This is a genomic window from Nocardioides limicola (assembly GCF_016827675.1).
Lineage (GTDB): Bacteria > Actinomycetota > Actinomycetes > Propionibacteriales > Nocardioidaceae > Nocardioides > Nocardioides limicola.
Genome location: NZ_JAERJA010000005.1, coordinates 112,914 through 168,197 on the forward strand (window position 1 = coordinate 112,914; position 55,284 = coordinate 168,197).

Genomic DNA, 55,284 nt, shown 5'->3' on the forward strand with positions numbered 1-55,284 from the left:
GTGCTCCTGGCTCGAAGATCGCATCGGCTAACGCTTCGGGGAGGTAGGGCTCGCCGATCAGGCAGTTGGTCCAGTACATCTGCCACGCATCCTGGTCCCGCCACCGCCACCATCGCCGCGTGTGGGCATCGATGCGGTTCGTCTCGAAACCCAGCTCGACGGCGGCAGCGAGTGTCTCGGCTTGTCGCATCGCGTCGGACATGCCTTGGCCGAGCGAGTAGTCCTTGAAGTTGCCGGCGTCGCCCACCAACACCCATCCGGGGCCGGCGGATGTGCGGAAGTAGCTGTGCCATCTCTGGAGGACTCGTAGCGGACCCACTCGAGTTGCGTCTCTTGTTGCCTCCGCCAGCTCAGGGAACAGTTCGAGCTCGATGTCGAAGTTGCGGTATCGGTCCTTGAGAAAGGACTGTCCGACGTCGATGGGCACGGCTGCCGCGGCGAGGAACCGACCGCCATCGAGCGGCGTGCCGAGGAAGCCGGTGGTGCCACCGCCGGGCCTGCTCCTGGCGCCGAAGAAGAACCCGGCCTCGATGTCGGCGCCCTCATAGATCGACCAAGTCGGCAACCGTCCAGCGGCGCGCGAACAGTACTCGGAAGCGCCTACGCTGGCCGCGACGGTCGAGTTGCGGCCATCAGCGCCGACTACCAGTCCCGCGTACAGGTCCCCGGACGCCGTGCGCACGCCAACGACCCTGCCTGCTTCGACGATCACGCCCTTGACCGCGCTTCCGACCCTGACGTCGGCACCGACGTGCGCTGCGCTCTCCACGAGTGCTGCGTCGAGCATGGTTCTGGTGACTCCCAACGTCATCCCATAGGTCTGCGGATCGACGTCGAGCGTGAAAGTTGAATGGGGACTGACGGTCGTTACGCTCCGCATGACCGGAGGACCGGCCGCCAGCACACGGTCGAGCATCCCAAGCCGCCGCAGTACATCGACGCCGTTGGACTGCAGTGCGCTCGTCGACGGGGTATCGCTGGGGAACGTCGCCTTATCCAGGACACAGACACGGAGTCCGCGGTCGGTCAGGGCCTTGGCGAGCGGCGCCCCGGCACATCGCGCACCCACGATGATCACGTCGAACGTTTCCATACGTCCTCCTGTTGAGCTTCGGACCGCCGCTCGCACCTTGATCCGACGTTCCCGCGGTCATGGCAGTGAGTCTGAATACCCGCTACACGGTGTATCAGTAACATTGCCGCAGGCGAGGACATGTGACCAACGACACCCAGATCGAACGGATCGCCCCGGAAGCAGACGAGACCCGACTCGCACTGATCGCGCGCCGGCTCCACTCCGTCGCAGATCGAACGGATCGCGAACCTCTTGCAGGTGAACGAGGCTTACGCGACTGCCCCCCGCATACCCATCAGTCGGCTGCTGCTGGCGCGTCTATGAGTCCGCTTTCTGAATCGGCGGGCCCGCCAAATCGAGCGCGATGTCGACGATCATGTCCTCCTGACCGCCGACGAGCCCGCGGCGGCCGACCTCCAGCAGGATGGTGCGTACGTCGAGGCCGTACCGCTCGGCGGCAGCCTCAGCGTGACGCAGGAAGCTCGAGTAGACGCCCGCGTATCCGAGCGTGAGAGTCTCCCGATCGACCCGGACGGGGCGGTCCTGCAGCGGACGCACCAGTTCCTCCGCAGCGTCTTGCAGTGCGAAGAGGTCCGCGCGGTGCTTCCACTCGTAGAGGTCGGCGACGGCGACCATCGGCTCGATCGGGCAGTTGCCCGCCCCGGCACCCTGACCGGCGAGCGAGGCGTCGACCCGGTAGACACCCTCCTCCACCGCGACCACCGAGTTGGCGACCGACAGCGAGAGGTTCTCGTGGGCATGGATGCCGATCTCGGTGGATTCGTCGAGCACGTCGCGGTAGGCGCGCACCCGGTCACGCACGCCGGTCATGGTGAGCCGTCCGCCGGAGTCGGTGACATAGACGCAATGCGCGCCGTAGGACTCCATCAGCTTCGCCTGCTCTGCCAGAGTCCCCGCCGGAGCCATGTGGCTCATCATGAGGAAACCAGCGACGTCCATGCCGAGCTCGCGGGCCTTGGCGATGTGCTGCGCGGAGACGTCGGCCTCGGTGCAGTGGGTGGCGATGCGGATCGACCGCACGCCCAGGTCGTAGGCGCGCTTCAGCTCCTCGATGGTGCCGATGCCGGGCAGCAGCAGCGTGGTGAGGCGTGCGCTGCTGATGTTGTCCGCAGCGACCTCCAGCCACTCCCAGTCCGTGTGGGAGCCGGGGCCGTAGTTGAGCGACCCACCGGCGAGGCCGTCACCGTGCGCGACTTCGATCGCGTCGACGCCGGCGGCATCCAGCGCAGCGACGATCTCGCCGAGCCGGCCCGGTGGGATCCGGTGGCGGATGGCGTGCATGCCGTCGCGGAGCGTGACGTCCTGCAAGAAGATCTCGGTCATCGGGTTGCCCCCACGGTCGATCCAGCCTGCTGCTCGGCCATCCGCTCGGCGACACGGAGTGCAGCCGAGGTCATGATGTCGAGGTTGCCGGCGTACGCCGGCAGGTAGTGTGCGGCACCCTCGACCTCGAGGAACACCGTCACCTGATGGGTTGCGGCGGCGCCGCCGGTCAGCGTGTGGACCGGCTGCCCCTCGGGGATCGGGGTCACCTGTACCTCCTGCTTGAGCCGGTAGCCGGGCACGTACTCAGCCACCCGGGCCGCCATCTCCTCGACCGACGCGCGGATCGCGTCGGCTTTCGCGCCGTCCGGGTCCTCGACCAGCGCGAGCACGGTGTCACGCATGATCAGCGGGGGCTCGGCCGGGTTGAGGATGATGATTGCCTTGCCGCGGGTGGCGCCGCCGACGGCCTCGATCGCGTGCGCGGTGGTCTCGGTGAACTCGTCGATGTTGGCGCGGGTGCCCGGACCGGCGGACTTGCTCGCGATCGAGGCGACGATCTCGGCGTACGGGACCGGGACGACCGACGCGATGGCGGCAACCATGGGGATGGTGGCCTGGCCACCGCACGTGACCATGTTGACGTTGTCCACCGACTCCGCGAGGTGCTCCTCGAGGTTGACCGGCGGCACGACGAAGGGTCCGATCGCGGCCGGGGTGAGGTCGACCAACTGCTTCCCGTGCGGAGCGAGCGCGGCGGCATTGGCCTTGTGCGCACCGGCCGACGTGGCGTCGAAGACGATCTGGATCTCATCGAAGCCGGGCATCGCGATGAGACCGTCAACGCCCTCGTGGGTGGTGGGTACGCCGAACCGCTCGGCGCGCGCGAGTCCGTCGGACTCGGGATCGATGCCCACCATGGCCGCTACCTCGAGGGTCGCGGAGAGGCGGAGCACCTTGATCATCAGATCGGTGCCGATGTTGCCCGATCCGATGATCGCGACCTTGGTCCTGCTCATGCGTCCTCCTCGAGGCTGAACGGTGCGGTGACCGACCCGAGCCCGGGCACGGTGGCGACGAAGGTGTCTCCCGCCGCGACCGGCACCATGGGCCCGAGCGCACCGGAGAGCACGACCTGGCCGGCGCGCAGCGGCTCGCCCAGGTCGCGAGCGGTCGTGGCCAGCCAGGCCAGCGCGGCGAGGGGGTCGCCGAGGCAGGCAGCCCCGGTGCCGGTGGAAACCACCTCGCCGTCGCGGGTCAGTTCCATCGCGGCCTCGACAGGGGTGAACTCCGCGAGCGAGACGCGCCGTTCTCCGAGCACGTACCCGCCCGAGCTTGCGTTGTCGGCCACGGTGTCGCCGAAACTGATGTCCCAGTTCCTGATCCGAGAGTCGACGATCTCCAGCGCCACGCAGACCTCGCCGACGGCGGCCTCGACGGCATCGTCGGAGATGTCGCCGTCGAGGTCCGCTTTCAGGACGAAGCCGATCTCGGCCTCGATCTTTGGCTGCAGGAAGCAGCGGACCGGGATCGGCTCGCCGGCGTCGTATGCCATGTCGTCGAGGAGTACGCCGAAGTCAGGCCGGTCCACCCCGAGCTGCTGCTGCACCGCCTCGGAGGTGAGCCCGATCTTGCGGCCCACGACGGTGCGGCCGCTCGCGATCTGGTCCGCCACCAAGCGCTGTTGCACGGCGTATGCCGCAGCTATGTCGGTGGTGCCGATCAGGTCGCGGACGGGTGGGCACGGGGTGCGGCTGCGGGAGGCTTCGGCAAGCCGGGCGGCGGCATCGGCGATCGCGGCGTCGGTCACCGACGGGGCGGCGGGGGTCGAGGGCATCGCGTCCTCCGGGTGGGCACTGGGTCACCCCCAGTGAAGGGGGCCCGCGGCCCCGTCGCGCTGGCCGTGCCGGGGACCGGCACACCATTCAGGTGTTGAGCACCTGCGGTGCGATCTGGCGCACCTGCGGCATGGTCACGACAATGTGCAGTGCGGCCGGCCCCGCGAGGCAGACCTGCAGGTGCGGGACGTCGGCGGGGAACCGCACGAAGTCGCCGGCTTCGACCTCGACCGGGTCGGCGAGCGGCCCGATCCGTACCGCGCCGCTGATGACATAGGCGTGATACAAGGTCCCCTGCGGTTGAGCGTCGAGCGCGCCGGAGTCCGCGCCCGCTTCGAGGCGGACCAGCCGGGTGATGACGTAGCCGGAGCCGTAGATCTGGTCCAGGGCGCGTATGTCTCCGCCGTCGGCGTTCTCCCACTCGGCCTCGCCGGCGCGTTGCACGAAGACCGGCGTGCCCCATTCGGTGAGCAGCCGCTGGACCGGCACGTCGAGCGCCTCACTCAGCGCCATCAACGTCTCCACTGTCGGGTTGCCGGTGCCGAGCTCCACCTTGGAGACCGTCTGCTTGGCCAGTCCCGAGCGTCGGGCGACCTCTCCCAGGGAGAGGTTGCGCTCGATGCGGAACCGCCGCACATTGCGCGCGACCACGTCGTTGCCGGACACCCATCCTCCGTCACTTTTAAATGACACTGCGTAACTCTTGACTACCGTCACTTCTAGTATGCACTCTGTCACATGTAGGCAACACAGGGAAGCACCCCGAGGAGAGAACCCCAAGATGAGCACCATGACCGCCAGCCGCGACGACCGGGCAGCGATCGACAAGGCAGTGAGCCTCCTGGTGTCCTTCGGTGAGCAGGCCAGCACCGGACTCGGCGTCAGCGAGCTCGCCCGCCGTGCCGAGCTCAGCAAGTCGACGGCGTTCCGGGTGCTCGGGATGCTGGTGCGCAACGACGTGGTGGAGAAAGTCGGTAGCGAGTACCGCCTCGGCTCACGGCTGTACGACCTCGGCACCAAGGTCTACTCCGCCGAGCATGAGGCGCTGCGCGAGATCCTCACGCCCTACCTCGCCGACCTCTACGAGATGACCCACGAGACCGTGCACCTCGCCGCGTTGCACGGCACCGACGTGGTCTACCTCGCCAAGCTGTTCGGGCACCGTCGCGTGCCGTCGCCCTCCCGCGTCGGCGCCCGCGTGCCGGCCAACTGCACCGCCGTCGGCAAGGTGCTGATGGCCTACAGCCCCAGCGCATTCGACGCCTTGATCAGCACCCCGCTCCCCCGGCTCACGGGGCACTCGATCACCGATCCCGAGGCACTGGCCGCCCAGCTGATGCGGACCCGCCGGGCAGGCATCGCGTACGACGACCAGGAGGCTGCCGAGCGGCTCAACTGTGTCGCGGTGCCGGTCTTCGGCGCCGACGGCCGACCGCTCGCGGCGCTCTCGATCAGCGGCCTGGTCGGCGAGTACGATCCGCGCGCCCAAGCCGTCCCGCTGCGCCGGGTGGCCCGGGCGGCGTCCTCGGCCCTGCAGAAGTCGGGCGTCGGCTCCACGGTCCGCCGCGCCCGCGCGGTCTGACGCTGACTTCCTCGGCCGGGTCTCAGCCTGGATCCGTGGACGGGCGCCGTCGACGGATCCAGGCTGTCTCAGGTCTGCGGGACCCGGTCGAGGTCCATGTCGACCGCGGTCACCCAGCCGGGTTCGGCCACCGCGAGGCTGACCGGCCCCTCAGGGAGGTCCACGTCGACGACGTACCGGAAGCCGGCCGCCTCGGCCGCCTCCAGCACGGACACATCGCCCTCGGGCGCGGCGAAGACGATGCGGCGGCACTGCGGGTCCGCGGCCTCGACCACAGCAACGGCGCGCTCGAGCGTCGGGGTCAGCGCGGTGGGTGCCAGGCCCTCCGCCCGCACCTCGACGTCACGTTCGCTGACCGGGTAGGCCTCGCGGAGCCGGCCGGTCACGCAGTGTTCGAGCACGACGCCGGCACCGACGTCGGGCAGGGGCGTGCTCACTGGTCAGCCTCCACGATCTGCCGGATCCGGACCTTGTCGAGCTTGCCCGACGCGTTGCGGGGGACGACATCCGCGACGTGCAGCCGGGTCGGGAGCTTGTACCGCGCCAGGCTCTTGGCAGCGTGGTCGCGCACCTTCTCCAGGGTGAGGTCGGCACCTGGCTCGGCGGTGATCATCGCGACGACCGCCTCGCCCCACTGCTCGTCCGGCATGCCGACCACCGCCACGTCGGTCGCACCCGGCAGGTCAGCGAGCGCGCGTTCGACCTCGGCGGGATAGACGTTCTCGCCGCCGGAGATGATCATGTCCTTGAGGCGGTCGACGATGAAGAGGCAGCCGTCGTCGTCGAGGTAGCCCACGTCGCCGGAGTGGAACCAGCCCTCGGCGTCGAAGGCTGCGGCGGTGGCCTCGGGATTCTCCCAGTAGCCGGGCGTGACGTTGGGCCCGCGCACCACGATCTCGCCGGACTGACCGGCGGGCAGCGGCTGGTTGGAGGCCACGTCCACCACCCGCACTTCGGTGTAGGGCATCGGGATGCCCGCCGAGCCGAGCTTGTCCTCGGTCCACTCCACGGGGAGGTGGGTCGCGAACGGTGCGGTCTCGGTGAGGCCCCAGGCCTGTTGCAAGGTGACACCGAGAGCGGCGTACTCCTTGATCAGCGACGGCGGCACCGGCGCGCCCGCGACCACGACCGACCGCAGATGGGAGAGGTCGGCGTCGGCGAGGCCGGGCGTACGGGCCAGTGCCTGCAGCATGGCGGGGACCGCGAAAGTCGAGGCGACCTCGTAGTCGACGTAGTCACGCAGCGTCTGCTCCGGGTCGAAGGCCCGCCGCAGCACGATCCGGTTGCCGCGCACCAGCGACCGGAGAACGAAGCTGTTGAGGGCTCCGATGTGGAAGATCGGAGCAGCCGCGTGGGTGGTGTCGCCGCGGCGGCTGTCGAGCATCAGCTCTACGTTGATCGAGTTCCACCAGGCGTTGCCGTGGGTCAGCACGACGCCCTTCGGGAGGCCGGTCGTGCCGGAGGTGAACATCAGGATGGCCGGGTCGTCGAAGGTGCGCGCCGCGATCGAGGAGTACGGCGTCGCGGCACTCAGCAGCGAACGCCAGCCCCGCCACTGCCCGGTGACCGGTTCGGCCGGGATCGCGGGGTCGTCGTCGACGAGCAGCCGCTGTCGCAGGTCGGGCAGGTCGAGTTCGTCGACAACGGCCCGGTGCCCTTGCTCGCAGACCAGGACCGTGGCGCCGCTGCGTTCCAGCACCGACTGCAGTTCCGGGCCGGCGAGCCGGAAGTTCACCGGAACGTGGATCGCGCCGAGCCGGAAGGCGGCCAGCATGGTGAGCAGGAAGGACGTGCTGTTGAGGCCCACGTAGGCGACCCGGTCCCCTTCGCCCAGCCCGGCGTCGGCCAGCACGGTGGCCAGTCGGGCGGCACGGTCTTCGAGCTCTCCGTAGGTGAGGTCGTCGCCGTCGTACACGACCGCGGTGACATCCGACCGGAACCGGGCATGCCGGGCGACCGCCGCTGCGACGCTGATGTCGACGCTGTGGCCGGAGTTGGCGGGGTGCCCGGCTACTGGCCCGGCCGTCGTCGGATGGGTGCTCATGTCATCTCCTCAAAGGTGGTCGCCACCGGCGTCGCTGCGGAAGCCGCGCACGCCCATCCCACCATCGACGGAGATGGCGTGCCCGGTGATCGGTCCGGACTGCTCACGGGACGCGAGCAGCACGTACGGGCCGGTGAAGTCCCGGGGGTCGGTGCTGGAGTCGTGCAGAGGGATCGGGGGTGGTGGGGTGTTGGCGTCCCGTTTCGCGAACGAGGTCGCGATCGACCGGTCCACGAGGTCCAGGGAGGCCGGTCCTCGCAGGTCGGTGTTCATCGCACCGCAGGCCACGCCGTTGACCCGCACCTTCGGCGCGAGCTCGTAGGCGAGTTCACGCATCAGGCCGAGGCAGGCGTGTTTGCTTGCGGTGTAGACCGGTCCGCCGCCGTTGACGTAGAAGGACGCGTTGGACAGCGTCATCACGATGCTGCCCCGGGTCTTCACCAACTCTGGCCACGCCGCGTGCGCAGCCAGCGCATAGCCCTTGACGTTGACAGCGAAGACCTCGTCCACGCTGTTCGACAGCTCGTCGGCGGTGAGCTTGGTGAGCTGTCGTTGGAAGTCCCACATCCCGGCGTTCGGGACGAGGGTGTCCAGCTTGCCGAACCGCTCGAGGGTCGCGGTGACAGCTCCAGCGAGGTCGTCGGCGGAGCGGACGTCGCCGGCGACGGCGAGCATGCGGTCCGGGTCCGACGAGCTCTTCACGACCGCATCCAGCTTGTCCCGGTCCCGGCCCATCACGGCGACCGAAGCGCCCTCGGCCACGAATCGCTCCGCGACCGCGGCACCGATCCCGGAACCGCCGCCGGTCACGAGGGCGACGTACCCCTCGAGCCAGCCGGTCACGAGGGCGCCCCGACGAAGTCGACGACCAGCCGCTCGAACTCCGCCTGGCGCTCCAGCTGGACCCAGTGGCCGCAGTTGCCGAAGACGTGGAGCTGGACGTCGCGGATCAGCTTGAGCATCAGCTGGGCGCCCTCGAGGGTGATGGTGCGGTCGTCACGGCCCCACAGCAGCAGGGTCGGAGCCTTGATCTTGTGAAGGTCACGCCAGAGTGGATCCATGCCGCGCCGCTGCGCGAAGTGGGCGTTGAGCCGGTGGTAGAACTCGACGTGGCTCTCGTCCAGCGAAGCCTCGTAGCGGGCCTCCGCGGTGTCGGCCCACTTCTTCGGCTGCGCGGTCATCACGCCGATGAAGCTCTTCATCTTCTTCAGCGTGGGGCCCTCGCCGTTGTAGTACTTCCACATCTCCTTCTGACCCTCGGTCGGCGTGGGACCGAACGGCAGCCAGCCGCCGCCGGGCGCCATCAGCAGCAGCCGCTCGACGCGGTCGGGGTGCTGCTGGGCAAACGCGATCGCGGCGGCGCCGCCGAGACTGTTGCCGAGGAGGTGGAACCGCTCGACGCCGAGGTCGCCGAAAGCCTCGGTGAGCTGGTCCACGGCGATCTGGGTGATCGACTTCTCATCCAGCTCCTCCTGACTGGGGCGGTAGGAGCCGCCGAAACCGGGCTGGTCGGGCAAGACGACGCGGAAGTGCTTGGCAAGCTCTGGGAGGTTCTGATGATAGTTGGCGATCGCGGAGGCGCCGGGGCCGCCGCCGTGCAGCATCACGAGTACCGGAGCGTCGCTGCCCGCAGCGTCGGCAATGGCCACGGCGATGTCACCGCGGCTGGTGGCCACGGTGTGATGGGTGAGCTCGATGTCGGCGACGGTCACGATATTCCTCTCAGAAGAAGGTGGAGATGTTCTTGGACTGCAGAACGTTGGCGTCGAGGAGGATCTCCCGGCGGGCGACCTGGAGCCGTCCGTCGGTGACGCCGTCGGGCGCGGTGAGCCGACGCAGTACGTCGGCACGCTGGCCGGCGAAGACGTTCTCCTCACGCTCCAGCCGACTCCGGTAGACGAGGAAGTTGCTCTTCACGACCAGGTCAGACTCGGTGACACCCTCGTCGACCGCCGGGCTGGCGTGGCGCACGCGGACGTTGGTCACCAGGTGACGGGTGCGCGATGGCGGATCCTCCGCCCATGCCATGCCCGAGTCGAAGCGCCGGATCCGCCAGGCCAGCGACTCCTTGGTCTCGTCGTAGAAGCCGGCCTCGCCGCGCGCGGCGATCGACAGCGCCTGCTGGCGACGCAGCCGATTGGTGCGGGTGGGCATCCAGTAGTCGAGATCGTCGGCGAGCAGCTCGAGCCAGTCGGCGTATCTGCCGTCGTCGAGCAGTTCGGCCTCGCGGTAGTAGAACTGCTCGACCTCGAAGTGGATGTCGCGGTCGGCCAACTGTCCCGCCCGGGTGCCGTCGAGGACTGAGTGGGTCATGTCATCCCTTTGCTGCGCGGAGGAGCTTGCGGAGGTCGGTGCCGGAGTCGGCGAGGTCATCGAGATCGACGGCGAGGCGACCGTCGATCATCCGGCGGCTGGCGCGGACCGCCTTGGTGTCATCGACGGCGACAGCGCCGACGACGCGCCCGTCGTCGATGGCGAACACGGAGAACGGGCCGTCGCCGGGCGTCCCTCGTACGACGGTGTGGCCGGCGTCGGCCATCCGGCCCACGCCCTCGACGTGGAGACCGTGGCGGTCGGTCCAGAACCAGGCGGCGGTCGGCTCGGGCTGCGGGGTGCCGAGGATGGTCGCGGCCGCCCGGGTGCCGTCGTGCTGGGCGGCCTCCCAGTGCTCCGCGGGACGCTGGAGTACGCCGTCCACGCGGCGTCGCGTCGGGTCGCCGACCGCCAGTACCGCGGGATTGGAGGTGGTCTGGCCGGCATCGACCACGATGCCGCCGGTGACCTCGAGGCCGGCGGCCTCGGCGAGGGTCGTCTCGGCGCGCATGCCGACACCGAGCAGCACTGCGTCGAAGTCTCGTGGGGCGTGCTCGCTGTTCAATCGCGCGGCGATGCCGCCGGCGGTTTCCTCGAAGGCGTCCACGCCCGCGGTGAGCACACTGATGCCACGCTCGGCGTGCAGGTCGTGCAGCCAGGTCGCGGTCTCCTCACCGACGGCGGCGGCGAGCGGCGGGGTGAGCGGATCAACCAGCGTCACCTCGCAGCCGAGGCCGAGCGCGGTGGAGGCGGCTTCGGCGCCGATCAGGCCGCCACCCACGACCAGCAAGCGGGCGCCGGGCAGCAGCGCCTTGCGGAGTCCGTCGGCATCCTCGGCGGTGCGCAGCACGTGGACCCGGTCGCTGGTCGCTCCGGGGATGGGCGGCCGTGCGGCGTGGGCACCGGTGGCAAGCACGACGCGGTCGGCCGGCAGCACGGTGCCGTCGCTCAACTCGACGCCCGCCTCGGCGGGCCGGAGCGCAGCGACCGTGGTGCGATTGGCCAGCCGGATCTCCTGGTCGTCGTACCACTCCGCGGGCTGCAGGGCGAGAGCGGCAAGCTCCTGCTTGCCGGCCAGGTAGTCCTTGCTGAGCGGCGGCCGGTCGTAAGGGAACTCGCCGGCGTCGACCAGCGTGAGGTCGCCGTCATACCCACCGGAGCGGAGCGCCGCCGCGGTGCTGACGCCGGCGATGCCGCCGCCGACGATGACGATGCTCGCGACCATCACACCGGCTTCTCATTCGGGAAGAGGTAGATCTCGCCGTCGCGGACCTCGACCCGGTGGGCCACGGTGTCCTGCGTGGCGGGCAGGCCGTCGACCTCACCGGTCTTCAGGTTGAACTTCGAGGCGTGCAGCGGGCACTCCACGTCGCCGTCCTCGACCCAGCCGTCGGCCAGCGAGGCGGTCTCGTGGGTGCAGGTGTCGTTGAGCGCCCAGCAGAAGCCGGCCTCGTCACGGAGGATGGCGATGTCGTCCTCGGTGCCGGTGACCTCCTTGGAGATGGCGATGCCTTCCCCCTCCTCGACATCGTCGAGGGAGGCAACACGGATGCCTTCGCTCATGACGGGTCCTCCTCGTGCCAGGCGGGGGTGTTCATCAAGGTGCGCCACCGGGCGTAGAACGCCCGCCCTGCGGCGTCGCTGTAGAGCTCACTGGTCACGCCGGGGAAGCGGCCGTCCTCGCGTTCGGAGTCGATCCCCATCTGGTAGTTCAGGGCGACGCCGTTGGTGATGAAGCCGTGCGCGATGGACTGGCACTCGCTCCAGTTCTCCCCGTCGTCCTGCTCGAAGATGCCGCTCGGGCCGAAGGTGCGCAGGTTGTAGCGGCGCTGTGCCTCCTTGACCTCGTCCGGCCAGGATCTGTCGACGATGGTCCAGGCCCAGACCTCGATCTGGTTCGGGCCCTTGGGGTGCCAGATCCGGATCGAACCGTTGACAGGGAGATAGGAGAAGTTGGGGAAGACCGTGGCGTGGCCATTGGTCAGCGGACCGTCCACGCGGGCGTCGCCGAGCCGCTCGCGCAGCGCGTCGTAGTCGACGTGTTCGTGGACGGTGGGGGCGTCGAACCGGTTCTTGGGATGGACCGGAAAGCCGGCGCCGTGGCCGTTGGGGTCGACGTACTGGCGGCCGGTGCGGTGGACGATCTCGTCCTTGGGCTTCTTGCCGGTCGGGCTCATCACCTGCAGCGCCGAGGCGTGGCTCATGTTGACGTGGTACCAGTCGGTGGCGAACTGCTCGGCCGCCAGCTTCCAGTTGCCGTCGAGCACCCACTTGTGGACGCCGCCGATGACCTCGGTGCCCTCGTCATCGTGGTCGAGCATCGCGTCCATGTACCAGGCCATGTCGCCCAGCGACTCGCGCAGCGAGACCGACTCGGGGTTCCAGGTGCCGAAGATCAGGCCCTTGTAGGTCTCGACGTGGGGCACCTCGACCAGGCCCCAGTCCTCGCGGCGGAAGGACTCCGGGTAGCCGTCCTGGTTGGGGACGCTGACCAGCCCGCCCTGCAGGTCGTAGGCCCAGCCGTGGTAGGTGCAGGTGAAGTTCTTGGTCCGGCCGGAGTCGGCACGGCACACCCGCGCTCCTCGGTGGCGACAGGAGTTGAGGAACGCCTTGATCTCGCGATCCTTGTTCATCGTCACGATGACCGGGTCCTCACCCATGTAGGTGGTGAAGAAGTCGCCCGGCTTCTGGAACTGGTGGGTGTGCGCGAGGAACAGCCAGCTCGGGGCGAACACCCGCCGCAGCTCCTGGCGGTAGAGCTGCTCGTCGGTGAAGATCGCGCGGTCCAGCAGGCCGCCCTCGGCGTCCACCAGGCCGGCGACGTCCAGGTTGCGGATCAGCCCGTCCGGCCGACGCAGCGCACCGCTCGGCGCAGTGGTCGCTGCCCGGGACGTCGCAGGCTCGATGGTCGAGGTCATGCTGCTACCGAACTACGTCGGCGAGGAGCGATCCAGCGGCGTTCCGCAGCACGGCACATCAGGTGCACCCGACGTGGTCGGCGACGACCGTGAGGGCATGCTCACCGCAACCGCTGTGTCGCAGAGTGCGACCGATCCCCTGTCCGGGCTGGTGCTGACCGATGCCCCTATCCCCGAGGTCCGACCGGGCTGGGCGCTGGTCCGCATCGTCGCGACCTCTCTCAACATGCACGACCTGTGGACCCTGCGCGGGGTCGGCCACGCCCCCGAGGACCTGCCCCGGGTGCTGGGATGCGACGCCGCCGGGTACGACGCTGACGGCAACCCGGTCGTCGTCTACCCGATCATCGCCTCCACCGACCGCGGCCATGGCGACGAGACCCTCGACCCGCAGCGCGCCTTGTTGTCGGAGAAGCACGACGGCGCGTTCGCGGAGTACCTCGCCATCCCCGAGCGCAACCTGATCCCCAAGCCAGCCGACCTTTCCTTCGACGAGGCGGCCTGCCTCCCGGTCGCTTGGGGTACGGCGTACCGCATGCTCTTCACACTGGCGCAGATCAGGCCGGGCACCCGGGTGCTGGTGCAGGGCGCCGGGGGTGGCGTCGCCTCCGCGGCGATCAAGCTGGCGCTTGCCGCCGGGGCCGAGGTCTATGCGACCTCGCGGTCGGCGGAGAAGCTCGAGCTGGCCGAGTCGTGGGGTGCGCGTGGCGTCGAGTCCGGCGGCCGGCTCCCGGAGAAGGTCGACGTCGTCGTCGAGACCGTCGGCGAGGCCACCTGGTCCCACTCGTTGAAATGCCTGCGCCCCGGCGGCACCGTGGTGATCGCCGGCGCCACCTCGGGCATGAACCCGCCCGCCGATCTGGGCCGGATCTTCTACCAGCAGCAGCGGATCTTCGGCTCCACCGGTTGCACCCGCACCGAGTTCGTCGACCTGCTGCGCATGATCGCCGCGACCGGCGTACGTCCGGTCATCGACCGCACCATGCCTCTCGACGAGATCCACAAGGGCTTCCAACTGATGACCGACGGCGACCTCGCCGGCAAGGTCGTGATCCACCCACCCGCACCCGAAGGAGCCTGAGATGACCGCCGCCGCCGTGGGCCTCTCCCACTCGCCGCTGATCGGCAAGAACGACCCCGCGCCCGACGTACTCGCTGCCGTCGGCGGCGCCATCGACGAGGCGAAGGCCTTCGTGAAGGAGTTCGACCCCGAACTGGTCGTGCTCTACGCACCCGACCACTACAACGGCTTCTTCTACAAGGAGATGCCGCCGTTCTGCCTCGCGACCGAGGCGCACGCGGTAGGCGACTTCGGCTCCCAGGCCGGACCACTCTCGGTCGACAACGACGCCGCCAAGGCACTCGCGCAGGGCGCGCTGGATCGCGGCGTGGACCTCACCGTCTCGGCGCGGATGACCGTGGACCACGGGTTCGTGCAGCCGCTGGAGATCCTCTTCGGCGGCATCGACCAGATGCCGGTGGTGCCGGTCTTCGTCAACGGCGTCGCCACTCCCCTCGGCCCGGTCAGCCGCATCCGCGCGCTGGGCACTGCCATCGGGCAGGCCGCGGCCACCCTCGACAAGCGGGTCCTCTTCCTCGGCTCCGGTGGCCTGTCGCACGACCCGCCGGTGCCGGTGCTCGAGGGCGCCCCGCCGCGGGTCGCCGACGCCCTCATCGAGGGGCACCAGCCGACTCCCGAGCAGCGCGCCAAGGGCGAGGAGCGGGTCGTCCAGGCCGGCCGTGACTACGCCGCCGGGTCGACCACGATGATCCCGATCAACCCCGAGTGGGACAACCATCTGCTCGACCTGATCGAGCGCGGCGACCTCGCCGAGTTCGACTCCTGGACCGTCGACTGGATGGGCGAACAGGGTGGCGGCTCCGGCCACGAGGTGCGCACCTGGATCGCCGCGTTCGCCTCACTCGCGGCCACCGTCGACTACTCACTGGAGTCGCGGTTCTATCGCGCCATCCCGGAGTGGATCGCCGGCTTTGCGGTCGCCACCGGGCGGTGAAACTGCACCACGAGATCGCCGGCCCCACTGCGGGGCCGGCGATCGTCTGCGTCGGCTCGCTCGGCACCACGCTGGAGATGTGGCGGCCGCAGATCGATGCCCTTTCCCCCGACTTCCGCGTCGTCGCGGTCGACCTGCCGGGCCACGGTGGTACGCAGATCCCGGACCAGCCGCCGACGGTGGCGTCGTACGCCGCCACGGTGGCCGACTTGATGGTCGCACTCGGGCACACCCGGTTCGGCGTGGTCGGGCTGTCCTTCGGTGGCGCGGTCGCGCAGGTCCTCGCGGCGGACCATGCCGCGCACGTGACCGCAGCCGTGGTCGCTTGCACCGCTCCGAGCTTCGACACCGGTTTCTGGACCGACCGCGCGGCCGCCGTACGACGTGACGGGCTCGGCCCGGTCGTCGAGGCCACGGCGCTCCGCCGGTTCAGCGCGGACTTCACCGCGCGGGCGCCCGAGGCTGCCGCGGCCTCGCTCAAGCAGCTCGCGGCCATGGACCCCGAGGGCTACGCGGTCACCTGCGAGGCGCTGGGCTCCTTCGCCGAGCCCGTGGCCGACCGCATCCGGGTCCCGGTCCAGCTCGTCGCCGGATCCGCTGACCAGGTCACCCCGCCGCATCTGGCCGACCGGCTCCTCGAGCTGATCCCCGAGGCCCGCCTCGACCTGCTCGACGGTGCCGGCCACTTGGCCAGCCTGGAGCAGCCCCGAGCCTTCACCGCGCTGGTGCGCGCCCACTTCGGCTGAGTCGGTCGCGCCGACATCGGCTGTCGGCGAGGGCATGGTCCGAAGGCGACCAAGGCGCCACCGCACAGGACGCCCGCCCCTCACTCGTCGGACGAGGCGAGGGACGGGCTCCCGTGGCAGATCCTCACTGAGCGGCGAACTCCTCGGCGAGCTCGGAGGCGAACGGCTCCTCGACGACGGTGAGGCCACCGGCCTGGTCAGGGTCGACGACCGACACGAAGGTCTCGTTGGTGGGCATCACCGACCCGTCGGTGAGGTCCATGACCGGCATCAGGCCGGTGTCGACCGCGTCGAGGCTGCGCAGCGCCGAGGCGACACCGGCGCGCGTGAGGTCGCCGTTCTCGCAGGCCTGGTCGAGCGCCTGGCCCATCACGGCCGCCGAGGCGTAGCCGTAGTTGACGTAGATCGTCGGGTCGTCGCCCTCGTAGGCCTCGGCGACCTGCTGCGCGGTCACGGAGTCACCGGCAAACGGCTCGTAGGACGTGATCACCCGTAGGTTGTCCTTCAGCGCACCACCAACCGGCGTGTCGAGCAGCGCCGGGTCGAATCCCGGGCCGTTGGTGAGGATCGGGACGTCCAGGCCAGAGGCCGCGGCGACACCGGCGATCGACGCGGTCTGGCGCGGGCCGGCGCTGACCAGGATGGCGTCCACCTCGGCGTTGGCGAGCTGGTTGACCTGCGCGGTGAGGTCGGTGGCAGTCGGGTCGACGGCGATGGCCTCGAGCTCCAAACCAGCTTCCTTCGCGACGTACTGGCTGCCCAGCAGCGCGTTGCCGCCGAAGTCACCCTCGAAGTAGACGTGGCCGATGGTGTCGCCCTCGGCGATCAGGCCCTCGCGCATCAGGTGGTCCAGCCCGTTGATGATCTCACCGGGGTATGACGCACCGACCACGACCAGGCCCTCCTTGCCGATCCAGTCAGTCGACCAGGTCGCCGGGATCGTGATGGCTCCAGTGGTGGCGATCTGCGGCGACAGCGCGGCGATCACCGGGGAACCAAGCAGTTGCACGAAGCCGAGCACGTCCTTCTCCAGGTCGACGAACTGGCTGGTCGCCTTCTGTACGTCGTACGCATGGTCAGCGACCTCCAGCTCGACCTGGCGGCCGCAGATGCCGCCGTCAGCGTTGCGCTCGTTGAAGTAGAGCCGGTTGCCGTCGACCAGGGTCCGGCCGAGGCCGGCGAAGACGTTGGAGAGGTCACTCATCGCGCCGATCGTGATGGTGTCGGCGGTGACGCCGAAGTCGGTCTTCACGTCGCCGCTCTCGCCGCCGGCTTCCGCGCCGCGGGTGGCGCACGAACTCGCGGTGACCGCGATGATGAGGGCGGCGGCGACCATGCCGCTGCGGAGGCTGGGTTTCATGGGGGTGGAACCTTTCATCGGGGTGTGGGACGGACCGTCAGGAACGACGGACGAGGGTGCGGAGCCGCCCACCGAGTGCGGCCAGCCCTCCGGGCTCGACGACGAGGACGAGGACGATCGAGGCGCCGAAGATCAGGTGCGCGAGCATCGTGGCGTCGAGGCCACCGGTCCCGGGGTCGGCGAGGAAGGTCAGGGAGGTGCTGAACTTCTCCAGAACCAGTGGTAGCGCAGTGACGAACACGCCGCCCGCAACCGCTCCACCGACAGATCCGAGGCCGCCGATGACGACCATGGCAAGGAACGTCACCGAGAGCAGCAGCGTGAAGTACTGCGGGACGATGTACTGGAAGGCGAGCGCGGTCAGAACTCCGGCCACACCGGCGAACATCGAGGAGCAGACGAAAGCAGAGGCCTGGTAGCGGCGCACCTCCACGCCCATCGAGCCCGCAGCCGCGGCGCTGTCGCGCATCAGCCGCAACGCGCGGCCGGGCCGGCCCCGCACGATCCGGGTGGCGACGACGATGCTGACGACCAGCACCAGAACGCTGAGATACCAGAGCCGCTCGCGCTCCAGGAACGGGATGCCGAGTACGACGAGCTCGGGGTTGCGGCCGGTCAGCTCGAAGCCGCCGATGCTGAGGGTCGGGACCCTGCGGCCGTTGAACCCGCCGGTCAGCGGTGCGGCATTGCGCAGGACGTGCTCGCCGATGAAGACCAGCGCCAGCGAGGCGACGCCGAGGTAGAGCCCCTTGACGCGGGCGGCCACCGGGCTGAAGGCCAGGCCCGCGAGGCCGGCGAGCAGGACCGCGGCCAGCGCGGCCACCGTGGACGGCAGGCCGAGCCCGCTGGCCTCGCCGCCGGGCTCGGAGCCGGCCGCGAGGAAGGCGTAGCCGTAGGCGCCGACCGCGAGGAAGAACGCGTGGGCGAGGGACAACTGTCCGGCGGTGCCGGTGAGCACGGTCAGGCCGATCGCGCCGATGGCGCCGGCCATCCCCAGGATGCCGATGATCAGCCACGATCCGTCGACGTACAGCGGCATGGCGAGCAGCGGCAGCACGAGCAGCCAGGGCAGGAGGCGGGCGACGCGGTCAGACACGGGCCAGCTCCTTGGAACCGAAGATGCCGGACGGTCGGACCATAAGCACCGCGAGCATCACGACGTACGGCGCGACGGGAGCGGCGTTGCCGCCGAGGAAGTGGAGTGCATCGGCGTACCCCTGCACCAGGCTCTGGGTGATGCCGACGATGAGGCCGCCGAGCACGGCGCCCTCGCTGGAGTCGAGGCCGCCGATGATGATGGCGGGGATCGCGTTGAGCGCGATGATCCCGGAGTGGTGGTCCAGGCCGGCGTTGGGGAAGGCGGCGAGGAAGATGCCAGCTATGCAGGCCATGGCGCCGCCCATCGCCCATGAGACCATCGCAACGCGGCGCTGGCTGATGCCCATGAGCGCGGCGGTCTCGGCATCTTCGGCCGAGGCGCGCATGCGGGTGCCGAAGTCGGTCATCCGGAACACGACGAAGAACGCGGCGATCACTGCGATGCCGACGATGGTGGCGGCGATGCGAGCCTGCGGCAGCACGGTGCCGAGCAGCGTGACCCGGGCGTCGCCCCACGGGTCGCCCATGGAGAAGACCTCGGTGCCGATCCGGCGGCTCAGCTCGGCGGCAAGCAGCACATCGAGGCCGATGGTGAGGATGGTGGGCACCAGATGGTCATGGGTGCGGGCGAGTGAGACGACCCGTTCGGCGACGATGGCACCGAGGCCGGCGGTGACCAAGCCGGCGGCGACGCCGAGGCCGAAGTTGGAGTGCTCGGAGACCACGGCCACGACGTACGCCCCGAGCAGCATCAAGGAGCCGTGGGCCAGGTTGATGACCTTGGTCCCCTTGTAGATCACGACGAAGCCGAGCGCGATCAGGGCGTAGATGGAGCCCAGTGACAGCCCCAGGAACAGCAGTTGGACGATCTTCACGGTGGGCTCCTCAGCACGCCGTCGGCGTGGTCGATGGCGCAGTTGTAACCGCTTGGTCGTGGGCGGCGGTTTCGCCGAGGTACGCCGCGATGACGGCTTCGGAACTCTGCACCTCTTCGGGTGTCCCCTCAGCGATGAGTCGGCCGAAGTCCAGGACGGTGATGTGGTCCGCGATCGCCATCACCACGGGCATGTCGTGCTCGACAAGGACCACCGAGATGCCGAGCGACTCGCGGACGCTCAGCACGAGCGAGGCGACGTCCCACTTCTCGAAGGCGGGCATTCCGGCGGCCGGCTCGTCGAGCAGCAAGATCTCCGGCTCGGTGCACAGGGCCCGGGCGATCTCGAGTCGCTTGCGGTCGCCGTACGCGAGGGTGCCGGCGCTGGCGTTGAGCTGGCCCCCCAGCCCGACGAAGTCGGCGATCTCGCGGACGCGCTCGCGGTGGATGCGTTCCTCGCGCCGGGCGCCGGGGAGGCCGAGGGCGGTGGCGAGGAAGCCGGCGCGAGTGAGGCGGTGCCGCGCGACCATCAGGTTGTCCACGACCGTGGCGTGGCCGGAGAGCGCGATGTTCTGGAAGGCGCGGCCGATGCCCTCGCGGGCGATGCGATGCGGCGCCATCTCGGTGAGGTCGGTGTCGCCGAACCGGATGCTGCCGGCGGCGGGCCGGTAGTGGCCGCTGATGACGTTGAAGGTGGAGGACTTGCCAGCGCCATTGGGGCCGATCACGGCGTGGACCGTGCCGGGCTCAACGGTGAAGGAGAGGTCGTCGAGGGCGCGAATGCCACCGAACTGCAGCGTGACTCCCTCCACGGTCAGGGCACGGGTCATGCCGACCACCTCTCGAGTACGCCGTCGTGGCGGTCCAACCTCTGTTCGTCGTCGCCCGCGGAGCCGCCGAGGTACATCTGCTGTACCTCGTTGGTGGCGCGGAGCGCGGCGGCGCTGCCGCCGAGCACGACCCGGCCCTGCCCGAGCACGAAGCCCTGGTCGGCGATGGCGAGCGCCATGGCGGCGTTCTGCTCGACGAGCAGCACACTGGTGCCTGCCTCGCGGATGTGCTGCACGATCTCGCCGATCTGGGCGACGATCTTGGGTGCCAGCCCCAGCGTCGGCTCGTCGAGGAGCAGCAGGATGGGCTCGCTCATCAGGCCGCGGCCGATCGCGAGCATCTGTTGCTCTCCCCCGGACAGCAACACCGCGCGCTGGCGGCGGCGTTCGGCCAACACCGGGAACATGTCATAGATGCGGCTGATCTGGCCATCGGAGCGCCCCCGCCGCGTCGCGGCGCCGGCCACGAGGTTCTCCTCGACCGTCAGGTCGGTGAACACGCGCCGGCCCTCTGGAATGTGCGCAATGCCGCGTCGCACGATGGCCTCGGCACGCACTCCGGCGAGCGACCGCCCTTCGAAGGTCACTTCTCCCCCGACCAACCGTCCGCGGTGATGGCCCAGGACCCCGGACAGGGTGCGCATCAGCGTAGTCTTCCCGGCACCGTTGCCGCCGACGACGGCGGTGATCGACCCCGCCTCGGCGGTCAGGTCCAGACCGTCCAACGCGGGCGCGCCCTCGCCGTACCTGACGGTGGCACCCTGGAGTTCGAGCATTGTTGTCCCCTCGGATCACGCGTTGCTGCGTGAACCGATGGTGAGGCTCATCACACGGGTGTCGCGGCGCTTGTTCCGCTGTCCGGCACGCGCCCTGGGCCCTCGCCCTCCGGGCCAAGCGTGCGGTGCGGTCCGCGGGGTCGGGCCGTGGCTCAGACGGGGTCCGACACGTGGAGGATCAGCTTGCCCGGCTCCTTGCCGCTGAACATCGTGGGCAGCAGGTCGGGTGCCTTGTCGAACCCGGACACCACCTGTTCCTCAACTCGCAGCGTTCCGTTTACCACCCATTCCGCCAGCTGCTTGGCCCCGTCTTCGAGCTGGTCGCGGTAGAAGGGGAGGAGGATGCCCTGGACTGAGAGCATCTGGGTGCAGATCTGCATGTAGTTCCTCGGGCCCTGCATCTGCACGTCGGTGTATCCCGATGACATGGCTCCGCAGATGAGGATGCGACCTCGCGGCGCCATGTGCAGCAGCAGCGTGTCGAGCATGTCTCCCCCGACGTTGTCGAAGTAGGCATCGACGCCCTCGGGGCACAACTCCGCCAGGCGCGCGCCGATGTCCTCACTCTTGTAGTCGATCGCGGCGTCGTAGCCGGCCTGCTCAACGATCCAGTCGCACTTCTCCGGGCCGCCTGCTGTTCCGATCACCTTCTTCGCGCCGAGCGCCTTCGCGATGCCGCCGGCGAGGTATCCAGTCGCGCCTGTCGCAGCGGAGACCACAACCGTGTCGCCAGGCTTGACCTTCAGCCCGTCGGTCACGCCGAAGTATGCGGTGAGTCCCCCCACGCCGAAGATTCCCAGGTTCCACGTCAGGGGGTAGCCGGCGTCGGGCAGCACCATCAGCGGCATCGGACCGTCCCCGCGGACGAGGACGTAGTCCTGCCAGCTCATGAAGCCTGCGACGATGTCGCCGACGGCGTACGAGGGGTCGCGCGAGTCGACGACCTGGCCGATGCCCATCGTGCGCATCGGTTCGCCGATCTGGATGGGGGGCATGTAGCCGCCGTCGTCGGTCAGCCAGATCCGCTGACTGGCGTCGTAGCCGAAGTACATTGTGCGCACCAGCACGTCGCCGTCCGCAGGCTCGGGCACTGCGGCCTCGTGGAAGCGGAAGTCGTCGCGGGACACCGCACCGACGGGGCGACGGGCCAGCAGCCATTGACGGTTGATCGTCATGAGATCTCTCCTGTTGTCATCGTGCGGTGAACCTTCTGAGCGAGCACGACGTGTCGGTGCGTGCTGGAACCAGAAACTAGGCGTGTGGACCCGCAGTGGGCATGACGCTCCGCGCAATCGCGCTTGCCTATCCCTGCACTCGGGACGGACAGCAAAGACGCGCCAGAAGGGGCGGCGGCTGCGATCGAGCAACGAATGCTCGCCGGGATGCCGACGCAGAGATCCAGGAGCTCCGCCGGACGCTCACCGAGGCGTGGCAGCGCCTTCGCTGACCGTGCCCTCCGGACCGTGCTGGCCCTCCCGGGCGGCGGGCACGGGGAACTGGGGAACCGTCAGGCCCTCGAGGTCTGTCGCAGCCACGAACCGGTCGGGGCGCACCGCCACGACGCGTGCACTGCTGCCCTCCAACCACGGGAGGAGCATCCGGTCGGTGTCGACGCAGGCATCCGGGCCCGACGCGTAGGCAGCGGTCGGGGAGACCCGGACGTAGCGCGCACCGAGTCGGTCCCAGCCTTCTCTCTCGGCAGGACTGAGCACCTCCAACGGGTCGACGTCGGCACCCAGCAGGACGAATCCGTTGCCGAGGAAGTCGTCGAGCAACAGGCGGCGCCCGAGGGTGTCGGTGACCATCGGCTGCGGGACCATCCGGCCGACGAGCGATGTGCGAGCGAACGATCCCCGGAACCAGCCCGCTGCGAGCCGCGGGGTTGCCAGCTCCCCGGCAGGATCCCGGTCCGCGCGTCGCATCAGCTCCGCCTGCTCGACCGGGGAGAGCTCCTGCTTGATGATGCGCCCCAGATGCACGGCCAGGTCGGTGTAGTACGCCACGTTGGGCCGCCGCTCCGCCTCGTACGTGTCCAGCCACTCCGGCGCGAGCGAGCCCGTCAGGACCCGGCCCATCTTCCAGCCGAGGTCGTAGGCATCGCGTACGCCCGACTGCATTCCGGCGCCCGCCCACGGAGGCATCAGATGGGCGGCGTCGCCCGCCAGGAACACCCGGCCCGCTCGCCAGGTGTCCGCCGTCCGCGTGTGATGGCGGTAGAAGGCATGCTGGTGGATCTCCACGTCGTCCTCGGAGACGCCGATCGCATGCAGGAGCCGCCACACCTCGACGCTGGTCGGGTAGTCGGCGGGTGACTCGTCAGGCCGCAGCGGGATCTCCCAGCGGTGGTTGCCTGCCGAGAGTGCGACGTCGACGACGGGCCGTTCCTGGTCCGACCAGAACGTCAGAATGTCGCGGTCGGGCCACCAGCGCTTGACTCTGCAGTCGATGACCACCCAGGTCACGTCGAGGGTGTCGCCCAGCAGGCTCGCGCCGATCACGGAGCGGGTCCTCGATGATCCACCGTCGGCGGCGACCACGTAGCGCGAGCGCACCGTCGTTGCACGACCGCTGGCGAGGTCGGCCGCCCGGATGGTCACGCCCTCGTCGTCCTGCTCGAGGTCGGTCACCTCGTAGCCGAACCGGACGTCGATCTCGGGACGTTCCGCGGCGCAGGCGCGCAGTTCCTTCTCGAGGGCCGGCTGGTAGATGTTGTAGAACCGCGAGGGACCACCCATGACCGACGGTGGGTGCTCGACGCGGTGAATCTCCGTGCGGTCGTAGGTCAGCCACCGCGAGGCGCGTTGCGGCTCGAGCGTCGGCGCCACCCTCCGGTCGATGCCCAGCGCCTGGAAGATCCGAACGGTCCAGTCGTTGACCGTCATCGCCCGCGCCCGCTGGTAGACGTCCTGCTCACGCTCGAAGGCGATCGTGGTCGCCCCCTCGCCGGCCAACGTCAGGGCCGCGACCACCCCTGTCGGACCGTAGCCGACGACGACCACGTCTGCGTCGTAGTCGCCGTTCACGGCAGATCCCTTCTCCGTCGCGGTATCAAGGTGGCTGAGTGATGCCGTCTGAGATCACCCGCGCGTCGGTGCGCGCTCGGAACCAGAAGGTAGGCGTCGGGGCGCGCAGGGGCATGACGCTGCGCGCAAGCGAACTTGCCTATCCCTGCACGTCGCTCCGACGACGCATCAGCGGCTTCGCCTATCAGGGTGGGCCTCCGGAATGCAGGTCTGCACTATCTCGTGTTCCGTTGTGTGGCACGGGGTGGGCGGCCCGCCCCTCACACCCCGCACCGTGGGAGCCCGGTACGCCGCTGCCCGGTTCTCCGGATCGGTCGTGCTCGATTGAGTGACTGACACCATCAGCTGTCGGCTCAGCCTGTCTACGGCGAAGAGGAGCTCGTGATGACTCAGACGGCGGTATCCCGGCAGGACGTGCGGTTCACATCGGGTGACGGCGAGTGTGGGGGGTGGCTCTTCCTGCCCGCCGGCGCGGCGACGGACTCGCCTGTGCCGATCGTCGTGCTGGGTCACGGTCTCGCGGGGATCAAGAGCCAGCGGCTCGACACGTTCGCGCAACGGTTCGCCGAGCGGGGGTACGCCGCCCTGGCCTTCGACTACCGCCACTTCGGCTCGAGCACCGGCGAACCTCGACAGCTCGCCGATGTCGGAACACAGTTGGAGGACTACCGCAGCGCCGTGGCGCACGCTCGGACCCTCAGCGCAATCGATCCGCGTCGGGTGATCCTGTGGGGGACTTCATTCGCCGCTGGGCATGTGATGGTCACGGCCGCAGAAGACCCCGCCATCGCCGCAGCGATAGCCCAGTGCCCGTTCTCCGACGGCCTGACGGCGGCGCTAGCGATGCCGAAGAAGACGGGGATACGGCTGATGCTGGAGGCCGTCAAGGACCGGCGGACGGTGAAGAGGAAGAAGCCGCCGGTGCGAGTTCCCGTCGTAGGGTCCCCTGGAGATCTGGCAATCATGACCTCACCGGACTCTATGAACGGGTTGCGGGCGATCTTCGACGCATCGGGGGAACCGTTCGAGATCCCCGAGATTCCCGCACGCTTCATGTTCCAGGTGCCCGTCTACCGGCCCGGTCGTCGGGCATCCGGGGTGAAGGCGCCGCTGCTTGTCTGTCTGTGTGAGCGGGACAAGGTGACACCAGCGCGCAAGACAGCGCAACTCGCCTCCCGCGCCCCGCAAGGAGAAGTCAAGCGCTACGACGCCGACCACTTCGACATCTATGTCGGCGAATGGTTCGAGCGTGTCGTGGCTGACCAGATCGAGTTCCTCGAGCGGCACGTGCCGGTCGAGGCGACCGCCGTACGCTGACGGAACCAGGGAGCCGACGATGAAGCTGGCTGTCCATCTCCTCTGCCTCGCACTGGCCGCCACCCCGATGGCAGCGGCCGAGGACGGCGAGTACGCACCACTGGACCGGCCCGGCCCGGAGCTCAGCGTCCCGACCGCAGACCTCGAGGCGTCACTGGAGTGCCACGGCGATCCGAGCAGCGGCCCACGCGCAGTACTGCTCAGCCCGGGCACCAGCGTCACACCGAAGGAGAACTTCTCCTGGAACTGGCAGAACGTCTTCACCGACGAGGGCCGCTACTGGTGTGCGGTCTGGATGCCGTACAACACCTTCGGCGACATCCAGGTTGCCGGCGAGTACCACGTCCACGCGATCCGGACGATGTACGAACACACCGGTGAGCCGATCGCGATTCTGGGCCACAGCCAGGGCGGCATGAATCCTCGTTGGGCGCTGCGGTTCTGGCCCGACGTACGCCCGTTGGTCTCCGACGTCATCGGCATGGCGCCCTCCAACCACGGCACCACGATGCTGATGCACTGCATCGAAGGGGTCACCACCTGCCCTCCAGCAGTGTGGCAGCAGACCACGGGCTCGAACTTCATGGAGGCGCTCAACAGCCTCGCCGAGACCTTCGCCGGCATCTCCTACACCAACATCTACACCGCGCTCGATGCGGTGGTCCAGCCCACGAAGTCCTCCGGCCTGACCACCGGCGACGGGGAGATCTCGAACATCGCCGTCCAGGAGTTCTGCCCGCTCGATCCGTACGAGCATCTCCTGATGGGCACCGTCAGTCCTGCGGTTCACGCGCTGGTGATGGATGCGCTGCTCCACGACGGCCCGGCCAAGATCGATCGCGCCGACTCCAGCGCCTGCACCCGGCTGTCCATGCCGGGTGTCGACCCGACCTCGCTGGACTCCTACACCACGCCCCTGCTGGCACTGCCAACGTCGCTCAGCACCGTGCTCCCCTTCGTCAATGCCGCAGGCGCTCCGATGGTCGACGCCGAGCCCGCGCTGCGCTGCTACGTCCACGCCCGCGGCTGCGCGACCGCTGTCAGCACCGCCCCGACCAGCCGGTCGAGTGCCTCCAGCATCTCCAGGTCCCTGATCCCCGACAGCAGATAGGTCCCCAGCCGGCCATCGACATCGGGCGGCCCGGCATCGGCCCCTCATTCCCGGCCGTGCTGCAGGCGCAGGAAAGCGGCGCCGCCTTCGGCATCAACCCGGACAACGAGGTCTGCTACAGACTGGACTTCTTCACTCCGAGATGCGGGCCCTGATAACGCTCCACCGCAGCGCCGCGTTCGCCCACCTGAACTCCTCCTCCGGCGAACAGGCGATCAGCCCGTTCAGCACCCCACACGCTGCCGGCCGCCACCTCAGGGCCCCGAGACTCCGGACCACCTGGTCGCGCCGTCTGGCCGGCATCGGGCACCGGATCCCGCCCGCCAGGTGCCGCTCTCGCACCTCGTTCGCTCTAGCATGCCCGAAGGAGAAGCACCGCCGCCTTCGATCTACCGTCAGCCTCCCGCACCCGACGGGTCTTGCGTATTGAACGCTGCGTCGAAGGGTCCCCGTTCGGCCACCTTGACGGCGGTGAGCCGGTCGACCTCAGGAGCGACTCGGCGGAACAAGATGTCGAGGAGGGGTCGGGCGACAGCATGGAGGAGGTACTGGAGGCGCAGGGAACCGGGCACGAACACCCGTGCGCTGCGTCGCCGGACGCCACGGGCAAGAGTGTCTGCCGCTTCCGCGACGGAGTAGGTCTTGCCGACCGGACCCGGAAGCCCAGTGCGCATGTGCAGGAGGTCGGGGTGTTGGGCTTCTCCGGTGCGGACCATCGGCGTGTCGATGAACATCAGGTAGGCGACGCCTACATCGACCCCGACATGGGCGAGCTCAACCCGCACGACGTCGAGCAGTGCCTCGAGCCCAGCCTTGCTGGCTGCGTAGAACCCCTCTCCGGGGGGCGCCATGATGGCCGCCGCTGAAGCGACCCCGAGCAGGTAGCCCTTGCTCTCGATCAGGTGGGGGATGCAGGCGTGGATGAATCGCCAGTTCCCGGTCAGGTTGACGTCCAGCTGCCGGGCGAGCGCGTCGGGGTCCAGGTGGCGGGCCACGCCTACGGCGCCGATGCCTGCATTGGAGATGGCGACGTCGATCCGGCCGAAGCGGTCGACCGCGGCGGCGACGGCTGCCTGCACCGAGGCCTGGTCGGTGATGTCGCAGACGATTCCGACGCTTCCCTGGATCGTCTCCGTTGCCTGCAGCAGCGCCTGTTCGTTCCGGTCGAGCAGCGCGACACGGTGGGTGGAGGCCAAGCGTCTGGTCAACTCCAGTCCGATCCCGTTGGCTGCGCCCGTGACTACCGCGACGGGCAGTTGCTCCGACTCAGACATTGCGGGTCCTCCCTTGCCAGTATGGTTCGCGGAGATCCTTCTTGAGAACCTTGCCGTTCGCACTGCGAGGCAGGGACTCGACCAGCAGGACCGACTTGGGGGTCTTGATGCCGCTGAGGCGCTCGCGGCAGTAGGCGATCAGCTCGTCGTCCGTCAGCTCAGCACCCGGGTTGAGCTCGACGACAGCGGTGACTGCCTCGCCCCACTCATCATCGGGAAGTCCGATGACGGCGCAGTCCTGGACGGCAGGGTGGGTCCAGATCACCTGCTCTACCTCACTGGGGAACACGTTGAAGCCGCCGGTGATGATCATGTCCTTCTTGCGGTCGGTGATGTGCAGGAAGCCCTCGGCGTCGAGGAACCCCACGTCGCCGGTGTGGAGCCACCCGTCGACGATGGTCTCGGCGGTCGCCTCAGGTGCCTTGTAGTAGCCCTTCATCACCAGGTCGCCGCGGACGCAGATCTCGCCGGTCTCTCCGACCGGAAGCGGGTCGCCCCGGTGGTCGAGGATCTCGACTCGGATGAGTGGCGCGGGACGACCCGCAGCGGAGAGCCGGTCGTCGTCGGCGACCCTGCCGTCGATGAAGTGCTCCTCCGGGCGGAGGAACGCGATCCCGGACGGCGCCTCGGTCTGTCCGTACCCCTGGAACAGCACCGGTCCGAACACCTCGATGGCACGGCGGAGCTTCTCGGTGGACATCGGGGCGGCGCCGTACATGAGGTACTTCAGGGAGGAGAGGTCGCGTGATTCGATACCCGGCACCTCCAGCAGGCGGTAGATCACCGTCGGCGGCAGGAAGACCTCGGTCACCCTGTGCTTCTCGATCAGGTCAAGGAGCAGCAACGGGTCCGGGCGGGTCATCACAACGACTGTTCCGCCTCGGGCTGTGCACGGCAGGGTCAGGGTGCCGGCGGTGTGCGTCATGGGCGCCGCGACCAAGTTGACCAGAGGCTCATCAGCGCCGTAGGGGGCCGCGAGCATCAGATGGGCTGTGCTCACCGAGAGGCTGCGGTGGGTGTTCATCACACCCTTGGGGAGTCCGGTGGTCCCGCCGGTCGGCATGATGCCGGCGACCGCGTCCTGCTCCGGAGCGAACCGAGGAGGGTCGCTGGACACTCCGTCGGTGAACGTGCCGAGAGTCATCCCGTCGACCACGTCCACCCCTCGCTGGTCCGACCCGAGCGAGACGACCGTGGACAGCTGGTCGAGATCCGGCCGCAGCTTCTCCACCACGGGCAGGAAGACCTCGTGACAGAACAGCACCTCGCAGTCGAATGCGTGCAGCAGTCGCTGGATCTCCTCCGGTGGGTTGGCGGGGTTCACCGGCACCCAGGCCAGACCGGCACGCCACAAGCCCAGGACACACGCCCAGGCGACGGGGTCGTTCGGAGCCAGGACCGCGCCCTTGGTCTCGGGCGCGAAGCCCGAGCGGTGCAGGGCGTGGGCGACCCGACACGAGATCTCGCCGATCTCCTGGTAGGTGAAACTGCGGTCGTCGCTGATGAATGCCACCCCGTCCGGGTTGGCACGCCAACCGCGGTCGAAGAAGTCGGTGATGGCCATGGAGTGCGTCCTTTCGATGCTCCGCGTGGGAGTCAGTGCCGTGTCGTGCCGTTGCGGTGCAGGAGCGACGTCAGATAACCGAACTTCATCGACAGCAGGTGGTTCTCGCCGTCCTCGATCCGTGCCGCCCGTGCATCGCGGAACAGCTTCTCGACCGGGTACTCCTTGGCGAGGCCGTAGCCGCCGAACAGCTGCACGGCCTCGTCGGCCACCTCGAACGCCAGATCGGTGCAGGTGACCTTCCCCCCCGCGGTGAAGTAGGGGTGCTTGCTCGGCGACAGGAACGTGTAGTCGGTGGCACGTCGCGCCACGGCGCGGATGGTCTCGACCTTGCGTGCCATGTTCCCGAGCCGGTACTGGACCAGTTGGTGGTCGGCGAGCAGAGCGCCGCCCTGGCGGCGTTCGTGGACGTACTCCACGGCGTGCTCCAGTGAGGCGCGCGCCAGCCCGGTCATGACCTGGCCCATCGCCACCCCGGCGGAGGACCAGGTCGACGCATGCCCGGACCAGTAGCCGGCCTCCCGCGACAGCGCGAACCGAACAGGCACCTTGACGTTGTCGAAGAACACCTCACCCTGCGGGAGGGCCCGCTTGCCCAGCTTCTCCAGAGGCTTGCCACGACTCACGCCCGGCAGATCCAGGGGCACGATGACCTCGACGCCATGGGGGTGGCCCTCGGCGTCGAAGAACCCGTCACCGTAGTCCGCCGCGATCGTCAGCAGTCCGACCTGCGCAACCGGACCGTTCGACACCCAGGCGGAGGACTGGCCGTTGATGACGATGTCATCACCCTGCACCCGGGCGGTCAGGTTTCCTTTGTTGCCCTGGGCGGCCGACGCGTGGCGCTCCTGGGGGTAGAGCATCAGCCCGTCGGAGCCGCGGTCGGGCTGGGTGCCGATCCAGCAGCCGAGCTTGCCCTGGCACAGGTCGACCAGCTCCTGGCTCCCCGCCCGCTGGGCCAGCATCGCCGGGAAGGCGCCGACGCCCAATGACACCGCCAGTCCGGCATCACCCCAGCCGAGCTCCTCGACCGCCACTGCCTGGACGCGAGCAAGGACTTCGGGCGGCACCGAGTCGTCGGTCTCGTCGAAGGAGATGCCGGACGACGCGGCGGTCATCATGAACTCCCAGTAGGGCGAACCTTCGGCGACCGACTCCTCGGCGGTGAGTTTGTCGATCGCGATGCCGGCCGGCCGCATCACCTCCCGGGCGAACTTGTGGAGCCCCTTCTGAAGTGCTCGTTCCTCCTCGCTGAGCACCTCGAAGCCGGTGAGCTCGACGTGGGGCATCCCCGGGCGGGCGCTCTTCTCGGAGTGAGTGTCGACGGTCTGTGTCATGGCAGTCTCCCGTACCTAGTTGGCGGACGCGGCAGCCGCGATGGCCCCCGGCAGGTCCCGCTCGTCCTCGATCGTCTGCAGCTTCGCGAGCCCGGCCAGGTGCTCCTGCACCTCAGGCACGGACAGCAGTGCCTTCATGGCCGTGTTCTCGGAGGCGAAGCCGGCGAACTGGGCATCGATCGCGGCGTCGAAGATGTTCTTGAACACGTCGCTGACCGCGGCCACGGAGCCTGCCGACCGCTGCGCGATGTCGCGCGCGAGGCCGTCGACGTACTCACTGAGTTCGTCGGCCGGGAGCGCCCGGTTCACCAGGCCGTACGTCGCGGCCTCCTCGCCGGTGAAGTCCCGTGAGGAGAGGATGACCTCGCGGGCTCGGGCAGGTCCGATCTGCATGGCCAGCCGCACGGTGCCTCCGCCAGCCGGAAGGAAGCCGACGCTCGCCTCCGGGAAGCCGAACTTGCTGTCCGGCGTCGCGAAGCGCATGTCGGTGGCGAGCAGGAACTCGAGCCCGCCGCCGCGGCAGATGCCGTCGACGACACCGATCGTCACCTGCGGGAGTGTCTGCCACATGGTGCTGAGGGCCTGGACGACGTTGATGTCGTCGTACCTGCTCTGCGGGACGTCGGGGTCGCTCATCGCGCGGAACAAGTCGTTGAGTTCGAAGTGCGCGATGTAGAACTCCGGGTTCGCGCTGCCGAGGACCACGACTGCGGTGTCCTGGTCGAACACCAGCTTGCCGGCCAGGTCGAACAGCTCGCTCACCATCTCGATGGTCAGCAGGTTCAGCGGCGGGTTGTCGAAGTCGACACGGAGAACCCGACCTTCGCGTGTCAGATTCAGGGTGGTGTAGGACATCGTCGTTCTCCTTCTCGGATTGGAAGCGGCCTCAGGCGCTCAGGATGGTGATGGCGGCGACGGCTTCCTCGCCGGCGTACATGCCTCCGCCGTTCTCAGCGATGGCGATGCGTGCGTCGGGGACCTGTCGGGCCCCGCATTCGCCCCGCAACTGCTGGACGAGCTCGTAGATCTGGGCCAGTCCAGAGGCCCCCATGGGGTGTCCCTTCGACACCAGGCCGCCGGACGGGTTGACCGGGATGCTGCCGCCCAGGGTCGTGGCGCCGGACTCGGCGAACTTCCCGCCCGAGCCGATCTCGCACAGTCCCAACAGCTCTGTCTGCAGGATCTCGCCGAACGCCGACGCGTCGTGCACCTCGGCAACCGAGACGTCGTCCGGCCCCACTCCTGCCTGGTCGTAGGCAGCCAGCGCGGCTGCGCGGCTCACCGACCCCTCCCAGTCCGACAGTGATCTCACCGAACCGGTCCGCAGCGACGTGGCCAGGACGCGAACCGCCCGCCGCGACTGCAACCGGGCGAGCCCGGCTTCGTTGCAGACCACGGCCGCGGCTGCTCCATCGGTCAGCGGTGCGCACATCGGGACGGTCAACGGGTCCGTGACCAGGCGAGCGGCGAGGATCTCCTCCACGGACATGGCCTCGCGGAAGTGGGCCAACCGATTGTGGACCGCGTGGGCGTGGTTCTTGGAGGAGACGAACGCCAGTTGCTCCCGGGTGGTGCCGAACGTGTCCATGTGCGCCCGCGCCAGAGCGGCGTAGATCTCCATGAAGAAGCTGCGAGGCCCCTCGCCGCCATCGGCGTCTCCCCCCAGCTGGCGCAGGATATCGGCGACGCCGTCCGGGTCGTGTACGTCGACGCCGCCGTCGAAGACACTGAGCATCTTCTGCCTGTCCTCGATGTTCGTCTTCTCGGCGCCGACGGCCAGCACGATGTCCGCGGCTCCGGACGTCACGTGCAGGACGGCCTGGTGGAGCGCGGTGGCACCGGTGGCGCAGGCGTTCTCGACGTTCACCACCGGGATCGCCTCGAAGCCCATGCTTCGCAGCGCCATCTGGCCGCCCACCACGACCTGCCCCTCGAAGACCCCTTGGCAGGTGTTGCCGAAGTAGGCAGCCTGCACGTCTCGTTGGGCCAGGCCGGCGTCGGTCAGTGCCTCGGTCACCGCTCGTCGAGTGAGGTCCTTGACCGAGTGCTGGGGGTGTCTGCCGAAGGCGGTCATGCCGACGCCGACGATCCAGGCAGGAGTCATGGGCCGGTTTCCTCGGTGACATGGGCGAAGCCGTAGGACTCCAGCACCCCCAGGAGCTCGCGGTGGCCCAGGAGTTGGGCGGGCGATCGGAAGCCGGTGCCGTCGTAGGTGTTGCCCAGCAGTCGCATCGCGGCGTACGCCTGCATCAGCCCGGTCATCTGGTAGCCGGTGCTGCTGTGGATCACCACCCGGTTGGTCACGTTGTTGCCGCGCCCGGAGCACCAGTCGACGGACCGCTGGATCTGGCGGTTCTCCCGCGGCGGATCACTCGGTGTCAGCCCCGCCGCCATCCGGTCGAGGACCGGGTAGAGCTGGTCGTCCGGGATCCACTGCAGAGCCACCTTGAACAGCCGCTCGACGTCGAGGACTCGCTTCCAGATCTCCTGGTTCTGCATCGCCACGAACATCTTGCAGTTCCGGACGCGGCGGTCGTCGCGGAAGAAGACCGGCATCGCCGTGCCGCCCCAGTTGAGCCCCTTGACGACGTATCCCGTCCCCGGAACCACGAGGTCCTGGAGGGTGACGCCGTCGTACCTCTTGAGCGTTCCGTCCTCCAGGTAGTGCGCCTCTGCCCGGATCACGTCGAAGATCGACTGGGTGGAGCCGACCGTGGGGATCGCGTTGGCATAACTGCCCAGCTCGAGCGTGTCGATACCCGGTGTCTCCAGACAGATCCGGGCCAGGATGTCGTGCAGGGCGTACTGGATGGACATCGCCGAGGAGACCACACGACCGGACTCGGCGAACTTGGGCCCCCACTCGTCGAGCAGCCACAGCATGTGCTTCTGCTCACCCGCGGTGTCGAGATAGTGACACCCGGCGCGGTGAGCAGCCTCCACGACCGCCGGCGCATAGCGGAGGAACGGTCCGACCACGTTGCAGACGACCTGACGGCCCTCGAACAGCGCCGTCAGCGACTCGACGGACCCGTCGACCTCGGCGATCTCGTAGTCGGCGGTCTCGATCCCGGGGACTTTGTCCATGACGTCCTGGAGCTTCGCCTTGTTCCGGCCCGCCGCCACGAACGGGATGCTGTACTCGCGCAGGTACTCGGCCACCAGGCGGCCGGTGGAGCCACTGGCTCCATAGATCACAACCGGACGTTTGTCGTTCACGACTTGCTCCTCACTTCTGATGTGATGACCGCCACTGTTCCCTCGGTCGCCGAGGCGTTGCTTGCTCGTGTGTGCAGGGGTGCTTGCCGGTTTGCGCAAGCGCCTCATGGATCTCCTTGGCGGTCCGCCTGGCGGCACGGGGGTTGTCACGACGCGACGTCAGGTTCAACCTGTGGGAAAGCAGGAGTTGAGAGCCGATGGCGAGCACGACAACGTGGACGACCGAGGGAATGTCGACCCCCAGGGCATTGCGCGCGTGGACGGACAAGATGGCCGAGCTTCATCTCGCCTGGTCGCTGTCCTTCCCCACTGACCGCTTCGGCGCGCAGGTGCGCTACCGCAAGCTCGACGGCGCGACCATCACCGACTTCCGCGGCGGGGGGTTCACTGGCCAACGCGTGCCCGCGGAGGCGTCTGACGGGGAGATGATCGGCATCTCGGTCAACCTCGCCGGACGGGTCCTCTGCCGTCACTCAGACACCGACATCATGCTCGAGCCACACCAGATCCTGCTCTGGCACGGAGACCTGGCCCGTAGCTTCGAAGCCGTCGACCCGCATCACGAGCTCACAGTGCTGGTCCCCCGCTCCCGGGTACCGCAGCGGCTCGCCGAGGCTGCCGAGCACACTCGCTCAGCGGTTCATGCTGCGTCGGGCTGCGGCTTGGCGGCCATCGCCGCCGAACAGCTCCGAGCAATCGGACGCGAGCTGGACAACCTGAGCGAGGCAGCGATGGCGATTGCCACCCAGAGCTTCCTCGACACACTCGATTCCGCCCTGTCGCCCGTGGTTGAGCGACCCTCCCCGAACAAGCGTTCCGCGTTGCTCAGGCGGATCCGCCAACACGTCGAGCACAACCTCGACGACCCGGGCCTCTGCGCCAACTCGATCGCAGCCGCGCACGGCATCGCAGTGCGAACCCTGCATCTCGTGTTCGCCGACTCCGGCACAACCGTCGCCCGCTTGATCCGCGAACGGCGACTGCGCGCCGCCTACCGAGACCTGGCTCGTGCCGGCCACCACGCAACAGTCACCGAGGTCGCCTATCGCTGGGGATTCAGCGACTCCGCGCACTTCAGCCGATTGTTCAAGAAGGAGTACGGCATCACCCCCAGCAGCCTGCTCACCCGTCCCGGCGGGCTTGAACAGTCAGAGTGGCCGGAGGTTGGATCCGGCGAAGACCCCCGTCTGCCCTGGTCGAGCTCGGCAATCGGGCGGCTGGCTTGACCTGCACCAGACTGAGCGATGACGGATCCGCAGAGCCGCGGCGACGGTGAGCGATCCTCGATGGGCATGTGAGACTCACTCTGGAGTGTCCAGATATCCGTCGCCCCACGAGCACGCTTCCGCCGGGTCAGTCAGGATTGGAGAAGCGGTCGAGACAGCGCCGTGACAGTGGCGACGACCTCGTCGCGGGAGGGCGGCTCGTCGAGGCTGAGCGCGGCCGCCAGCACCGCCCGAAGGGCTCCGATGATGGCCGCGCCGACCAGATCCGGGTTCACCGTGTCGGGCAACTCCCCGGAGCTTTGACCCTTGCGAATGTTCTTGGCCGCCATGTCGGCGTGCTGACGGGTGCGTTCGGCATCGACCCGAGTGGCGGCCGCATCGTGCAACAAGCCAGACGCCACCCGCCTTCCCAACGGATGGTCGTAGAGGAACGCGACCTCCTGCTCGATCCGGAGAGCCTCCCGGTCCAACCAGCCCGCGTCCGTGGCGAGGTCGGCCAGGAAGACCGCTTGGTCGTAGTCGTCGTAGAAGCTGCTGACGACGGCCTCGACCAGACCCGCCTTGTTGCCGAAGTACCGGTGGATCACGCTCTGGGCCACACCGGCGGCAGCCGCGACGTCGGCAATCTCGAGGGTGCCGTGCTGGCGGAGCTGCTCCTGGGCTGCGGCGAGGAGGCGGGCGCGGGTTGCCCGCCCTTTCGCGGTGACGCCGGGCTCGCGAGCAGTCGCGGTCGTGGTCGCGTCGGTTTTCGCGGTCATGGCCTAAGGCTAGGGCGTGATCACGTGTTCGGGGTTCGGCCGCCGCTCGGCAGGGGCCTGGCTGTAGTCACCGAAGAGGCCGTCGCGTTCGGTGATCACGGAGCGAACACCTTTGGATTCAGCCAGCTCCACGAAACGCCGCGCTTCGGGGGTGTTGCGCATGAGGCCGTCCAGGATCGGGCCCAGGATCTGGGTGGAGGCCATGCCCATGTTGTCGTAGGCCTGGTTGACGATCAGCTTCATCGCGGAGAGCTGAGACAGCGGGATCTTGGCAAGTTTGTTCGCAAGGTCGGTGACGGTGTCCTCCAGTTCGGCGAAGGGGACCGACTGGTTGACCAGGCCGATCTCGGCCGCCTCGACGCCGGTGAGCGCCGCTCCGGTGAGTGCGTACTCCTTGGCCTTGGTCAGCCCGAGCCGATAGAGCCACATGCCGGAGAGGTAGGAACCCCACATCCGGCTGTACGGCGTCCCGATGACCGCGTCGTCGCTCATGATCACCAGGTCGGCCGACAGCGCGAAGTCGCTGCCGCCACCCACACACCACCCGTGCACCTGGGCGATCACCGGCTTCGGGGAGCGCCATACCGACATGAACTTCTGGGTAGGCGCCACCTGGGGAGCCGTGGAGTAGACGAAGTCCTTGCCGGGGTCCCACTCCCCATCGGTGGTGATGTGTTCGTCCCAGTGGTGGAACCCACCACCGAAGTTGTACCCGCCGCAGAAGGCCCGGCCGGCGCCGCGCAGCACGATCACCGATACCTCGGGATCCTTCGTCGCGATCGCGATGGCCGCGTCCACCTCGTCCGGCATCGGCGGAACGATCGTGTTCAGTTCCTCGGGCCGGTTCAAGGTGATGGTCGCGATGCCGTCCTGCGCGGAGTAGAGGATTGTCTGGAACTCGGTCTCGACTGTGCTCTGGGTCATGCCCTGGAGCATGGACGAACCAGAACCAGATGTCAAGAAGTGACTTCACTTCTTGTTTTTCCTCCTGAGCATCAGCCGGTGTCGCCGAGGCTGGCTTCGAACAGCGCCACGGTACTGACGATGTGGGACTCCATAGCGACCCGCGCGATGTCTGCGTTGCGCGAGCGGATCACGGTGCGGATGACGTCGTGGTCGTGGTTGCGGTGGTGAAGCGAGTCCGACAGGGGCTGCGGACCCCCGATGGTGCTGATGAAGAAATCCGAGAGATCCCACATGCGTTCGCTGAGGTCGGCCATCACCGGCGAGTGCGCCATCCGGTGGATGACCAGGTGGAACTCCCGGTTCTGGAACCGGTAGCCCCGCGAGCGTTCCCTCGGGTCAGCGAGCTCCTTGAGCTCCTCGATGCGCTGCCAGGCCGCGTCCATCTCGGCGAGCTGGTCCTCCGACCTTCTCGACGCCGCGGCGGCGGCGATCTCACCCTCGAAGCGACCGAACAGATTGAAGAAGTCCTTGATCTCCTGCACCGAGTAGTGCGCCACGCGGCAGCCGCTCTGGGGGACGATCTCGACGATGCCGGTCGCCTCGAGCCGGCGCATCGCGTCCATCACCGGCTGCTTGCTGACCCCGAACTCGGCCTTCACCTCTTCGATCGAGATCCGAGACCCGACCGCGTAGTGGCCCGAGAGGAGACGATCGCGGAGCTCGTCGAGGACGACCTTGCCCAGTCGCTGCCCGGAGCGGACGGTGAAGGCGGGTTCAGACACAGGGGGCTCCTCGGAACGGGGGAGGGATCCGAGTCTAGATGCCGCAACCGCCCTGCCCGGGCTACCGCGGGGTTCGGGCTTCGACACGGGGTTGCTACTGGTGGACATCCGTGTCTCCGATGGGTCTGGTCGGCCCGCGGCCGGGTCAGTCGAGGGTGACGGTGGTGAGGGCGAATCCGGCGATGAGCTCGCGGATGGGGCGGTAGTAGCTGTAAGTGACGGAGTACTCGCCGGCGGCGCCGAGTGCGGCATAGCCGGCGATCCACGTGCGGACCTCGTGGGACGAGTTGCCGGCGATCCGGGTCATCTCCTCCGGCCTCCACGCGTCGAGCGGGGTGAGGTCCCCGGAGGCGAGGATCCGCATCAGCTCTTGGTCCCACTCGGGCGCGAGGTCTTGGATGGTGGCGGTGCCGGCGGCAAAGTCGCGGGCGGCGTCGATGACGCGCTGCTGCCGGGCGACGCGTGCCTCGGGCGAGGGTGGGCCGGCTTGTCCGAGCAGCATGCGGCGTTGGTCGCTGGTGGCGGTGGCCAGCCGCGGGACCGGCGGGTCGTGGGAGAGGCCGCCGGAGGAGATGAGCAGCACCTTCTTGTCCAGCGTGGTCAGGTGGCGGCCGACCGCCTCGCCGAGCAGCCGAACCCGGTTGAGGGGGGTGAACGGCGGCGCGACGGAGTTGATGAAGATGGGGATGAGGGGTTTGGTCGTGATGTCGCCGTAGAGGATCTCCATGGGTTGGACGGCGCCGTGGTCGACCTCCATGTCCAGGGAGACGGCGAGGTCCACGCCGTCGGCGATGACGGCCTCTGCGAGGTTGCGGGCGAGGTCTTCGGGGACGTCGAGACGGGCGGCCTGGGAGCCGTAGTCGCCGATGCTGGTGGCGGCGTATCCGATGCAGAAGGCCGGCATGAGGCGGTAGAAGAACCCGTTGTAGTGGTCCGGCCCGAGGTTGACGACCAGGTCTGGGTCGAAGTCGTGGACGAACCGCCTGGCCTCGGCGAACGCCGCCTCCAGCTCGCCGGAGACGTCCTCGGGGAGGTCGGCGTACTCCAGCAGGGGACTGTGGCTGGTGGCCAGGAGGGCGAGCGTCATGAGGTCGCCTCCTGCGCCGCCTGGCCCCGTCCGAGGAGGAAGTCGAGTTGGGTCCGGTTGAAGGTCTCGGCGTCCTCGTACTGGGGCCAGTGGCCGCAGTTCTCGATGACCTCAAGCCGCCCATGGGTGAGGAGGGAGGCGATCCGGCGGCCTTCGTCGACGGGGCCGGAGGGGTCCTTGCTGGTCCAGATGACCAGGGCGTCGGCCTTGATGGCGCGCAGGTCGTCGTCGGTGATCATGTTGCGTCTGCGGGTCTCGAGGTCCTGCAGCGCCATGTTCATCTCGCAAGCCTTGAGCCAGTCGGGCTGCTGGAAGATGGCCTGACGGGTGCGGATGAGGTCGTCAGTGACCATGGTCGGGTCGGCCATCAGCCACTCCAGACGTGCCTTGACCCGCTCCCAAGAGGGATCCTTCGCGGCCTCCATCGACAGGGTGTACAGGCGCTCCATCACCGTGGGGTTGGCCATGGTGCCGCCCATAGTGTTGAGCACGATCTTCTCCACCCGCTCGGGATGGAGTCCGGCGAACCGAGCGGTGACCCATCCGCCGAGCGACTCGCCGCTGAGGTAGGCCTTCTTGGCGCCGAGGGTCTCCAGCACGTGGTTGATCTGCTCGATGTAGTGCGGGATCTCCAAAGGGTGGTCGGGCTTGGTGGAGTAGCCATGCCCGATGAAGTCGATGGCGTAGGTGTTGAAGTGCTCGGCGTGTGCGGCGAGGTTGCGGACATAGGCCTCGGCATGGCCGGTGATGCCGTGCAGCAGGAGGAGGAGCGGCTTGGAGTCGTCGCCGGCGTGGAGGTAGCGGGTGCGGAAGGGACCAGCCTGCAGGTAGCCCTGGGAGAACTCGACCTGAGCCAGGTCGCTCCACACGCTGGTGTATGGACGGGTCGGCGCCGAGGTCGCGATCGTCGTCGGGGTAGTCATGGGGGTTCTCCTGAGGCGTCTTGTTCTGCTCGGTGTGCGGGTCAGGCGTCGGTCGTGTCAGGGCTGTGCATGGGGACGGGGATCTCGACCGAACGGATGCTGTACTCGAGTCGGCCGGCGGCGGGGTCGTCGGCGTTGGCATCGGCGAGGCCGTTTGGGCGGTCAAGGACTCTGCACAGCGCGGTCTCGAGGAGCTGCAGGGCTTCGTCGGCGTCCCAGACCTCGGCGTTGTGCCGCCAGGCGATGTAACCGTCGGGGCGGACCAGCAGGGCACCGGCCTCGGGGATCTCGCGGATCCGTTCCCAGTAGCCGTACGGGTCGATCGTGCCGTGCTCGCCAATCACGACAGTGCGCAGGAACGGCAGGCGGGACTTCCCGGCCGCGTGCTTCCAGGCCGCACCGGCGATGCCGGTCAGCAGGGTCATCTGGCCCTTGCCGGTGACGTCGAGGGTGGAGATCCGGCGGCCGTCAGGCCCGACGAGCCAAGCATGCGGAAGCTTGGCGCCCGGTCGGGTGGTGGCCTGGAGGTAGAGCCCGCGATGTCTGGGCCACTCTTCCTCTCCCACGGACGGGTCGGGCAGGACGGCGCTGGATTCGTAGCGCTGGTTGAGCTCGACGCCATGGGCGTTGAACTCAGTGTCCTTCATCTCCAGCGCCGCGTACAGCCCCTGGCGCAGCGCCACGCCCTCCGGGCTGGCGGCCTTCAGTTTGGCCAGTCCGGCGGCGACCGGATCGTCGGCGGTGTGGTCGAACCACTCGCGGAGCGCGGCGTAGTCCTTGCGGGACTGGTTGGCTCGGGCCACGACCTGCTTGCCGACCGGGACCCGCTCATCCGAGTAGGACTCCAACAAGCCGGGGCCGGCGTAGCCCTTGACTGCGAACGCGACCTTCCAGGCGAGGTTGAAAGCGTCCTGCATCGAGGTGTTCGACCCCAGCCCGCTGCTGGGCGGGTGACGGTGGACGGCGTCGCCACCACAGAGCACCCGGCCCAAGGAGTAGCGGGTGGCGTGCTGCTGGTTGACGTACCACAGGGACTTGCTCACGATCTCGGGCTCGACCGACGGGTCGCCGACCAGGGTGCGGATCTGTGCGATCACCGTCTCGTCTGACAGGTCCGGTTCACCGGCGGCCATGTCGAATCCCCACCCGGCGATCCACTCCTCCCACGGGCGGATCGCGCGCAGCAGGCCCATGCCGATCTCGCCGAAGCCGGCCTTGGAGTTGAAGATCCAGTACAGGACGCTGGGACGGTGCTCAACGTATCGGGTCAGGTCGGCGCGGAACCGGATGTAGGCGGTGCCGGCGCGGGCGAGCTCACCCTTGAGCGGGAGGCCGAGCTGCTCGACGATGCGGGAGCGGGCACCGTCGAACCCGAGGAGATAGCGAGCGCGCTGGGTGAAGACCTGGCCGGTGCGGCCGTCCCGCAACCGGACCGTGACGCCGTCGGTGTCCTGGACGTGGTCGAGGTACTCGGTGTTGAAGCTGATCACCGCGCCGCGTGAGGCGGCCGCGTTGATGAGGATGGGCTCCATCTGCGGCTGCGGGAGGTCGAGCATGGTGCACGGGCTCCCCTTGAGGTAGTCGCCGTGGCGCAGGTCCCCGGTGCCCCAGGTCTGCAGCCGGACGATCTCCTCACCCGCCAGACTGGTTGTGAAGAGCGTGTCGCCCATCTGGTCCCAGGGCGTGGCCTGGCTGCAGGCCTCCTCCTCGAGCCCGAGGTCGCGCAGCACCTCCACGGCCCGTTGGTTGGTGATGTGGGCACGCGGGCCGTTGGCGACCCAGGGGAAGACCGTGACCGCGTGCACCCGGACTCCGTAGCTCGCGAGCGCGGTGGCAGCGACGCCACCCGCCGGCCCGAGGCCGACCACGACCACGTCGGTGTCGAACCCGTTCGAGTCACGGTGGAACGGCTCGAACATCGGGGCCGGAAGCGAGTTGTTCATCAGAGGACCTCTCTTGCGCGTGAGCGACCTGTACGTCGGAAATGACCGACATCACTACCACTAGCACGCTAGTTGCTCCGGAAGCAACCTTCGCGGAGGTGAGCAAACAGCGCGCACTTCGCCTTGAATTGGCGGTTTGGGGTGGTGGCGACCGCAGGATGTGGCTATTGTCAGTGACAGACTAGCAGGTCAGTTTGGGTCATCCCGTCATCAAAGGAGTCCTCCATGGAGCTGAACACATCCACCACGGCGTTCCTCGCCTGCCACTTCGAGAACGACGTCGTGGGCGCCGAGGGCGCGTTCGCGCCCTTCTTCCGCGCGGAGATAGAGCGCCGCGGTGTGCTCGGGGTCGCCAAGCGGCTCCTCGATGAGGCGCGGGCCGCCGGCGTCCAGATCGTCTACACGCGCGTCGCGTTCCAGGAGGGGCACAGCGACCTGGTCACCAACATCCCGCTGCTGGGCGTCGTCGCGCAGCAGGGCAGCCTGCTCGACAACACCCCCGCTACCGAGATCGTTGACGAGCTCAAGCCCGAGATCGACGACTGGATCGTCACCAACCCCAAGGTCAGCGCCTTCGCCTCCAGCGACCTCGACGAGCGCCTGCGCGCCGCCGGCATCGACACCGTCGTTGTGTTCGGCGTCGCGACCAACCTCTCGGTGGAGAGCACCGGCCGCGCGGCCGGCGACCTCGGCTACCGCGTGGTCGTCGTGGATAACGCCTGCTCAGCAGCCGCTCCCGAGGCCCACGATGCCACCATCGCCTCCTTCGGCCTCCTCGGAGAGGTCGCCTCCGCCGACGACGTCATCGCCGCCCTCTGACCTTCTGGCTCTCCCGGCCCCAGGAGCACCCCTGAGGTTGCGATTCACCCGCGCGCCGGATCCATCAGGTGAGCTGATCTGGAACTTGCCAGACCGGAGGTCGATGGGCGGCCGACGTAGCCGCCGCCACACCCCAATGTCCCGCTGTCGCCCCGTCAGCTGACAGGGCCTCAGCGGCTGCGACCCGGCGGACGGGTCGGTCAGAGATGCTCGAGCCGGGCCTGGCGCGGGACGTTGCCGAGCTTGCCGGAGTGGAAATCGCGGAACGCCTGCTCGATCTCAGCGCGCGTGTTCATGACGAACGGCCCGCCCATCGAGACCGGCTCGCGGATCGGCTCGCCGCTGTAGATCATCACCACGCTCGGCCGGTCGCTATCGCCGGTGGCCAGCGCCATCGCCGAGATGTGAGCGCCTGGCACCGGGTCGGACCAGGCGATCTGGCCAGCGCTGACGGCGCGACCCCCGACGGTGACCTGGCCCGAGAGGACGTAGAAGAAGGCTCGGTCGCGGCCCGGCAGCAGGTAGTCGTGCCCGCGGTTCGGCTCCAGAGTGAGCAGCGATCCAGAGATCGGCCAGTTGACCTGCGCAGCACCGGAGGTGCCCTCGACGTCTCCTGCCACCAGGTCGATGCGGACGCCGTCGCGTTCGATGACCGGCCGACTGCCTGCGGGCAGGTCCTGGTAGCGGGTGTCGACCATCTTCATCTCACCCGGCAGATTGACCCACAGTTGCAGGGTGTGGGCCCGCTCATTGCGGAAGGCCAGCTCGCGATGGATGATCCCACGCCCGGCAGTCATCCACTGGACATCGCCCGTGGTCAGTGCCCCAGCATTGCCCAGATTGTCACCGTGCTCGAGGACCCCGTCCAGGACGAGAGTGACGGTCTCGAAGCCGCGATGCGGGTGCCACTCGAATCCGGGCGAGGAGAACCAGTCCTCGCTGAGCAGCAGGAACGGGTCGGTCGCGGTCGGGTTCAGCGGGGTGATCACGACGTTGCGATCGTCGACCTGAGCGTCGCCACCTAGGTGGGTCGCGTTCTCGACGCGGGCCAGGATGCGCCGCGTGGGGCTATCCTCTGCTGCCATGGTTGTTCGCCTCTGGGCGAGATGGGGTGGGTGAGGGGTCGGCAGCGACAGGACTCAACCCCAGATCGCGACGGCCTGGACCGTGACGAACCCGCCGGCGACCGCCAGCGCGATGAGAGCAGGCACCGTCGCCTTGACCCCGTCACGGAATCGCACGTGGAAGCCGACGGCGCCGAGCATCAGGGCGACCACGGCTATGCCGGCGGCCAACCCGAGACCGTTGACCCAGATGCCGACGACGATCCCGATCGCCGCTGCGACTTCGGCGAAACCGATGAGTCGGTAGCGACTCCAGGCAATCGAGAAGTGGTCGGCGGACTCACGCATCGCAGGTTGACCGCTGACCTTGCTGATGCCTGCACCGAGGAGCAGGAGAGCGATCAAGGCACCGAGCACCAGGAGCAGGATCTGAACAGTGGACATGGAGGCTCTCCTCGCTTGAGTTGATGTGTCACCTCAAGCGTACCCGATCAGGGTGACATGTCAACTCACCCATTGGTAAGGTCGCCCGCATGACACGGAGCGCAGAACGGCTGAGCGAGTCCGAGATGATTGCCTGGCGGACCTTCATGGAGATGCAGGAGGTGCTGCGAGGTCGGATGGAGCAGCAACTGCAGGCCGACAGTGGTCTGTCGAGCACGGACTACACCGTGCTGGTAGCGCTCTCCGAGGAGCCCACCGGCCAACTGCGGGCGGTGAACCTCGCCCAGCGGTTGCAGTGGGAGAAGAGCCGGCTTCATCATCACCTGACCCGGATGTGCCAGCGTGGCCTGGTCGAGCGCCGCAGTGGCGAAGGGCGCAGCTCTCTGGGCGCCATCACCCCCGAGGGTCTCGCAGCTCTCCAACTGGCCGTCCCCGCGCACACCCGCGAAGTGCGGCGGATGGTGTTCGACCGACTCAGTGAGCAACAGGTCCAGCAACTCACTGACATTTCGCGCGCCATCCTCGACGGCTTCGACCGCGACCTCCCCAGCTGAGCGGGCATCGAGCGGATCGCGCGGCATCCAGGCGGGATACTGAGGCGGGCAACTGCTCGGGCGCCACGTCAAGGAAGGCGGCGAGCGTCTGCAGTTCAGCGACGTTGAAGGGCGCGTGGCCTGGAGCCGGCGACTCATGGCGCCCTGCGAATCTGCTCATGACAACCGACCTACACGCCGAGTCGCGGGCGGAAGCCGTCGCGCGGCGCATTCGCGGGCTCATGGGCGAGCAGCGTGTCAGCGGCCCGGCAGGTTGCGGGGGAGGCTCCGATGTCCGTGGTCTTCGGTTCCTGTTCCCAGTCTCCGGTACCAACGTTGCGCGCCAGTAGGGATTCGAACCCAAACCTTCTGATCCGTAGTCAGCGGGCATGGGCCCCGGCCGATTGAGAAACCGGGCCTGTCGCTCGCTCAGCCGGTCCGCTTCTTCACCCACTGCGCGGTGGTGTCGACGAGGCGTGCGACGGTGGGACTGTCGTAGCGAGCGACGTCCCCGCTCGCGGCCGCCTCGGCGATGGCGGCGGGCAACCCTGCCGCTTGCCGTTCGATCTCGGCACGGAGCCAGTCGGCGTCCACGTGCAGGGCCGACCCGGCACGGGCCCAGGTGCGGAGGTTGATGGCGGTCGCCCGGAAGGCGCCTTCGACGCTCATTGACAACTCGGTGCCGGTGCCGTCGGCGTACGCGAGGTGACTGTTGAGGTCGTACAGCGGTGCGAGGCGAGCAGTGTCGCCGGACAGGAGCAGCGAGTAGTTGCGAGCGTGGGCGTCGGTGCCGCAGGTGAGCCAGTTGAACACCAGTGCCTGCGCGAACCGCTGGTTGTCGACGTCGGGGTCGCTGCTGACCCGGCGGATGAGGTCGGCGACGCGGGCCGCATTGGGACCACCTTGGGTCTCGTATCTGCGGCCGGGCCACTCCGCGAGCGCCTGGCACATGTCTTCCTGGTGCACGCGCAGGTACCGCTCGTTGCGGCGTACGCGGTCGTAGCGGGTGACGACGACGGCGCGCTCGTCGGCGAACTCCTCGACGGCAACCCGGGCGGTGGGCAGACCGAGGGCGGTGGCGGTGCGCATCGTGACGGCTTCGACGAGGTCCTGGTCGTCCCTGCCGGGAATGGCGGGCTTGATGATGTGGGTGGACGGGACGGCGCCGGACGGATCGCTCCAGCAGTCGTCGGCGCGGTGCAGCGCGATCTTGGCCTGGGCGCCTGCGAGTGAGAACTTTCCGATGGTGCTGTCGTCGAGGTTGACGGGCAGGTCGGCCTTGGCGCGGCGCAGCATCTCGGCGACGTCGGAGGCGGCGAGTGGCGCGAGGACGCCGTGGCCGGTGAGGACGTTGTCGAGCCGGTCGGGGCGCACGAACTGGGCGGCGCCTGCGACGTCCTCGCCGACGTGACGCAGGAGGGCGAACGCGCTGTTGTCATCAGCGATCTTGAAACGGCGACGCCACTGACGCAGTGTCTCGGGGCGGTCGGGCAGCAGTCCGTCGAGCCACGGCTCCAGCGCATTGCTCCGGTACCGCTTCCTCCGGTCAGCCATCGACACCGACAACGGCGTCGGGACGGTGGTCGAGTAGAGCAGCCGGACGGCCTTCTTGCCGGTGCGCTGGACATCACCGATGACGCGGCCGTTCATGACCACGTGCAGGAGGTAGTCGTCTTCGGGCTTGGTCATGAAAGGTCATCCAGGAGTTCGTCCAGGTCGACGAGGTCGCCGTCAGCGGTGTCGGCAGCAGCCTGGTCGGCGGCGCTGGCGGTGAGGCTGACGCTGACGCCGAGGGCGGCGGCGACGCGCATGACCATGTCGAGGGGGGCGGTTGGCTTGTCGCCCATCTCGAAAGCATTGAGCCACTGGCGGCCCACGCCCGCGATGTTCGCGAGGGCAGATTGCGTGATGGCCTCGGCAACGCGGACATTGCGCAGCGCAGGGCCGAGATCGCTAGCCCGCTCCACCCGTACTGTCGTCATACGACGACAATAGCAGGTGTCGCCGTTCGGCGACGTCGCAGTCGCGATGATGTTGTGCCCGAGAACGATCAAGCCGCAGGTCAGCGGGCTGACCTGCGGCTTGATCGATTTGCGCGCCTGTAGGGATTCGAACCCCAAACCTTCTGATCCGTAGTCAGATGCTCTATCCGTTGAGCTACAGGCGCCCGTCACGAGGACCTGTAGAGAATAGCGGACCCGGCTGCCGCCCTGAAATCGGCCGACCAAGTAGCCTGCCACTCATCGACGCCACAGACGACCGCCACCTCCTGGAGACCGCCGCAGCGGGGCTCTTCGAAGCCGCCGTGCTCACCGGCGGACTGGCACCCGACGATCCGCGGATCCTGCCGGGGGGTGAGTTGCACGCCGCCTTCGGGCTGCTGCAGAGGCTCGAACTGCTGCACACCGAGGAGTCGGGGCGGCACCTGCCGGTCGATCCGGCGATCGTGGCGGCACGGGTGGTCACCCCGATGAGCCGCCAGGGAGCCGAACTCCTTCAGGAGTCCGCCCGGTGGACCACCGCCTTCCAGCACCTCGGCCAGCTGTGGCGTCGTACGCCGGGCTATGCGCACGACGCCATCGCCGAGGTGCGCGGCATCGAGGAGATCAACCAGTACATCGGCGGCCTCGTCGCCGAGGCGAGCACCGAACTGCTGACCGCTCAACCCCAGGCCGGACGGGAGCCCAAGCACCTCAAGGCCGCGGCCAAGCGGGACGGCGAAGCGATCCAGCGCGGGGTGACCATGCGCACCCTCTACCAGCACGCCGCGCGGCACCACCAGAGCACCGTCGAACACGTGAACACGGTGACCCGGCTCGGCGCTCAGGTGCGCACCCTGGACGAGTTCTTCGACCGGATCATCATCATCGACCGACGGATCGCGATCGTCCCGGCCCTGGACCGCAACAACGCGATGGTGGTCCGGGAGCCGTCACTGGTCTCCTACTTCGTCTCCATGTTCGACCGCAGCTGGGCGCGCGGCCGTCCCTTCCTCGGCGACGACGACCCGACCCGACCCAGCATCGCCGACGAGCAGCGTGAGATGACGATCCGGATGCTCCGGGCAGGGCATTCGGACTCCACCAGCGCCAAACGCATGGGCGTGAGCGTGCGCACGTACGCCGGCTATGTGGCGGACCTCAAGGCCGAGCACGGCACCGAGACCCGCTTCCAGCTGGGCTTCGAACTGGGCCGTCGCCGCAGCGACGACTGATCAGCTCGTTTTGCCCCAACCGGTGTCGTTGATGCTGAAGTGCGGGATGTCTGGTGCGATCAGCTCGAAGCCCTCAGAGTCTGACGCGACCACGAGTGGCGCTTCGACTGAGTCCTCCGGAGCCGACAGTTCGGCACCGTAGGCAGGGACTCCCAGACCCCACCCCAAGAGCACCGCTGCTACGACCGTGACCATGCGTTGACGAATACTCATGGGTTCGTCCTCCTTGTACCCCAGAACCCCAAGTGGCCCCCGGAGAAATCTCCGGAGGCCACTCAGTATGGCGGAGGCGGCGGGATTTGAACCCGCGAGAGGGGATTACCCTCAACCCGCTTAGCAGGCGGGCGCCATAAACCGGACTAGGCGACGCCTCCTCGCGCAGGCAAGGCTACAAGCCCGGCCGGTCGGCCGCCCAATCCGCCCCGCGTCAGCCGTTCAGACGGCGCAGTCCGTGGCCGCGCTGCAGGTGCTCCTGGAGCTCGCGGACGAACTTCTCCCGGTTGATGCCGAGCACCTCCACCGGGATGGTGGTGGCCGACCCGTTGCGGAGCCGGAGCACCACCACGGGCGAGTCGGCCAGGGTCCGGGTCACCGCGTCCTCGACGTCCTTCCAGCGGCCCTGCTTCACGCCCGCGCCACGCACGAACCGGACCCGATAGCCGGTGTCGGTGAACCGGACGACGTACGCCTTCCGGGTGAACCAGAACCCCAGGCCGGCCACTGCCAGCACCCCGGCGGCGAAGATCGCGGGGACCAGGCTCCCGGACAGACCCCACAGGTCGACGAGCACGGTGAGCACGAAGACCAGCACTCCCAGCAGCACGAGCGAGACCCCCAGCATCCGGGCGGCCAGGGCGGGCGAGAGTCGGTAGTCGGAAACCACCCCCCGATTGAACATGACCCGCCGCCAACCTCGCCAATCCGGGGCCGTGATCCCCTTGCCGGAACGGTGTGCTGCGCGCCACACTCAGAGACCCAGCAACCAAGGAGGCCGTCGTGCCCACGTCAGCCCAGACCCAGACCGCGCTGGCCAGCCTGCGCGCGGCGCTCGAAGCTCCCCGCACCGACGGCCCTGCCCTGGGCAACTGGCGGTGGACCGTGCGGCGGCGTCTGGCCGAGGTCCGCGACGTGTTGGCCCTGGAGCGGGCCACCACCAAGGACGGCTGGCTGGCCGCCCGATCAGGGACCGTGCTGCGCGAACGGAACGCGTTGCTGACCCGGGTCGCCGCGATCGCCCACGACGTGCTCGACAACGCCGATGTGGAGGACGTCCGCACCGAGATCCTGCGGCTGCTCGGCGACATCAACCACCACCTGCAGCGGCTGACCGATCTGGCCTATGACGACGTCGAGATCGAGCTCGGTGGGTCGGAGTGAATAGACTCCTCCCGGGCACATGCCCAAGGAGGGGTGCCGGAGTGGCCTATCGGAACCGCCTTGAAAGCGGTCGTAGGGAGACCTACCGCGGGTTCGAATCCCGCCCCCTCTGCCAGTAGGACCCGCTCACTGCAGCGGGCGGTACCTCGGTGGCTCGGGCCGCAGCGCGGCCGCCTCCTCCGCACGCCGGGCGCGGCGCCCCCGGGAGCCGGTGAGCACCAGGTCGGCGCGGATCACCGCATAGCCGATCAGCATCCCCAGCGCCAGGCTGTAGCCCTGCATCAGCAGCGCCTCCCCCATCGAGTACGCCGGGTTGACCAGGCCGTGGCCCACCGGCGTGGTGGCCGCCACCCCGAAGGCGCACACCCACCAGCCCTGACGCCGCCGGGCCCGCATATGCGCACCCCACATCAGCGCCGGGATCCCGAGCAGCACCTCCAGCGGCCGCGGTGCGGCCCCGAAGACGTCCCGGGTCCAGCCGAGGGCGGTGGCTGCCTGCTCCAGCATCCCCTCGCTGCCGTAGCGGCGGAGCAGTTCGGTGTAGGCCAGGCTGACCGCCACCACCGCACTGCCGACCAGCACGATCACCAAGCCACGGCGCCCCAGCCCGTGGAAGCCGGCCCCCAACCGGAACACGAACGCCAGAGCGGTGACCAGCGCCAGCGCCAACGTCACGTACTCGTACCGGGTCTGCGAGAGCAGCGGTGAGAACCCGAGCGCCGCCATCCCGCCGATCGCGGCGACCGACATCGCGATCACCACCTCCCGCACGGCATGCAGCGTCCGCACGCTGGGCTCGGTCACCATCACCGCCAGTACCGCGGCGACCACGGTGGTCAGCACGGCGGTGCCGGTGCGCAGTGGCTCGGAGTCCACGAATCCGACCGCCGAGGTAACCACCAGCGCCGTCGCTGCCAAGGGCAGGGGGCGGGCGCCGGTGCGCGCGGCCAGAGCACCGACGTACGCGGTCGCGATCAGCACCGAACCGGCCAGGGACAGTTCGGCCGGCACCTGGTCGAGCCAGACACCGGTCAGCAGGACCAGCCCGGCGGTCACCATCAGCAGCCCGAGCGCGAGCACGCCGTTCCTGGCCAGCCAACTCCGCCAGACCTGTATGCGTGAGGGGCTGGGCGTGCGGCTGGGCGTGCGGGTGGCCTTGCGGGTGGAATTGCCGGTGGACGTGGGGCCGGGCGTGTTCGTGGAGGTCGGCTGCTCAGCGGCCGGGGCCGGGTTCCGCGGCGGGCTGGGGGTCGAGGCGCGCCACCGGGACCGCTTGGGTGCCGTGCGACGGCCTCGGTACTGGGACACGACGGGCGATTCTAGGGGGCGGTGAAGCGACGGTTCGCCAACGACGGGTTCGTTTCGCGGGCCCGGGTCAGCTCCGACGCGTCGAGGGTGATCCTCAACACGGCATCGGCCTCGTCCCCCGCCTCGGCCAGCACGTCCCCCCACGGGTCCACTGCCAGCGAGTGGCCCGTGTAGCGCGGCGGTGGCTGACCGGCCGCCAGGACCCACACCGTGTTCTCGATCGCGCGGGCGCGGACCAGGGTGCGCCAGTGGTCGACCTTGCGTTCCCCGGCCACCCAGGCCGCGGGCACCACGAGCACCTCGGCCCCGGCGTCGACCAGCGCCCGGGCCAGCTCCGGGAAGCGCAGGTCGTAGCAGGTCATCAGGCCGATCCGGAAGCCCCCGACCTCGCAGACAACGGGCTGCAGCGGCCCGCCGGTGAGCCGATCGGACTCGCGGTAGCCGAAGGAGTCGTAGAGATGGATCTTGCGGTACGACGTCTCGACCGCGCCCCGCACCAGCAGCGTGTTGTGGGGCCGGGCCGGGTCGGTCGATCGCTCGAACATCCCGGCAATGACGGTGGTGTCCCGCTCGGCCGCCACCTGGGACAGGGCACGGCCGAACGGGCCGTCGACGGTCTCGGCGTACCCGCTGACGTCCTCGCCCGGCGTACCGAAGTCGCGGGCGAACGCCTCGGGCAGCACCACCAGGTCGGTGTCGGCCGGGACCAGGTCGGCGAGCCGGGCCCGGTTCTGCGCCGGGTCGAGGCCGGCGGCGGTCTGGACGAGGGCGACGCGGAGGGTGCTCACGTGACAAGAGTGCCAGCACCGGTCAGACTCAGGCGTTGTGAACTCCGACGCCCCCGGTTTCGACCTGTCCGCTGCCGGCTTCTGCGCCGTCGTCCTGGCCGGCGGCGGCGCCGCCCGGATGGGCGGGGTGGACAAGGGTTCGGTCGAGGTGGGTGGGCGCACCATGCTGGACCGGGTGCTCGAGGCCCTGGTGGACGCCGACGAGGTGGTGGTGGTCGGCGACCAGGTGCCGACCGACCGACCGGTGACGTTCGTGATGGAGGAGCCCCGGCGAGGCGGACCGGCGGCGGGACTGCTGACCGGGGTGGACTCGTTCCTGAGGCGGCCGCGGCTGATCGCGGTGGTGGCGGTGGACATGCCGCTGTTGACGGCGGCGACGTTCCGGCGGCTGCGGGAGGCCAAACGGGACCACGACGGCGCGTTCCTGGTCGAGACGTCGTCGATGCGCCGCCAGCTCGTCGGAGTCATCGACGCCGACCGGTTGGCGCAGGTGCGTCCTGGCCCCGAGGACCGCCACGGCCTGCCGATGCACAAATTGCTCGCGGACCTGGATCTGGTCGACGTCCCAGGCATCGGCCGCGAGGCCATCGACATCGACTCGTGGACCGACCTGCGCGATCTGGACGCCTGACCGGTCGTGGCCGGCGCCTAGGGTGGGGTTCATGCGCGCCGTGATCGCCAGCCAGCCCGGAGGCCCCGAGGTCCTCACCATCGCCGAGGTGCCCGACCCGACGCCGGGGCCCGGCGAGGTGCTGCTCGAGGTGATCGCCACCGCGATCAACCGGGCCGACACCCTGCAGCGCCGGGGCTTCTATCCGCCGCCGCCCGGGGTCACCGACATCATCGGCCTCGAGTGCACCGGCACCGTGCTCGCCGTCGGCGAGGAGGTCTCGGGCTGGCAGGTCGGGGACGTCGCCTGCGCGCTGCTGTCCGGCGGCGGGTACGCGGAACGGGTGGCCGTCCCGGCCGGGCAACTGATGCCGATCCCCGAGGGTCTCGACCCGGTCACCGCCGCCGCACTGCCTGAGGTGGCGTGCACGGTCTGGTCGAACGTGTTCATGGTCGCCGGGCTGCGGCCCGAGGAGCGGTTCCTGGTGCACGGTGGCGCGGGGGGCATCGGCACCTTCGCGATCCAGTTGGCGAAGGCGTACGGCGCCGAGGTGATCGCCACCGCCGGCTCACCGGCGAAGGTGGCCCGCTGCACCGAGCTCGGCGCCGACCTGGTGGTCGACTACTCCGAGGACGACTTCGTCGCCGAGGTGTCGTCGTACACCGAAGGCCGGGGGGTCGACGTGATTCTGGACAACATGGGCGCGAAGTACCTCGACCGCAACATCGACGCGCTGGCGAACTCGGGTCGGCTGGTGATCATCGGCATGCAGGGCGGGGTGAAGGCGGAGCTGGACATCGCCAAACTGCTCGGCAAGCGCGGCGCTGTGATCGCCACCTCGCTGCGCGCCCGGGACGTGACTGAGAAGTCCGCGATCTGTGCGGCGGTGACCGAGCACGTGTGGCCGAAGGTGACCTCCGGGGAGGTCCGGCCGGTGGTGCACACCACGTTGCCGCTGGCTGAGGCCGCCGAGGCGCACCGACTCATGGAGGCCGGCGAGCACGTCGGCAAGATCCTCCTCACCCCCTGACGAAATGGGGTCTCTGGCCCGCCGAAGTGGGGTTTGTGGCCGCGCGAGGTGGGGTTCGTGGCCCGCCGAGGTGGGGTTTGTGGCCCCGGACCGGTCCTTCGGGGCGCTGCTATTAGGGTGATGACATGAGCGACACAGGTGACCAGCCCGGAAGGGAACAAGTCGTGATCATCGGCCCCGACGGGCAGCCGACCTCGATCACGCCCCCCGACCTGGGCGCGGAGACCCCGAGCGAGGATGGCAGCAGCCTCACCGAACTCGTCGAGCAGCCCGCCAAGGTGATGCGGATCGGCTCGATGATCCGTCAACTGCTTGAGGAAGTGAAGTCAGCTCCCCTGGACGAGGCCAGCCGCAACCGATTGAAGGCGATCCACCACGCCTCGATCGAGGAGTTGGAGGCGGGCTTGGCGCCGGAGCTCATCGAGGAGTTGGAGCGTCTCTCGCTTCCGTTCACCGACGGCACGCCCAGTGAGGCTGAGTTGCGCATCGCCCAGGCGCAGCTCGTTGGCTGGCTGGAGGGTCTCTTCCACGGGATCCAGACCGCCATCTACGCGCAGCAGATGGCCGCTCGGGCACAGCTGGAGCAGATGCGGCGCTCACTCCCGCCGGGGCTGATGCCGGGTGCACCGGAGCACGGCCACGGCACGCCCACCACTGGTGAGCGTCCGGACGGCTCCGACCCGGGCATGTACCTGTAGGAAGCGCGCTCGGCGGGCCACAACCCCCACCTCGGCGGGCCACAACCCCCACCTCGGCCGGCCACAAACCCCACCTCGGCGGTCAGGAACGCAGGCGGCGGAGGATCTGCAGGAAGATCAGGCCGAGCAGGCCGACGCCAACGCCGATGACGCCCGGCATGGCCAGATCCACGAACGCGGTCGGTTCGTCGCTGCCCACCTTCGTCAGCCGAGCGGACCGGGCCGTGGTCACCGGGAAGGGATCGCCCAGCACCTCACTGAGCCGCCGCTCGAAGGCAGCCCCCGACTGCCGGGTGCCGCTGCACAGTCCAGTCCGGTACGTGCCGTCGTCGTCGGTGAGGAAGAAGGCGTAGACCACGCCCAACTCCAGCCCCTCCAACCCGCATGAAGCCCCCGAGGCGGCGGAGAGCACCTCCAGCGGGCGCGGGATCTGCCGCTCGGCCCACACCAGCTCCGGCTCCACCAGATAGGTCAACGTGCTGGGCAGACCCTCGGGAAGATTCTCCGACGAAGGAGGCTCATCCAGCGGCACGCCGTCGGCCTCCACCGCGACCAGCACCCCGGAGACCACCACGTCAGCCATCTCCGCGCGTTCGGCCAGCGGCACCTGCGCGCACGAGCAGGCGTACGCCGCCGGGCTAGGGCCGAACAGCACCAACCCCGTCCCGGCCAGCATCGCCGCCAGCAGCACCCGTCGTACCCGCTCCATCACGTCACCGAGCATCCCACACGTCCGTCAACCCGAACACGTCGACAAGCACCCGGGCGACCCCGTCGTCGTCGTGGTGCGGCGCCACCAGCCCGGCGGTACGACGGACCTCGGGGTGCGCGTTCTCCATCGCGTACGACGTGCCCGCCCAGCTCAGCAGCGGCAGATCGTTCGGCATGTCCCCGAACGCGATGACCTCGTCGCGGGCCACCCCCAGCTCGGCGCAGAGCCGGGCCAGTGTGGAGCCCTTGGTGACCCCGCGCGCACTCATCTCGACCAGGGTGCCGGTCGAGGACCAGGTGGTGGTGACCAGGTCGCCCACCTGCTCCTCGGCGGCCTCCCAGAACGGCTCCGGGCCGAGCTCCTCGTGCCGGGCCAGCAGTTTCACGACCGTGTGGTCGACGATCCGGTCCAGCGGCCCGACCGGGATCCCGTCGGGTTGGGCCAGCCGGGGCATGAACTGCTCCTCGCGGGCGAACCCGCCGGTGCGCTCCAGCGCGAACGAGGTTCCCGGCAGCGCCCGGCGCAACCGCCGGCCCACCTCCACGCAGGTGTCCGGGTCGATGGTGAGCGCGTGGCGGACCCGGTCCGCGGCCACGTCGTACACGATGCCCCCGTTGGAGCAGATCGCCAGCCCGTGGCCGCCTACCTCCGCCCAGAGGTGTTCCATCCAGCGCACCGGCCGGCCGGTGGTGAAGACCACCGGGATGCCGTGGGCATCGAGAGCGTCCAGCACCCGCCGGGTGCGCGCGGTCACCTCCCCGGAGGCATTCAGCAGGGTGCCGTCCAGGTCGGTGGCGACCAGACGCGGGGCGCTCACCCGAACCAGCGGTCCAGTTCGATCGCGGCGCCGTCCTCGTTGACGGTGGCGGTGACGTGGTCGGCGGCCTGCTTGACCTCGAGCACCGCCTGCCCCATCGCCACGCTGCGCCCGGCCCAGGCGAACATCTCCAGGTCGTTACGGCCGTCGCCGATGGCCAGCGTCTCTTCGGGCTGCACACCGAGGTCCTCGGCCACGTGGGCGAGACCGGAGGCCTTGGAGATGCCCACCGGCGCCAGGTCCATCCAGGCGGTCCAGCCGATCACATAGTCCGTGCCGTGCAGCCCGAGCCGCTCGGCGAGGGCGGTGAACTCCTCCACCGTCGCCCCCGGGTCGCGGATGATCACACGGCTGACCGGGCCGCCGATGATCTCCTCCACGTCGGTGACGATCATCTCGCCGGTCAGCTCCCCCTCCGGGAAGGGCCGGTTCACCCGGTAGCCGATGCCCCGTTCCTCCACCCCGACCAGCGCGGAGGGGTGCTCGGCCAGCACTGCGCGGACCGCGGCGGCGGCGTCGAAGGTCTCCTCGTGCACCACCTGGATCGGCGGATAGCGCAGCACCACGGCCCCGTTGGAAGCGACGATCCAGACCGGGTCGTCGGGTCGGCCGAGCCCGAGCTCGTCGGCGATCGGGGTCATCGCGTG

The 55,284-nt window shown here is 68.9% G+C and carries 56 protein-coding genes and 3 tRNA genes (2 of these 59 running past the window's edge); 15 read left to right on the forward strand and 44 right to left on the reverse strand.

Going from position 1 to position 55,284, the window contains the following annotated elements; translation table 11 throughout:
• The 5 genes from JKG67_RS11750 to JKG67_RS11770 form a co-directional block, all read right to left on the reverse strand.
• Positions 1-1,093, reverse strand: the 5' portion of a protein-coding gene (locus tag JKG67_RS11750) for an FAD-dependent oxidoreductase (protein ID WP_203337505.1). 293 nt of this gene lie to the left of the window's left edge; only the first 1,093 of its 1,386 coding nucleotides appear in the window; the start codon lies at positions 1,091-1,093; its stop codon lies off the left edge, out of view.
• Positions 1,094-1,393: 300 nt separating this feature from the next.
• Positions 1,394-2,419: a 4-hydroxy-2-oxovalerate aldolase gene (dmpG, locus tag JKG67_RS11755; protein ID WP_203337506.1), complete on the reverse strand. Its 1,026-nt coding sequence runs from the start codon at positions 2,417-2,419 to the stop codon at positions 1,394-1,396.
• Complete coding sequence (locus JKG67_RS11760) at positions 2,416-3,378, reverse strand: acetaldehyde dehydrogenase (acetylating) (RefSeq protein ID WP_203337507.1); 963 nt, start codon at positions 3,376-3,378, stop codon at positions 2,416-2,418. Before JKG67_RS11760 ends, dmpG begins: the two co-directional genes overlap by 4 nt.
• Entirely contained in the window at positions 3,375-4,196 is an 822-nt protein-coding gene (locus JKG67_RS11765) for a 2-keto-4-pentenoate hydratase (protein WP_203337508.1), read from the reverse strand. Before JKG67_RS11765 ends, JKG67_RS11760 begins: the two co-directional genes overlap by 4 nt.
• Before the next feature lie 88 nt (positions 4,197-4,284).
• Positions 4,285-4,863, reverse strand: coding sequence for a helix-turn-helix domain-containing protein (locus JKG67_RS11770; RefSeq protein WP_203337509.1), 579 nt, complete (start codon positions 4,861-4,863; stop codon positions 4,285-4,287).
• 115 nt (positions 4,864-4,978) lie between these two features.
• Between JKG67_RS11770 and JKG67_RS11775 the strand changes: the two genes are divergently transcribed.
• Positions 4,979-5,779: an IclR family transcriptional regulator gene (locus JKG67_RS11775; protein WP_203337510.1), complete on the forward strand. Its 801-nt coding sequence runs from the start codon at positions 4,979-4,981 to the stop codon at positions 5,777-5,779.
• Positions 5,780-5,847: 68 nt separating this feature from the next.
• Here the strand turns inward: JKG67_RS11775 and JKG67_RS11780 are convergent, their stop codons facing one another.
• Genes JKG67_RS11780 through JKG67_RS11815 form a run of 8 tightly spaced genes read right to left on the reverse strand, consistent with a single transcriptional unit; the run spans position 5,848 to position 13,054 of the window.
• The gene (locus JKG67_RS11780; RefSeq protein WP_203337511.1) at positions 5,848-6,216 is read right to left on the reverse strand and encodes a hypothetical protein; all 369 of its coding nucleotides are present in this window, start codon (positions 6,214-6,216) and stop codon (positions 5,848-5,850) included.
• Positions 6,213-7,823 carry an acyl-CoA synthetase gene (locus JKG67_RS11785; protein ID WP_203337512.1) on the reverse strand — a complete coding sequence of 537 codons (1,611 nt, stop codon included), beginning with the start codon at positions 7,821-7,823 and terminating at the stop codon, positions 6,213-6,215. Before JKG67_RS11785 ends, JKG67_RS11780 begins: the two co-directional genes overlap by 4 nt.
• A gap of 9 nt (positions 7,824-7,832) precedes the next feature.
• A complete protein-coding gene (gene hcaB / locus JKG67_RS11790; RefSeq protein ID WP_203337513.1) occupies positions 7,833-8,666 on the reverse strand; it encodes a 3-(cis-5,6-dihydroxycyclohexa-1,3-dien-1-yl)propanoate dehydrogenase in 834 nt (277 codons plus the stop codon).
• A complete protein-coding gene (locus JKG67_RS11795) occupies positions 8,663-9,535 on the reverse strand; it encodes an alpha/beta fold hydrolase (protein ID WP_203337514.1) in 873 nt (290 codons plus the stop codon). Before JKG67_RS11795 ends, hcaB begins: the two co-directional genes overlap by 4 nt.
• A gap of 10 nt (positions 9,536-9,545) precedes the next feature.
• A complete protein-coding gene (locus JKG67_RS11800; RefSeq protein WP_203337515.1) occupies positions 9,546-10,136 on the reverse strand; it encodes an aromatic-ring-hydroxylating dioxygenase subunit beta in 591 nt (196 codons plus the stop codon).
• Position 10,137: 1 nt separating this feature from the next.
• A complete protein-coding gene (locus JKG67_RS11805; RefSeq protein ID WP_238998337.1) occupies positions 10,138-11,361 on the reverse strand; it encodes an NAD(P)/FAD-dependent oxidoreductase in 1,224 nt (407 codons plus the stop codon).
• Positions 11,361-11,699, reverse strand: a complete 339-nt coding sequence (locus JKG67_RS11810) for a non-heme iron oxygenase ferredoxin subunit (protein WP_203337517.1) — start codon at positions 11,697-11,699, stop codon at positions 11,361-11,363. The genes JKG67_RS11805 and JKG67_RS11810 overlap by 1 nt, the downstream gene beginning before the upstream one ends.
• Positions 11,696-13,054, reverse strand: a complete 1,359-nt coding sequence (locus JKG67_RS11815; RefSeq protein WP_203337518.1) for an aromatic ring-hydroxylating dioxygenase subunit alpha — start codon at positions 13,052-13,054, stop codon at positions 11,696-11,698. Before JKG67_RS11815 ends, JKG67_RS11810 begins: the two co-directional genes overlap by 4 nt.
• Between JKG67_RS11815 and JKG67_RS11820 the strand changes: the two genes are divergently transcribed.
• The 3 genes from JKG67_RS11820 to JKG67_RS11830 are packed head-to-tail and all read left to right on the forward strand — an operon-like array spanning position 13,053 to position 15,815.
• A complete protein-coding gene (locus tag JKG67_RS11820; RefSeq protein WP_238998338.1) occupies positions 13,053-14,135 on the forward strand; it encodes a zinc-binding dehydrogenase in 1,083 nt (360 codons plus the stop codon). The genes JKG67_RS11815 and JKG67_RS11820 overlap by 2 nt on opposite strands.
• 1 nt (position 14,136) lies before the next feature.
• Entirely contained in the window at positions 14,137-15,069 is a 933-nt protein-coding gene (locus JKG67_RS11825) for a 3-carboxyethylcatechol 2,3-dioxygenase (RefSeq protein WP_203337519.1), read from the forward strand.
• Positions 15,066-15,815: an alpha/beta fold hydrolase gene (locus JKG67_RS11830; protein ID WP_203337520.1), complete on the forward strand. Its 750-nt coding sequence runs from the start codon at positions 15,066-15,068 to the stop codon at positions 15,813-15,815. Before JKG67_RS11825 ends, JKG67_RS11830 begins: the two co-directional genes overlap by 4 nt.
• Positions 15,816-15,939: 124 nt before the next feature.
• Here JKG67_RS11830 and JKG67_RS11835 read toward each other — a convergent pair whose 3' ends face one another.
• From JKG67_RS11835 to JKG67_RS11865, 7 genes are all read right to left on the reverse strand, one after another.
• Positions 15,940-17,175: an ABC transporter substrate-binding protein gene (locus JKG67_RS11835; protein ID WP_203337521.1), complete on the reverse strand. Its 1,236-nt coding sequence runs from the start codon at positions 17,173-17,175 to the stop codon at positions 15,940-15,942.
• 37 nt (positions 17,176-17,212) lie between these two features.
• On the reverse strand, positions 17,213-18,271 hold the full coding sequence (locus JKG67_RS11840; protein ID WP_203337522.1) for a branched-chain amino acid ABC transporter permease: 1,059 nt from the start codon (positions 18,269-18,271) through the stop codon (positions 17,213-17,215).
• Complete coding sequence (locus JKG67_RS11845; RefSeq protein ID WP_203337523.1) at positions 18,264-19,148, reverse strand: branched-chain amino acid ABC transporter permease; 885 nt, start codon at positions 19,146-19,148, stop codon at positions 18,264-18,266. Before JKG67_RS11845 ends, JKG67_RS11840 begins: the two co-directional genes overlap by 8 nt.
• A 10-nt stretch (positions 19,149-19,158) precedes the next feature.
• A complete protein-coding gene (locus tag JKG67_RS11850; RefSeq protein WP_203337524.1) occupies positions 19,159-19,977 on the reverse strand; it encodes an ABC transporter ATP-binding protein in 819 nt (272 codons plus the stop codon).
• A complete protein-coding gene (locus JKG67_RS11855; protein ID WP_203337525.1) occupies positions 19,974-20,753 on the reverse strand; it encodes an ABC transporter ATP-binding protein in 780 nt (259 codons plus the stop codon). The genes JKG67_RS11850 and JKG67_RS11855 overlap by 4 nt, the downstream gene beginning before the upstream one ends.
• Before the next feature lie 152 nt (positions 20,754-20,905).
• Positions 20,906-21,928, reverse strand: a complete 1,023-nt coding sequence (locus JKG67_RS11860; protein ID WP_203337526.1) for an NADP-dependent oxidoreductase — start codon at positions 21,926-21,928, stop codon at positions 20,906-20,908.
• Between the two features lie 243 nt (positions 21,929-22,171).
• Positions 22,172-23,776 (reverse strand): bifunctional 3-(3-hydroxy-phenyl)propionate/3-hydroxycinnamic acid hydroxylase, encoded by a 1,605-nt coding sequence (locus JKG67_RS11865; RefSeq protein WP_203337527.1) that lies wholly within the window; start codon positions 23,774-23,776, stop codon positions 22,172-22,174.
• 384 nt (positions 23,777-24,160) lie between these two features.
• Here JKG67_RS11865 and JKG67_RS11870 point away from each other — a divergent pair, with 384 nt between their 5' ends.
• Positions 24,161-25,093, forward strand: coding sequence for an alpha/beta hydrolase (locus JKG67_RS11870; protein ID WP_203337528.1), 933 nt, complete (start codon positions 24,161-24,163; stop codon positions 25,091-25,093).
• A 19-nt stretch (positions 25,094-25,112) separates the two neighbouring features.
• A complete protein-coding gene (locus tag JKG67_RS11875; RefSeq protein WP_203337529.1) occupies positions 25,113-26,204 on the forward strand; it encodes an esterase/lipase family protein in 1,092 nt (363 codons plus the stop codon).
• A gap of 395 nt (positions 26,205-26,599) precedes the next feature.
• Here the strand turns inward: JKG67_RS11875 and JKG67_RS11880 are convergent, their stop codons facing one another.
• The 6 genes from JKG67_RS11880 to JKG67_RS11905 are packed head-to-tail and all read right to left on the reverse strand — an operon-like array spanning position 26,600 to position 33,598.
• Positions 26,600-27,478, reverse strand: a complete 879-nt coding sequence (locus JKG67_RS11880; protein WP_203337530.1) for an SDR family NAD(P)-dependent oxidoreductase — start codon at positions 27,476-27,478, stop codon at positions 26,600-26,602.
• Complete coding sequence (locus JKG67_RS11885; RefSeq protein ID WP_203337531.1) at positions 27,471-29,042, reverse strand: class I adenylate-forming enzyme family protein; 1,572 nt, start codon at positions 29,040-29,042, stop codon at positions 27,471-27,473. The genes JKG67_RS11880 and JKG67_RS11885 overlap by 8 nt, the downstream gene beginning before the upstream one ends.
• A 32-nt stretch (positions 29,043-29,074) precedes the next feature.
• A complete protein-coding gene (locus JKG67_RS11890; RefSeq protein ID WP_203337532.1) occupies positions 29,075-30,379 on the reverse strand; it encodes an acyl-CoA dehydrogenase family protein in 1,305 nt (434 codons plus the stop codon).
• 15 nt (positions 30,380-30,394) lie between these two features.
• The gene (locus tag JKG67_RS11895) at positions 30,395-31,234 is read right to left on the reverse strand and encodes an enoyl-CoA hydratase/isomerase family protein (protein ID WP_203337533.1); all 840 of its coding nucleotides are present in this window, start codon (positions 31,232-31,234) and stop codon (positions 30,395-30,397) included.
• 31 nt (positions 31,235-31,265) lie between these two features.
• Positions 31,266-32,483 carry a thiolase family protein gene (locus tag JKG67_RS11900; RefSeq protein WP_203337534.1) on the reverse strand — a complete coding sequence of 406 codons (1,218 nt, stop codon included), beginning with the start codon at positions 32,481-32,483 and terminating at the stop codon, positions 31,266-31,268.
• Positions 32,480-33,598, reverse strand: coding sequence for a saccharopine dehydrogenase family protein (locus JKG67_RS11905; RefSeq protein WP_203337535.1), 1,119 nt, complete (start codon positions 33,596-33,598; stop codon positions 32,480-32,482). The genes JKG67_RS11900 and JKG67_RS11905 overlap by 4 nt, the downstream gene beginning before the upstream one ends.
• A gap of 269 nt (positions 33,599-33,867) precedes the next feature.
• Here JKG67_RS11905 and JKG67_RS11910 point away from each other — a divergent pair, with 269 nt between their 5' ends.
• The gene (locus tag JKG67_RS11910; RefSeq protein ID WP_203337536.1) at positions 33,868-34,824 is read left to right on the forward strand and encodes a helix-turn-helix domain-containing protein; all 957 of its coding nucleotides are present in this window, start codon (positions 33,868-33,870) and stop codon (positions 34,822-34,824) included.
• A gap of 131 nt (positions 34,825-34,955) precedes the next feature.
• On the opposite strand, the gene JKG67_RS11915 is transcribed toward JKG67_RS11910, so the two are convergent.
• From JKG67_RS11915 to JKG67_RS11940, 6 genes are all read right to left on the reverse strand, one after another.
• The gene (locus tag JKG67_RS11915) at positions 34,956-35,582 is read right to left on the reverse strand and encodes a TetR/AcrR family transcriptional regulator (protein ID WP_203337537.1); all 627 of its coding nucleotides are present in this window, start codon (positions 35,580-35,582) and stop codon (positions 34,956-34,958) included.
• Positions 35,583-35,591: 9 nt separating this feature from the next.
• Positions 35,592-36,506 carry a crotonase/enoyl-CoA hydratase family protein gene (locus JKG67_RS11920; protein ID WP_203337538.1) on the reverse strand — a complete coding sequence of 305 codons (915 nt, stop codon included), beginning with the start codon at positions 36,504-36,506 and terminating at the stop codon, positions 35,592-35,594.
• A gap of 71 nt (positions 36,507-36,577) precedes the next feature.
• A complete protein-coding gene (locus tag JKG67_RS11925) occupies positions 36,578-37,270 on the reverse strand; it encodes a GntR family transcriptional regulator (protein ID WP_203337539.1) in 693 nt (230 codons plus the stop codon).
• A gap of 145 nt (positions 37,271-37,415) precedes the next feature.
• Positions 37,416-38,357 (reverse strand): 3-carboxyethylcatechol 2,3-dioxygenase, encoded by a 942-nt coding sequence (locus JKG67_RS11930; RefSeq protein WP_203337540.1) that lies wholly within the window; start codon positions 38,355-38,357, stop codon positions 37,416-37,418.
• Entirely contained in the window at positions 38,354-39,280 is a 927-nt protein-coding gene (locus tag JKG67_RS11935) for an alpha/beta fold hydrolase (RefSeq protein WP_203337541.1), read from the reverse strand. The genes JKG67_RS11930 and JKG67_RS11935 overlap by 4 nt, the downstream gene beginning before the upstream one ends.
• Before the next feature lie 41 nt (positions 39,281-39,321).
• Positions 39,322-41,223: an FAD-dependent monooxygenase gene (locus JKG67_RS11940; protein WP_238998341.1), complete on the reverse strand. Its 1,902-nt coding sequence runs from the start codon at positions 41,221-41,223 to the stop codon at positions 39,322-39,324.
• 225 nt (positions 41,224-41,448) lie between these two features.
• Here JKG67_RS11940 and JKG67_RS11945 point away from each other — a divergent pair, with 225 nt between their 5' ends.
• Positions 41,449-42,042: a cysteine hydrolase family protein gene (locus JKG67_RS11945; protein WP_203337542.1), complete on the forward strand. Its 594-nt coding sequence runs from the start codon at positions 41,449-41,451 to the stop codon at positions 42,040-42,042.
• Between the two features lie 200 nt (positions 42,043-42,242).
• Here the strand turns inward: JKG67_RS11945 and JKG67_RS11950 are convergent, their stop codons facing one another.
• Positions 42,243-43,127 (reverse strand): pirin family protein, encoded by an 885-nt coding sequence (locus tag JKG67_RS11950; protein WP_203337543.1) that lies wholly within the window; start codon positions 43,125-43,127, stop codon positions 42,243-42,245.
• 54 nt (positions 43,128-43,181) lie between these two features.
• Positions 43,182-43,550 (reverse strand): DoxX family protein, encoded by a 369-nt coding sequence (locus JKG67_RS11955; protein WP_203337544.1) that lies wholly within the window; start codon positions 43,548-43,550, stop codon positions 43,182-43,184.
• Between the two features lie 89 nt (positions 43,551-43,639).
• On the opposite strand from JKG67_RS11955, the gene JKG67_RS11960 reads away from it, so the two are divergent.
• On the forward strand, positions 43,640-44,104 hold the full coding sequence (locus tag JKG67_RS11960) for a MarR family winged helix-turn-helix transcriptional regulator (RefSeq protein ID WP_203337545.1): 465 nt from the start codon (positions 43,640-43,642) through the stop codon (positions 44,102-44,104).
• Positions 44,105-44,512: 408 nt separating this feature from the next.
• Here the strand turns inward: JKG67_RS11960 and JKG67_RS11965 are convergent, their stop codons facing one another.
• The 3 genes from JKG67_RS11965 to JKG67_RS11975 form a co-directional block, all read right to left on the reverse strand.
• Positions 44,513-45,772, reverse strand: coding sequence for a HipA domain-containing protein (locus JKG67_RS11965; RefSeq protein ID WP_203337546.1), 1,260 nt, complete (start codon positions 45,770-45,772; stop codon positions 44,513-44,515).
• Positions 45,769-46,203 carry a helix-turn-helix domain-containing protein gene (locus tag JKG67_RS11970; protein ID WP_203337547.1) on the reverse strand — a complete coding sequence of 145 codons (435 nt, stop codon included), beginning with the start codon at positions 46,201-46,203 and terminating at the stop codon, positions 45,769-45,771. The genes JKG67_RS11965 and JKG67_RS11970 overlap by 4 nt, the downstream gene beginning before the upstream one ends.
• Positions 46,178-46,250 (reverse strand) — tRNA-Arg (locus tag JKG67_RS11975). The genes JKG67_RS11970 and JKG67_RS11975 overlap by 26 nt, the downstream gene beginning before the upstream one ends.
• A gap of 138 nt (positions 46,251-46,388) precedes the next feature.
• On the opposite strand from JKG67_RS11975, the gene JKG67_RS11980 reads away from it, so the two are divergent.
• Positions 46,389-47,297, forward strand: coding sequence for a LuxR family transcriptional regulator (locus tag JKG67_RS11980; RefSeq protein WP_203337548.1), 909 nt, complete (start codon positions 46,389-46,391; stop codon positions 47,295-47,297).
• Positions 47,298-47,578: 281 nt separating this feature from the next.
• Here the strand turns inward: JKG67_RS11980 and JKG67_RS11985 are convergent.
• A tRNA-Ser gene (locus JKG67_RS11985) sits at positions 47,579-47,671 on the reverse strand.
• Between the two features lie 53 nt (positions 47,672-47,724).
• Positions 47,725-48,180 (reverse strand): hypothetical protein, encoded by a 456-nt coding sequence (locus JKG67_RS11990; RefSeq protein WP_203337549.1) that lies wholly within the window; start codon positions 48,178-48,180, stop codon positions 47,725-47,727.
• A 113-nt stretch (positions 48,181-48,293) separates the two neighbouring features.
• On the opposite strand from JKG67_RS11990, the gene JKG67_RS11995 reads away from it, so the two are divergent.
• Together JKG67_RS11995 and JKG67_RS12000 are read left to right on the forward strand one after the other, a co-directional pair.
• Positions 48,294-48,674, forward strand: coding sequence for a hypothetical protein (locus tag JKG67_RS11995; RefSeq protein ID WP_203337550.1), 381 nt, complete (start codon positions 48,294-48,296; stop codon positions 48,672-48,674).
• A gap of 27 nt (positions 48,675-48,701) precedes the next feature.
• Positions 48,702-48,789 (forward strand) — tRNA-Ser (locus tag JKG67_RS12000).
• An 11-nt stretch (positions 48,790-48,800) separates the two neighbouring features.
• On the opposite strand, the gene JKG67_RS12005 is transcribed toward JKG67_RS12000, so the two are convergent.
• Together JKG67_RS12005 and JKG67_RS12010 are read right to left on the reverse strand one after the other, a co-directional pair.
• Positions 48,801-49,982 carry a hypothetical protein gene (locus JKG67_RS12005; RefSeq protein WP_203337551.1) on the reverse strand — a complete coding sequence of 394 codons (1,182 nt, stop codon included), beginning with the start codon at positions 49,980-49,982 and terminating at the stop codon, positions 48,801-48,803.
• A gap of 11 nt (positions 49,983-49,993) precedes the next feature.
• A complete protein-coding gene (locus tag JKG67_RS12010) occupies positions 49,994-50,770 on the reverse strand; it encodes a carbon-nitrogen hydrolase family protein (protein ID WP_307816535.1) in 777 nt (258 codons plus the stop codon).
• A 37-nt stretch (positions 50,771-50,807) separates the two neighbouring features.
• Here JKG67_RS12010 and mobA point away from each other — a divergent pair, with 37 nt between their 5' ends.
• The 3 genes from mobA (at position 50,808) to JKG67_RS12025 (ending at position 53,108) form a co-directional block, all read left to right on the forward strand.
• A complete protein-coding gene (mobA, locus tag JKG67_RS12015) occupies positions 50,808-51,401 on the forward strand; it encodes a molybdenum cofactor guanylyltransferase (protein ID WP_307816536.1) in 594 nt (197 codons plus the stop codon).
• Positions 51,402-51,432: 31 nt separating this feature from the next.
• Entirely contained in the window at positions 51,433-52,410 is a 978-nt protein-coding gene (locus JKG67_RS12020; protein WP_203337554.1) for an NAD(P)H-quinone oxidoreductase, read from the forward strand.
• A gap of 125 nt (positions 52,411-52,535) precedes the next feature.
• Positions 52,536-53,108, forward strand: coding sequence for a bacterial proteasome activator family protein (locus tag JKG67_RS12025; RefSeq protein ID WP_203337555.1), 573 nt, complete (start codon positions 52,536-52,538; stop codon positions 53,106-53,108).
• Between the two features lie 82 nt (positions 53,109-53,190).
• On the opposite strand, the gene JKG67_RS12030 is transcribed toward JKG67_RS12025, so the two are convergent.
• The 3 genes in view from JKG67_RS12030 to JKG67_RS12040 are tightly spaced (each overlapping or abutting the next) and all read right to left on the reverse strand, a layout consistent with a single transcriptional unit that may run on beyond the window.
• A complete protein-coding gene (locus tag JKG67_RS12030; RefSeq protein ID WP_203337556.1) occupies positions 53,191-53,832 on the reverse strand; it encodes a hypothetical protein in 642 nt (213 codons plus the stop codon).
• A complete protein-coding gene (locus JKG67_RS12035; protein ID WP_203337557.1) occupies positions 53,822-54,637 on the reverse strand; it encodes an HAD family hydrolase in 816 nt (271 codons plus the stop codon). The genes JKG67_RS12030 and JKG67_RS12035 overlap by 11 nt, the downstream gene beginning before the upstream one ends.
• A protein-coding gene (locus JKG67_RS12040; protein WP_203337558.1) for an HAD family hydrolase crosses the window boundary here: on the reverse strand, positions 54,634-55,284 show its 3' portion. 183 nt of this gene lie beyond the right edge of the window; only the last 651 of its 834 coding nucleotides appear in the window; its start codon lies off the right edge, out of view — the gene reads right to left on this strand; it ends in the stop codon at positions 54,634-54,636. The genes JKG67_RS12035 and JKG67_RS12040 overlap by 4 nt, the downstream gene beginning before the upstream one ends.

What these genes read in the sequence shown, in the direction of transcription:
- JKG67_RS11825 (WP_203337519.1), top strand. Translation starts at nt 14,137, where the DNA reads ATGACCGCCGCCGCCGTGGGCCTCTCCCACTCGCCGCTGATCGGCAAG.
- JKG67_RS11820 (WP_238998338.1), top strand. Translation starts at nt 13,053, where the DNA reads ATGCTGCTACCGAACTACGTCGGCGAGGAGCGATCCAGCGGCGTTCCG.
- JKG67_RS11890 (WP_203337532.1), bottom strand. Translation starts at nt 30,379, where the DNA reads ATGACACAGACCGTCGACACTCACTCCGAGAAGAGCGCCCGCCCGGGG.
- JKG67_RS11870 (WP_203337528.1), top strand. Translation starts at nt 24,161, where the DNA reads ATGACTCAGACGGCGGTATCCCGGCAGGACGTGCGGTTCACATCGGGT.
- JKG67_RS11860 (WP_203337526.1), bottom strand. Translation starts at nt 21,928, where the DNA reads ATGACGATCAACCGTCAATGGCTGCTGGCCCGTCGCCCCGTCGGTGCG.
- JKG67_RS11930 (WP_203337540.1), bottom strand. Translation starts at nt 38,357, where the DNA reads ATGACGCTCGCCCTCCTGGCCACCAGCCACAGTCCCCTGCTGGAGTAC.
- JKG67_RS11775 (WP_203337510.1), top strand. Translation starts at nt 4,979, where the DNA reads ATGAGCACCATGACCGCCAGCCGCGACGACCGGGCAGCGATCGACAAG.
- JKG67_RS11875 (WP_203337529.1), top strand. Translation starts at nt 25,113, where the DNA reads ATGAAGCTGGCTGTCCATCTCCTCTGCCTCGCACTGGCCGCCACCCCG.
- JKG67_RS11880 (WP_203337530.1), bottom strand. Translation starts at nt 27,478, where the DNA reads ATGTCTGAGTCGGAGCAACTGCCCGTCGCGGTAGTCACGGGCGCAGCC.
- JKG67_RS11785 (WP_203337512.1), bottom strand. Translation starts at nt 7,823, where the DNA reads ATGAGCACCCATCCGACGACGGCCGGGCCAGTAGCCGGGCACCCCGCC.
- JKG67_RS11760 (WP_203337507.1), bottom strand. Translation starts at nt 3,378, where the DNA reads ATGAGCAGGACCAAGGTCGCGATCATCGGATCGGGCAACATCGGCACC.
- JKG67_RS11965 (WP_203337546.1), bottom strand. Translation starts at nt 45,772, where the DNA reads ATGACCAAGCCCGAAGACGACTACCTCCTGCACGTGGTCATGAACGGC.
- JKG67_RS11950 (WP_203337543.1), bottom strand. Translation starts at nt 43,127, where the DNA reads ATGGCAGCAGAGGATAGCCCCACGCGGCGCATCCTGGCCCGCGTCGAG.
- JKG67_RS11805 (WP_238998337.1), bottom strand. Translation starts at nt 11,361, where the DNA reads ATGGTCGCGAGCATCGTCATCGTCGGCGGCGGCATCGCCGGCGTCAGC.
- JKG67_RS12025 (WP_203337555.1), top strand. Translation starts at nt 52,536, where the DNA reads ATGAGCGACACAGGTGACCAGCCCGGAAGGGAACAAGTCGTGATCATC.
- JKG67_RS11835 (WP_203337521.1), bottom strand. Translation starts at nt 17,175, where the DNA reads ATGAAACCCAGCCTCCGCAGCGGCATGGTCGCCGCCGCCCTCATCATC.
- JKG67_RS11850 (WP_203337524.1), bottom strand. Translation starts at nt 19,977, where the DNA reads ATGACCCGTGCCCTGACCGTGGAGGGAGTCACGCTGCAGTTCGGTGGC.
- JKG67_RS11810 (WP_203337517.1), bottom strand. Translation starts at nt 11,699, where the DNA reads ATGAGCGAAGGCATCCGTGTTGCCTCCCTCGACGATGTCGAGGAGGGG.
- JKG67_RS12020 (WP_203337554.1), top strand. Translation starts at nt 51,433, where the DNA reads ATGCGCGCCGTGATCGCCAGCCAGCCCGGAGGCCCCGAGGTCCTCACC.
- JKG67_RS11960 (WP_203337545.1), top strand. Translation starts at nt 43,640, where the DNA reads ATGACACGGAGCGCAGAACGGCTGAGCGAGTCCGAGATGATTGCCTGG.
- JKG67_RS11940 (WP_238998341.1), bottom strand. Translation starts at nt 41,223, where the DNA reads ATGAACAACTCGCTTCCGGCCCCGATGTTCGAGCCGTTCCACCGTGAC.
- JKG67_RS11920 (WP_203337538.1), bottom strand. Translation starts at nt 36,506, where the DNA reads ATGACCCAGAGCACAGTCGAGACCGAGTTCCAGACAATCCTCTACTCC.
- JKG67_RS12030 (WP_203337556.1), bottom strand. Translation starts at nt 53,832, where the DNA reads ATGCTCGGTGACGTGATGGAGCGGGTACGACGGGTGCTGCTGGCGGCG.
- JKG67_RS11900 (WP_203337534.1), bottom strand. Translation starts at nt 32,483, where the DNA reads ATGACTCCTGCCTGGATCGTCGGCGTCGGCATGACCGCCTTCGGCAGA.
- JKG67_RS11815 (WP_203337518.1), bottom strand. Translation starts at nt 13,054, where the DNA reads ATGACCTCGACCATCGAGCCTGCGACGTCCCGGGCAGCGACCACTGCG.
- JKG67_RS11935 (WP_203337541.1), bottom strand. Translation starts at nt 39,280, where the DNA reads ATGACTACCCCGACGACGATCGCGACCTCGGCGCCGACCCGTCCATAC.
- JKG67_RS11895 (WP_203337533.1), bottom strand. Translation starts at nt 31,234, where the DNA reads ATGTCCTACACCACCCTGAATCTGACACGCGAAGGTCGGGTTCTCCGT.
- JKG67_RS11765 (WP_203337508.1), bottom strand. Translation starts at nt 4,196, where the DNA reads ATGCCCTCGACCCCCGCCGCCCCGTCGGTGACCGACGCCGCGATCGCC.
- JKG67_RS11915 (WP_203337537.1), bottom strand. Translation starts at nt 35,582, where the DNA reads ATGACCGCGAAAACCGACGCGACCACGACCGCGACTGCTCGCGAGCCC.
- JKG67_RS11910 (WP_203337536.1), top strand. Translation starts at nt 33,868, where the DNA reads ATGGCCGAGCTTCATCTCGCCTGGTCGCTGTCCTTCCCCACTGACCGC.
- JKG67_RS11945 (WP_203337542.1), top strand. Translation starts at nt 41,449, where the DNA reads ATGGAGCTGAACACATCCACCACGGCGTTCCTCGCCTGCCACTTCGAG.
- JKG67_RS11955 (WP_203337544.1), bottom strand. Translation starts at nt 43,550, where the DNA reads ATGTCCACTGTTCAGATCCTGCTCCTGGTGCTCGGTGCCTTGATCGCT.
- JKG67_RS11800 (WP_203337515.1), bottom strand. Translation starts at nt 10,136, where the DNA reads ATGACCCACTCAGTCCTCGACGGCACCCGGGCGGGACAGTTGGCCGAC.
- JKG67_RS11885 (WP_203337531.1), bottom strand. Translation starts at nt 29,042, where the DNA reads ATGGCCATCACCGACTTCTTCGACCGCGGTTGGCGTGCCAACCCGGAC.
- JKG67_RS11855 (WP_203337525.1), bottom strand. Translation starts at nt 20,753, where the DNA reads ATGCTCGAACTCCAGGGTGCCACCGTCAGGTACGGCGAGGGCGCGCCC.
- dmpG (WP_203337506.1), bottom strand. Translation starts at nt 2,419, where the DNA reads ATGACCGAGATCTTCTTGCAGGACGTCACGCTCCGCGACGGCATGCAC.